Annotated in this window: 51 protein-coding genes and 1 tRNA gene (2 of these 52 only partly in view); 33 read left to right on the top strand and 19 right to left on the bottom strand. The window is 61.7% G+C overall.

Annotated elements, in window-relative coordinates; translation table 11 throughout:
* The 3 genes from BUS42_RS09990 to BUS42_RS09975 form a co-directional block, all read right to left on the bottom strand.
* Positions 1-613 carry the 5' portion of a hypothetical protein gene (locus BUS42_RS09990; RefSeq protein ID WP_074306785.1) on the bottom strand. It extends 338 nt beyond the left edge of the window, so only the first 613 of its 951 coding nucleotides appear in the window; it begins with the start codon at positions 611-613; the stop codon falls past the left edge of the window.
* A 389-nt stretch (positions 614-1,002) separates the two neighbouring features.
* The gene (locus BUS42_RS09980; RefSeq protein WP_074306783.1) at positions 1,003-1,545 is read right to left on the bottom strand and encodes a type 1 glutamine amidotransferase domain-containing protein; all 543 of its coding nucleotides are present in this window, start codon (positions 1,543-1,545) and stop codon (positions 1,003-1,005) included.
* Between the two features lie 131 nt (positions 1,546-1,676).
* Positions 1,677-2,684 carry an NAD-dependent epimerase/dehydratase family protein gene (locus BUS42_RS09975; RefSeq protein WP_074310915.1) on the bottom strand — a complete coding sequence of 336 codons (1,008 nt, stop codon included), beginning with the start codon at positions 2,682-2,684 and terminating at the stop codon, positions 1,677-1,679.
* Between the two features lie 355 nt (positions 2,685-3,039).
* Here BUS42_RS09975 and BUS42_RS09970 point away from each other — a divergent pair, with 355 nt between their 5' ends.
* Positions 3,040-3,426, top strand: coding sequence for a TraR/DksA family transcriptional regulator (locus tag BUS42_RS09970; protein WP_074306782.1), 387 nt, complete (start codon positions 3,040-3,042; stop codon positions 3,424-3,426).
* Complete coding sequence (lspA, locus tag BUS42_RS09965) at positions 3,423-3,968, top strand: signal peptidase II (protein WP_074306781.1); 546 nt, start codon at positions 3,423-3,425, stop codon at positions 3,966-3,968. The genes BUS42_RS09970 and lspA overlap by 4 nt, the downstream gene beginning before the upstream one ends.
* A 106-nt stretch (positions 3,969-4,074) precedes the next feature.
* Here lspA and glnA read toward each other — a convergent pair whose 3' ends face one another.
* Positions 4,075-5,487 (bottom strand): type I glutamate--ammonia ligase, encoded by a 1,413-nt coding sequence (gene glnA / locus BUS42_RS09960; protein WP_074306780.1) that lies wholly within the window; start codon positions 5,485-5,487, stop codon positions 4,075-4,077.
* A 333-nt stretch (positions 5,488-5,820) separates the two neighbouring features.
* On the opposite strand from glnA, the gene BUS42_RS09955 reads away from it, so the two are divergent.
* Complete coding sequence (locus BUS42_RS09955) at positions 5,821-6,198, top strand: DNA polymerase ligase N-terminal domain-containing protein (protein ID WP_315850720.1); 378 nt, start codon at positions 5,821-5,823, stop codon at positions 6,196-6,198.
* On the opposite strand, the gene BUS42_RS09950 is transcribed toward BUS42_RS09955, so the two are convergent.
* Positions 6,105-6,905, bottom strand: coding sequence for a hypothetical protein (locus BUS42_RS09950; protein ID WP_074306779.1), 801 nt, complete (start codon positions 6,903-6,905; stop codon positions 6,105-6,107). The genes BUS42_RS09955 and BUS42_RS09950 overlap by 94 nt on opposite strands.
* A gap of 334 nt (positions 6,906-7,239) precedes the next feature.
* On the opposite strand from BUS42_RS09950, the gene BUS42_RS09945 reads away from it, so the two are divergent.
* From BUS42_RS09945 to BUS42_RS09885, 13 genes are all read left to right on the top strand, one after another.
* On the top strand, positions 7,240-8,097 hold the full coding sequence (locus BUS42_RS09945; RefSeq protein ID WP_074306778.1) for a hypothetical protein: 858 nt from the start codon (positions 7,240-7,242) through the stop codon (positions 8,095-8,097).
* Positions 8,094-8,861 carry an ABC transporter ATP-binding protein gene (locus tag BUS42_RS09940; protein ID WP_074306777.1) on the top strand — a complete coding sequence of 256 codons (768 nt, stop codon included), beginning with the start codon at positions 8,094-8,096 and terminating at the stop codon, positions 8,859-8,861. Before BUS42_RS09945 ends, BUS42_RS09940 begins: the two co-directional genes overlap by 4 nt.
* Positions 8,858-10,600, top strand: a complete 1,743-nt coding sequence (locus tag BUS42_RS09935; protein WP_074306776.1) for a putative ABC transporter permease subunit — start codon at positions 8,858-8,860, stop codon at positions 10,598-10,600. Before BUS42_RS09940 ends, BUS42_RS09935 begins: the two co-directional genes overlap by 4 nt.
* Before the next feature lie 34 nt (positions 10,601-10,634).
* Entirely contained in the window at positions 10,635-10,919 is a 285-nt protein-coding gene (locus BUS42_RS09930) for a hypothetical protein (protein ID WP_074306775.1), read from the top strand.
* A 126-nt stretch (positions 10,920-11,045) separates the two neighbouring features.
* Entirely contained in the window at positions 11,046-11,378 is a 333-nt protein-coding gene (locus BUS42_RS09925; RefSeq protein WP_216821020.1) for a hypothetical protein, read from the top strand.
* The gene (locus BUS42_RS09920; RefSeq protein WP_074306774.1) at positions 11,365-11,586 is read left to right on the top strand and encodes a type II toxin-antitoxin system HicB family antitoxin; all 222 of its coding nucleotides are present in this window, start codon (positions 11,365-11,367) and stop codon (positions 11,584-11,586) included. Before BUS42_RS09925 ends, BUS42_RS09920 begins: the two co-directional genes overlap by 14 nt.
* A 468-nt stretch (positions 11,587-12,054) precedes the next feature.
* Positions 12,055-12,711, top strand: coding sequence for a transposase (locus BUS42_RS09915; RefSeq protein WP_074306773.1), 657 nt, complete (start codon positions 12,055-12,057; stop codon positions 12,709-12,711).
* A complete protein-coding gene (locus BUS42_RS09910; protein WP_074306772.1) occupies positions 12,708-13,547 on the top strand; it encodes an IS701 family transposase in 840 nt (279 codons plus the stop codon). The genes BUS42_RS09915 and BUS42_RS09910 overlap by 4 nt, the downstream gene beginning before the upstream one ends.
* 595 nt (positions 13,548-14,142) lie before the next feature.
* The gene (locus BUS42_RS09905; RefSeq protein WP_074306771.1) at positions 14,143-14,976 is read left to right on the top strand and encodes a menaquinone biosynthetic enzyme MqnA/MqnD family protein; all 834 of its coding nucleotides are present in this window, start codon (positions 14,143-14,145) and stop codon (positions 14,974-14,976) included.
* Positions 14,936-16,045, top strand: coding sequence for a cyclic dehypoxanthinyl futalosine synthase (gene mqnC, locus BUS42_RS09900; protein WP_074306770.1), 1,110 nt, complete (start codon positions 14,936-14,938; stop codon positions 16,043-16,045). The genes BUS42_RS09905 and mqnC overlap by 41 nt, the downstream gene beginning before the upstream one ends.
* Positions 16,046-16,206: 161 nt before the next feature.
* Positions 16,207-16,992: an ATP-binding cassette domain-containing protein gene (locus tag BUS42_RS09895; protein WP_074306769.1), complete on the top strand. Its 786-nt coding sequence runs from the start codon at positions 16,207-16,209 to the stop codon at positions 16,990-16,992.
* Positions 16,993-17,058: 66 nt separating this feature from the next.
* The gene (locus BUS42_RS09890; RefSeq protein ID WP_074306768.1) at positions 17,059-19,254 is read left to right on the top strand and encodes an ABC transporter permease subunit/CPBP intramembrane protease; all 2,196 of its coding nucleotides are present in this window, start codon (positions 17,059-17,061) and stop codon (positions 19,252-19,254) included.
* Positions 19,255-19,315: 61 nt separating this feature from the next.
* Positions 19,316-20,581: an amidohydrolase family protein gene (locus BUS42_RS09885; RefSeq protein ID WP_254053420.1), complete on the top strand. Its 1,266-nt coding sequence runs from the start codon at positions 19,316-19,318 to the stop codon at positions 20,579-20,581.
* 53 nt (positions 20,582-20,634) lie between these two features.
* On the opposite strand, the gene BUS42_RS09880 is transcribed toward BUS42_RS09885, so the two are convergent.
* Positions 20,635-22,311, bottom strand: a complete 1,677-nt coding sequence (locus tag BUS42_RS09880) for a porin (protein WP_074310912.1) — start codon at positions 22,309-22,311, stop codon at positions 20,635-20,637.
* A 690-nt stretch (positions 22,312-23,001) separates the two neighbouring features.
* On the opposite strand from BUS42_RS09880, the gene BUS42_RS09875 reads away from it, so the two are divergent.
* Positions 23,002-23,427: a methionine-R-sulfoxide reductase gene (locus BUS42_RS09875; protein WP_074306766.1), complete on the top strand. Its 426-nt coding sequence runs from the start codon at positions 23,002-23,004 to the stop codon at positions 23,425-23,427.
* Between the two features lie 113 nt (positions 23,428-23,540).
* Here BUS42_RS09875 and BUS42_RS09870 read toward each other — a convergent pair whose 3' ends face one another.
* Together BUS42_RS09870 and BUS42_RS09865 are read right to left on the bottom strand one after the other, a co-directional pair.
* Positions 23,541-24,716: a hypothetical protein gene (locus BUS42_RS09870; protein ID WP_074306765.1), complete on the bottom strand. Its 1,176-nt coding sequence runs from the start codon at positions 24,714-24,716 to the stop codon at positions 23,541-23,543.
* 23 nt (positions 24,717-24,739) lie between these two features.
* On the bottom strand, positions 24,740-25,789 hold the full coding sequence (locus BUS42_RS09865) for a type I phosphomannose isomerase catalytic subunit (protein WP_254053419.1): 1,050 nt from the start codon (positions 25,787-25,789) through the stop codon (positions 24,740-24,742).
* Between the two features lie 385 nt (positions 25,790-26,174).
* On the opposite strand from BUS42_RS09865, the gene tatC reads away from it, so the two are divergent.
* Together tatC and cobA are read left to right on the top strand one after the other, a co-directional pair.
* On the top strand, positions 26,175-27,194 hold the full coding sequence (gene tatC / locus BUS42_RS09860) for a twin-arginine translocase subunit TatC (protein ID WP_074306764.1): 1,020 nt from the start codon (positions 26,175-26,177) through the stop codon (positions 27,192-27,194).
* 89 nt (positions 27,195-27,283) lie between these two features.
* The gene (cobA, locus tag BUS42_RS09855) at positions 27,284-28,837 is read left to right on the top strand and encodes a uroporphyrinogen-III C-methyltransferase (RefSeq protein WP_074306763.1); all 1,554 of its coding nucleotides are present in this window, start codon (positions 27,284-27,286) and stop codon (positions 28,835-28,837) included.
* 121 nt (positions 28,838-28,958) lie between these two features.
* Here cobA and BUS42_RS09850 read toward each other — a convergent pair whose 3' ends face one another.
* The 7 genes from BUS42_RS09850 to BUS42_RS09820 all read right to left on the bottom strand — a co-directional run bounded on the left by BUS42_RS09850 (position 28,959) and on the right by BUS42_RS09820 (position 34,011).
* Positions 28,959-29,141 (bottom strand): hypothetical protein, encoded by a 183-nt coding sequence (locus BUS42_RS09850; RefSeq protein ID WP_074306762.1) that lies wholly within the window; start codon positions 29,139-29,141, stop codon positions 28,959-28,961.
* 130 nt (positions 29,142-29,271) lie between these two features.
* Complete coding sequence (locus BUS42_RS09845) at positions 29,272-29,742, bottom strand: Hsp20/alpha crystallin family protein (RefSeq protein ID WP_074306761.1); 471 nt, start codon at positions 29,740-29,742, stop codon at positions 29,272-29,274.
* A gap of 81 nt (positions 29,743-29,823) precedes the next feature.
* On the bottom strand, positions 29,824-30,255 hold the full coding sequence (locus tag BUS42_RS09840) for an Hsp20/alpha crystallin family protein (RefSeq protein WP_074306760.1): 432 nt from the start codon (positions 30,253-30,255) through the stop codon (positions 29,824-29,826).
* A 27-nt stretch (positions 30,256-30,282) separates the two neighbouring features.
* Positions 30,283-30,723, bottom strand: a complete 441-nt coding sequence (locus tag BUS42_RS09835) for an Hsp20/alpha crystallin family protein (protein WP_074306759.1) — start codon at positions 30,721-30,723, stop codon at positions 30,283-30,285.
* Positions 30,724-30,988: 265 nt separating this feature from the next.
* Positions 30,989-32,479 carry a M56 family metallopeptidase gene (locus BUS42_RS09830; RefSeq protein WP_074306758.1) on the bottom strand — a complete coding sequence of 497 codons (1,491 nt, stop codon included), beginning with the start codon at positions 32,477-32,479 and terminating at the stop codon, positions 30,989-30,991.
* Positions 32,480-32,673: 194 nt separating this feature from the next.
* Positions 32,674-33,105, bottom strand: coding sequence for a BlaI/MecI/CopY family transcriptional regulator (locus BUS42_RS09825; protein WP_254053418.1), 432 nt, complete (start codon positions 33,103-33,105; stop codon positions 32,674-32,676).
* 198 nt (positions 33,106-33,303) lie between these two features.
* Positions 33,304-34,011: a uracil-DNA glycosylase family protein gene (locus tag BUS42_RS09820; RefSeq protein WP_074306757.1), complete on the bottom strand. Its 708-nt coding sequence runs from the start codon at positions 34,009-34,011 to the stop codon at positions 33,304-33,306.
* Between the two features lie 181 nt (positions 34,012-34,192).
* Between BUS42_RS09820 and cimA the strand changes: the two genes are divergently transcribed.
* The 8 genes from cimA to BUS42_RS09775 all read left to right on the top strand — a co-directional run bounded on the left by cimA (position 34,193) and on the right by BUS42_RS09775 (position 44,085).
* Positions 34,193-35,788, top strand: coding sequence for a citramalate synthase (gene cimA, locus BUS42_RS09815; RefSeq protein WP_074306756.1), 1,596 nt, complete (start codon positions 34,193-34,195; stop codon positions 35,786-35,788).
* A 28-nt stretch (positions 35,789-35,816) separates the two neighbouring features.
* Positions 35,817-36,317 carry a DinB family protein gene (locus BUS42_RS09810; protein ID WP_074306755.1) on the top strand — a complete coding sequence of 167 codons (501 nt, stop codon included), beginning with the start codon at positions 35,817-35,819 and terminating at the stop codon, positions 36,315-36,317.
* A gap of 137 nt (positions 36,318-36,454) precedes the next feature.
* Entirely contained in the window at positions 36,455-39,259 is a 2,805-nt protein-coding gene (locus tag BUS42_RS09805; RefSeq protein WP_074306754.1) for a valine--tRNA ligase, read from the top strand.
* Between the two features lie 158 nt (positions 39,260-39,417).
* Positions 39,418-39,801, top strand: a complete 384-nt coding sequence (locus BUS42_RS09800) for a bifunctional nuclease family protein (protein WP_020466974.1) — start codon at positions 39,418-39,420, stop codon at positions 39,799-39,801.
* Between the two features lie 19 nt (positions 39,802-39,820).
* A tRNA-Ser gene (locus BUS42_RS09795) sits at positions 39,821-39,907 on the top strand.
* Positions 39,908-40,770: 863 nt separating this feature from the next.
* Positions 40,771-41,274: a hypothetical protein gene (locus tag BUS42_RS09790; RefSeq protein ID WP_074306753.1), complete on the top strand. Its 504-nt coding sequence runs from the start codon at positions 40,771-40,773 to the stop codon at positions 41,272-41,274.
* A gap of 1,738 nt (positions 41,275-43,012) precedes the next feature.
* Positions 43,013-43,501 carry a helix-turn-helix domain-containing protein gene (locus BUS42_RS09780; RefSeq protein WP_074306751.1) on the top strand — a complete coding sequence of 163 codons (489 nt, stop codon included), beginning with the start codon at positions 43,013-43,015 and terminating at the stop codon, positions 43,499-43,501.
* 50 nt (positions 43,502-43,551) lie between these two features.
* Positions 43,552-44,085, top strand: coding sequence for a transposase (locus BUS42_RS09775; protein ID WP_074306750.1), 534 nt, complete (start codon positions 43,552-43,554; stop codon positions 44,083-44,085).
* Here the strand turns inward: BUS42_RS09775 and BUS42_RS09770 are convergent.
* From BUS42_RS09770 to BUS42_RS09755, 3 genes are all read right to left on the bottom strand, one after another.
* Positions 44,082-44,633, bottom strand: a complete 552-nt coding sequence (locus tag BUS42_RS09770) for a hypothetical protein (RefSeq protein ID WP_143206278.1) — start codon at positions 44,631-44,633, stop codon at positions 44,082-44,084. The genes BUS42_RS09775 and BUS42_RS09770 overlap by 4 nt on opposite strands.
* A 714-nt stretch (positions 44,634-45,347) precedes the next feature.
* On the bottom strand, positions 45,348-45,974 hold the full coding sequence (locus BUS42_RS09760) for a class I SAM-dependent methyltransferase (RefSeq protein WP_074306747.1): 627 nt from the start codon (positions 45,972-45,974) through the stop codon (positions 45,348-45,350).
* A gap of 178 nt (positions 45,975-46,152) precedes the next feature.
* A complete protein-coding gene (locus tag BUS42_RS09755) occupies positions 46,153-47,601 on the bottom strand; it encodes a hypothetical protein (protein WP_074306746.1) in 1,449 nt (482 codons plus the stop codon).
* 1,396 nt (positions 47,602-48,997) lie between these two features.
* On the opposite strand from BUS42_RS09755, the gene lysA reads away from it, so the two are divergent.
* The 6 genes from lysA (at position 48,998) to BUS42_RS09720 (ending at position 57,358) form a co-directional block, all read left to right on the top strand.
* Complete coding sequence (gene lysA / locus BUS42_RS09745) at positions 48,998-50,272, top strand: diaminopimelate decarboxylase (protein ID WP_074306744.1); 1,275 nt, start codon at positions 48,998-49,000, stop codon at positions 50,270-50,272.
* Positions 50,273-51,724: 1,452 nt separating this feature from the next.
* Positions 51,725-51,928 (top strand): hypothetical protein, encoded by a 204-nt coding sequence (locus BUS42_RS09740; RefSeq protein ID WP_074306743.1) that lies wholly within the window; start codon positions 51,725-51,727, stop codon positions 51,926-51,928.
* A 144-nt stretch (positions 51,929-52,072) separates the two neighbouring features.
* Complete coding sequence (locus BUS42_RS09735) at positions 52,073-53,122, top strand: DUF1559 family PulG-like putative transporter (protein ID WP_074306742.1); 1,050 nt, start codon at positions 52,073-52,075, stop codon at positions 53,120-53,122.
* Between the two features lie 813 nt (positions 53,123-53,935).
* Positions 53,936-54,793: a 3-keto-disaccharide hydrolase gene (locus tag BUS42_RS09730; RefSeq protein WP_074306741.1), complete on the top strand. Its 858-nt coding sequence runs from the start codon at positions 53,936-53,938 to the stop codon at positions 54,791-54,793.
* A gap of 311 nt (positions 54,794-55,104) precedes the next feature.
* Entirely contained in the window at positions 55,105-56,484 is a 1,380-nt protein-coding gene (mgtE, locus tag BUS42_RS09725; RefSeq protein ID WP_074306740.1) for a magnesium transporter, read from the top strand.
* 394 nt (positions 56,485-56,878) lie between these two features.
* A complete protein-coding gene (locus BUS42_RS09720; RefSeq protein ID WP_074306739.1) occupies positions 56,879-57,358 on the top strand; it encodes a hypothetical protein in 480 nt (159 codons plus the stop codon).
* Here the strand turns inward: BUS42_RS09720 and BUS42_RS09715 are convergent.
* Positions 57,334-57,671 carry the 3' portion of a hypothetical protein gene (locus BUS42_RS09715; protein WP_074306738.1) on the bottom strand. Its footprint extends 514 nt past the window's final position, so only the last 338 of its 852 coding nucleotides appear in the window; the start codon falls outside the window, past its right edge; its stop codon occupies positions 57,334-57,336. The genes BUS42_RS09720 and BUS42_RS09715 overlap by 25 nt on opposite strands.

The following is a 57,671-nucleotide window of genomic DNA, read 5'->3' as shown; positions in this document are numbered from 1 at the left end:
AACCGTTCGGACCCCCGACACCGACGGTCGGGTAGCTGACCGCCAAGGGAGTGGTCGGCCACCCCACCGGTGCGATCGTCGCGCTGGCCAGGCGAACCCCGGCCGAGGCCTTGTGCTTGCTCCGAAGGAAGCCAAGCAGATTGCTCTCGAGCGTGAGATAGACCTGGCTGATCGAAGTGTCGGAGCAACTGATCTCGAACTCTTGAACCAGGTGGACCGTCTCGGTCGCCGTGGACTCCACGCCAATGAACACATTCGCTCCCGCCGCGGCCCCGAGAACCGCCTTCACCTGGTTGTCGCCCGCTTCGACATCCACCTTCCCATCCCCTTTGGCATCCCCATGGGTTGATGGCGTGATGTTTTCACATTTGCCGCCCAACGTGAATGTAAAGATCGGCGCCTTGGATTCCTTCGCCGGGTTCGCCGACTCGGCGGGAGCAGGCGAAGGGACCGCGTCGTTGGCGCTCGACGACGGCTCCGGGACGGCAACGGGACGGGGAGCCAGAGACGCGGCCGCGGCTGCCGGTGTCGGAGCAGGGGGGGGCGGAGCGAGTTCCGGTTGAGCGGGGGCCAGGCCGAGCCATCCTAGCGCAAGCATAGCGCTGAAGGTCATCGCGATCTCTCCTCGAATTCAAGGAAACGTCCAGCGACTCTCGAGCTCGGGACATCCCTGTCCTGGCCATCGAGGCGCCGCCTGGAGACTTTTCATGCCGTCGGGAGAACATCCTTCGCCCGGCTCCACCCAAAAAAGGGGATCAGGGAATGATGCTGGAGAGCATTGGATCTATCGTCGAGAGAAGGGCCCAGACCCCAGAAAATCACGAGAGTCCTCAGGCTGCCCTATTTGTGGATAGCCCGTTCATTCGTTGTTTTCCGCAGAGTCAACCCAAAGCCATGATGATGTGGGAAATCAGGGGAGATGGGGAAGTAGAAAACGCTGAGGGGGGAGCCCTCAGCGTTTGGCAGCCGGATTGGGGAACTGTGGCGGAGTGATCGAGCGCATCAGTCGCTTGCGGACTTGGTCTCACTGAGGGCGGCGAGGATCCCTTGCATGAAGGCGGGGAGGTCGTCGGGGGTTCGGCTTGTGACGAGGTTGCCGTCGCGGACGACGGCGGCATCTTCCCAGACTCCGCCCGCGTTCTCGACGTCATCGCGGATCGCGAAGAAACCGGTAACCTTGCGGCCCTTCAGGCATTTCGCCGAGCAGAGCATCCAGGGCCCGTGGCAGATGGCCGCGAGCACCTTGCCTTGCTGAGCGGCGTGGGTCACCAGGTCGATCATCGATTTATGGCGCCTCATGTGATCCGGCGAGTAACCTCCCGGGATGATGATGGCGTCAAAGTCGCTGGCCTTAACGTCGCTGGCGGCGACGTCGGCCTTGGCGGGGTAACCATGCTTCGATGCGTAGGTCTCGCCGGCCTTAGGGCCGACGAGCTTGACGTTGCAACCTGCCTCACGGAGCCGATAAACCGGATACCAGAGTTCCAGGTCCTCGTAAAACTTCTCGACGAGGACGGCGACTCGCTTGCCTTGGATGGCGTTCATGGGCTGCTTCTTCCTTCTCTTTTTTTTTTTCGATTCCGTCATGCCGGGCGGAACGGGGGCGATGGCGAACCCTTCGGGCTCGGTTCAAGAGATTAGGGGGAATCCGTGCGAGTAGGAACAGTCGTCGAGGGTTAGGCCGAGGTGGGGGCCAGGTCGGCCATGGCCTCGACGAGTCCTTGTTCGGTGGTGAAGGCGGGCTTGTAGCCGAGGATCCGCTGGGCCTTGGCGGTCGAGTAGTCGAGGTTCAGGCCCAGGAATTTGTAGCGTGCCTTATTGACCAGCGGGGGTTCCGTGGATTTGCGCCGCTTGGCGCGCCGCTCCATCAAGACGGCCAAGGTCCAGGCGAGCCAGAGTGGAATTCGCTTGCGCGGGGCCCGCAAGCCAGCCAACTCGGCGACTTTGCCGACGAACTGGCGTTTGCTCACGCGTGCCCCATCGGTGAGGTTGAAGACTTCTCCAACCGCTTGGGGAACCTCGGCGGCGAGAAAGATCCCCTGGACGAGATTCTTGACATAGATGCAATTAAGCGCCTGGTTGCCCGAGCCGAAGTAGGCGAACCGCCCCCCTCGCAAGGCTTTGATCAGTTTGGGGAGGACCGTCCGGTCGCGGGGGCCGTAGATGAACCCGGGCCGCACCACGCTCAGCGGCAGGCCCTGGTTCCGCGCATAACTCAGGGCGAGTTCCTCGGCCTCCACCTTCGATCGCGTGTAGGCATCGAGCGACTCGGCAGCGGGGGGGACGGTCTCGTCGGTCCCGTAGTGGTCGCGGCCTTCGTAGACTCCGAGCGAGCTCACGTGGACGAACCGTTCGACTTTCGAGGCCACGGCCGCGTCGAGCAAGTGTCGGAACGCGTCGACGTTCAGACTGCGGAATTCCTCAAGGGTTCCCCAATCGCCCACCTTGGCGGCGCAGTTGAAGATCCAGTTGGCGCCGTCGGCCCCGCGCCGCAGGGCGTCGGGGTCGGCGAGGTCGCCGAGGACTTTCTCGACGCCCCACTGATCGAGCCAGCGTGTATCGCTTGACGCCCGGACGAGCGCGCGGACCTTGTGGCCTCTGCGGATGGCTTCTTCGACCACGTGGCTGCCGACGAGGCCGGTGGCTCCCGTGATGAAGATCGTTTTCGGACGGATCGTGGACATCGCGTTCGTCTCTCGCATCAAGGTCTCATGACCCTCGCCAATGGCGCGACGAAGGCCGCCGAGAAGTAACACTACACTGCGCGCCGCGATGATGACTAGATCGATCCCGGATCCGGCCAAAGTCGCGGGACGGACGCGCGGCTTTGGGCGATCGCCGGGGCAAGATCAGGTTTTTTCGGGGTGGATTTCCCTGGCTCGGGCGCTGTAGGCTGGAAGTATTCATCCGTTTGGGATGGACCAGGTTAGCACGCGGGGAACTTCGCCCCGAGATTCGTTCGGATTGACAGGAACGGACGAGAGGCCTAGCATGCCCGTCCTTTCCGCGCCACCCAGTCGCCGCTAAGGTGGGGGATTCATGGCCAGCGTTCTAAAGAGCGATGAAGTCGAGTCATTCCGGCAGGTTTTGGTCGACCTGCGGACTAGGCTGCGCGGTGATCTGGACCAGATGACCGACGAAGCCCTGAGGCGCGATCAGCCCGACTCGTCGGGCAATCTCTCCAACGTGCCGTTGCATATGGCGGACGTTGGCACCGAGAACTACGACCAGGAATTCACGCTCGGCCTGATCGAGAACGAGCAGGGGACCCTGGAGCAGGTTTACGACGCCCTCGACCGGATCAACGCAGGGACGTTCGGCCGCTGCCAGGAGTGCGAAGAGCCGATCGCCAAGCCTCGGCTGCAAGCCCTACCTTACACGCGGCACTGTATCCAGTGCGCTCGCGAGTTGGAGAGTCGCGGATGAATGAGTCAGTCGGATGGAGCCGCTGGATCCTGTTCTGGTCGATCGCCCTCGGGGGCGCTGCGTTCGACCTGGTGACCAAGGCGATCGTATTCAATCATGTCGGTCCTCCCGGGTCTCGGCCCGTTTCGTTGATCCCGAACATCCTCGAGTTGCACACGAACTTCAATCGCGGTGCCCTCTGGGGATTTGGTCGAAGCCTTCCCAACAGTAGTCTCGTCTTCGCGGGGCTGTCGGTGATCGCCGCCGTGGCGATCCTCTACTATCTTTTCGTCTATGGTGGCGCGGCCGATGGGTGGCTCACCGCCGCGCTCGGACTGATCATGGCGGGGGCGCTGGGCAATTGCTACGATCGCGTGGTGCTCGGACACGTTCGCGACTTCGTGCACTTTCATGTTGATGCGGTCGGCTTTGATTGCGCCATCTTCAACTTCGCCGACAATATGCTTGTCGCCGGGGCAATTGTGATCATGTTACTCGCGGTTCGCACCGAGCAACCTGAGCCTCCCAAGGCCAGCCTCGAGAGCTCCGTTCCTTCCGCTTAATTTTAAAGCGATGAACGTCCTACCTCCCCTCGGGTCGCCCCGCTCAGGGAGGGCTTGCTGGGGTCCGAAGCCGGACCCCAGCGAGCCGTCCATCCATCCGACGACGTTAGACGTCGTAGTAAAGTGTGAACTCGTAGGGGTGCGGCCGGACCCGGAGGGCATCGATCTCGTGGGTCTGTTTGTACCAGATCCAGGTGTCGATCACGTCCGAAGTGAAGACGTCACCCCGGAGCAGGAAGTCGTGATCGGCGCGGAGGGCGTCGAGCGACTCCTCGAGCGACCGGGGAACAGTCGGGACATTGGCGAGCTCTTCGGGTTGAAGGTCGTAAATGTCTTTATCTAAGGGGTCGCCGGGGCGCATCTTGCCTTGGATGCCGTCGAGTGCCGCCATCAGCATCGCCGAGAAGAGCAGGTAGGGGTTGGCCGCGCTATCGGGGCCGCGATACTCGATGCGGCGGCTCTTGGGACTGGGGCTGTGGATCGGGATCCGGATGACCGCCGCGCGGTTGCGACGGCTATAGGCGAGCTTGGTCGGCGCTTCGAAGCCTTCGACCAACCGCTTGTAGCTGTTGGTCGTCGGGTTCGCGAACGCAGAGAGCGCCGCGGCATGCTTGAGGAGTCCTCCGATGGCGTACATCCCCAGGTCACTGAGCCCGGCGTAGCCGTTGCCGGCGAGCAGCGGGGTTTCCCCCTTCCAGAGCGAGAAATGCGTGTGCATCCCCGACCCGTTGTCGCCGTAGAGCGGCTTCGGCATGAAGGTCGCGGTCTTGCCGTTGCGGCGCGCGACGTTGCGAATGATGTACTTGGCCAGCATCACCTGATCGGCGCTCTCGACGAGCGACTTGGGATTCAGGTCGATCTCGCACTGGCCGCCGGTGGCGACCTCGTGATAGTGGGCGGAGGTGGCAATCCCACACTCGGCCATTCGCTGGGCCATCTCGGTCCGGAGATCGGCGAGCGTGTCGGTGGGCGGGCAGGGGAAGTAGCCGAGCCCCGAGCCCGGCTTATACCCCAGGTTCGGACCCTCCGCGCGGCCGCGGTTCCAGATTCCTTCCACCGAGTCGACGTGGTAATACGCCTCGTGACCGCGTTGGTCGAAGCGGACGTCATCGAAGACGAAGAACTCGAGCTCCGGGGCGAGCCGGCAGGTTTCCGCCAGCCCGGTGCTCCGCATGTGGCTGACCGCTTTGCGGGCGATGTTGCGCGGGTCTCTTGTATAATCCTGCTGGGTGATCGGATCCTGGATGTTGCAGACCATCGTCAGGGTCGGCTGCGCGGTGAACGGGTCGATCAAGACCGTCTCGGGCTGAGGGACGACCAGGAGGTCGGCCTCGTTGATCGCTCTCCAGCCAACCACGCTCGATCCGTCAAAGCCGATCCCTTCTTCGAACGTCTCCTCAGTCAGGGAATCGGCAGGGATCGAGAAGTGCTGCCAGACCCCCGGGAAGTCCATGAAGCGGAGGTCGACGGTCGTGACCTCGCGCTGTCGGATCTGCGCCAAGACCTCTTTCGGTGTCACCGCGATTCGTTCCTTTCCTACCCCGCCGTCAAAGTCTAAGGGGAATGGCCTGGCTTCCATCCCCTACCTGGCGGAGGCACGATCGTTGATTAAAAGGATGGCGCGTCGCTTGTCCAGAGCCGAGGGTCGTGACCGAGTCGATCAACTCCTCGGAATCGTTGGGAGGCTGCTCTGCCGAGTGTCTTCCCAAGTTAACGCAATCTGTCACGCCTCACCAGACCTCGGTCGCCTCTCCAGTTGATCGACAGTTCGAGGGGTTCCCTTTCAGTTTCGGGGAACCGCGAAGCGTGAACGCAACTCAGAAGAGAATCCGTACGAAGGGGACCCGGGGGAATGGCGATGGGGCGATTCGTAATCCTGGAGCACCACTGGAACGGGGTCCATTGGGACCTGATGCTCGAGCGCGACGGTGTCTTACGGACCTGGGCCGTCGACGAGGCGATTGTCCCGGGCCGCAATCTGCCCGCGCGGGCGCTGGCCGATCATCGTTTGCACTATCTTGAGTATGAGGGCGTCATTTCCGGAGGGCGTGGCTCGGTTCGCCGTTGTGCTTCAGGATCGTACCAGTCGACGCTCTGGACGCCCGATCGGGTTCAGTTTCGGCTAGATGGAGATGATCAGGTCGAAGGAGAGGCGGTCTTGTTCAGAATCGAAAGCGGGTTCGCCCCTGAGCCCTTCTCCTGGTTCTTCCGCCTCGGGAACCTCGACTGAAGGACTTTGCGGGTGGGCAGGATTGGCGCGTCGACCTCCCCCTTGGCGCGATTCGAGCGCCCCGCGAGCCGGATCTCGCCTTCGCGGATCTGAACTTGCTCCAGGAGGACGTCCTCGCGTTCGGAGTGCGGCTTGTAGCGGACGATGACCACCGGGAGGTCATCGACCACTTCCCGGCGGACGTCCAGGCCTTGGGCGCGGGCATGATTAACGATTCGATCGATCACCTGTTCAGAGGGGACCGGCAAGACCCCCGCCCGGATCTTCTCGAACGTCAATTCGAGCACGTTGGGCTCAGTGATCCGCGGTCGCGCCACCACCCAGATGACGGACCGGACCGGCCCCTGGTCGAGCTCGAAGGCAAGGGTAATCCGGTCGAGCCCGAACACGATCCGAGGCTCGTGGACCTCGGGTGGAAGTTGATCGGCGAACTCCGTCACCAAGTCCTTCGCCAGCCAGGCGTTCACCTCCTGGTCGGTGAAGATCGCCTCCCAGGTCGGTTCGTTGATGATGTCATTGCGGAGTTGAAGGCTCTGGGTCACGAACCGCCGCGCCTCGGCTTCCTGTCGCTCGCGCGGGACCTGAACCATGGCGCGATAAAAGTGAGGCTGATGGGTCAAAGAGATCCAGATCGCTCCCGGTACGGCGATCAGGGCCGCAACCAGCAGGAGGCCGATGGTGAGCGCTCGCTTTCCCGGCTTTCGCATGACGCGACCTAACTTCCTAAGAAAATAAGAAGGGGGGAAGGGGTCGAACGAACAAGTTGGGAGCGAAGTTGTGCGGTCGATCGATCGGTGCGACGAGACGCCTGATCCTCAATGAGGCAGGAGCAAGAGGAGGTATCGGCCGCGCAGGATACGCCGGGTCATTCTTCGAGTCAACCCGAACTGTCGTCAACCTCCGGGCCTCGAATTTGTGAAAAAAGGCATCGGAGTTCCAGGCTCTGGTCCTTTAACTCGGGCTCTCGAATCTGGGCACTATTCGTCGCCTGTTCCCTGCAATATAGTTGAGTTGAGAAGTCCAGGACGGAGCGTCCCGATCATGCCCCCTCGACTGGTCTGTATTGCAATTCTACTCTTCTGGGTCGTCGGTGCGTCGAGCCTGATCCGGCGCGACGTCCTGCCCGAGCTGGGCTTCGTCAGGCCCCCCGATCTCCGGACGATCGCCAGTGCCGAGGAGGCTGCCGAGCCGTCCAGTTGGTCGGTCGAAGTGATCGACAATCCGCTCTCCCCCGAGACCCGGCGGATCGTCGGGACGGCCGCGACTTCGTCGAGCCGGAATCCTGACGGCGGGTTTGAAATGTCGAGCACCGTGTCGTTCAACGCCGGAGGGCTCCTGAGGGGAACGCCTCTCTCCAACGATTCCGACACCCGGCTCGACGTGGTGAGTCATTATCAGATCGACCCCTCCGGCAACCTTCAATCCTTCACGGCTTCGGTGCGATCGGCCGTGGATTCGGAAGACATGCTCACCATCTCCGGAACCCGCCACAAGCGGACCCTTAAGGTGGTCAGTCGAGGCCAACTCCCCATTTTCAATCAGACCCGTACCCTCGATTATGAGCCGCGCAGCCTGGTCCAGAACGCACTCGGGCCGTTCGATCGGCTTCCGGGGCTGCAAGTCGGCCAGAAATGGGAAACGCAGATGGTCAGTCCGTTCACGGGCAGGATCGAAACGGTCGGGGTGGATGTGTCGCGACGCTGTGTGATCCACTGGGACAATAGCCCGGTGACCGTTTTCGAGGTCGTCCATCACATGACGCCGCTGTCCTCCCGAACCTGGGTTCGCACCGATGGCCTGGTGGTTCGCCAGGAGGTCCCGTTCCCGCTCGTTAAACTGGTCCTGGAGCGAATCCCAGGTCGCCGGACCCCCCCAGGCCTTGAGGTTCCAGGACGATGATCGAACTCCGCGGCGTGACGAAGACGTTCGGGCCGAAGAAGGCCGTGGATCAACTCGACCTCACCGTCCGCGCGGGCGAATTGTTCGCATTCCTCGGTCCGAACGGAGCCGGCAAGACGACCACGATCAAGATGGTCTGCGGCCTGCTGGCGCCGACCTCGGGAACGGTGCAGATCGGCGGCTATCTCGCGGCCAGCCAGGAGGCCCGCCAACTCCTCGCCTACGTGCCCGACCAGCCCTACCTCTACGAAAAGCTGACCGGACGGGAATTCCTTCGCTTCGTGGTCGAGATGTACGGCCTCGAGCGCAGGCAGGCCGACGCCAGGCTCGCCGAGCTGATCGAGACGTTCGAGATGAGTGACTTCGTGGACGAGCTCTGCGAGAACTACTCGCAAGGAATGAAACAGCGCGTCGTATTCGCGTCGGCCCTGGTTCATAACCCCAAGGTCTTGATCGTGGATGAACCGCTGGTGGGTCTCGACCCGCGCAGTGCCCGGATCGTCAAAGACCTGTTCATTGCCCAGGCCCGCTCGGGCGTTGCCGTGCTGATGTCCACTCACCTCCTCTCCATCGCCGAGGAGCTGGCCGACACGATCGGGATCGTCAACCATGGCCGGATGCTCGCCCGAGGAACCCTGGCTGAACTGCGCGAACAACTCCAGTCGCACGCTCCTCTTGAAGACCTGTTCCTGAACCTGACCGGAGGGAACCGTCCACTCGCGAACGGTCGCGTGATGGTCCCGAACGGAGAGGCTATTCTATGAGAGGATCGAGCGAGGTGGCGGTCAGCCTGCCGACAGCCGGGCAGGTCGCCCGCGCGTTTCACTGTCACCGCGGTCGGCTCATCAAGAACACGGTTCGCTCGCTCCTCTCCGGTTCCCTGCTTCGTTGCCTGATGATTCTTGCCTGTAGCGCAGTGTTCTGGACCGTCTTGTTCGGCATCTTTTTCGAAGGGTTCATGTTCATTGGAATGTACGTAGACTTAAAGAATACGATTGTTGAATATCTCTTCAGCATGTTCTTTCTCTCGCTCTTGATTATGCTTTTCGTCTCAACGGGGCTCATCGTTTACGCGGGCCTGTTTCAGTCGCGTGAGGCCGCCTTTCTGTTGACGACGCCCGCATCGACCGACCGGATCTTCGTCTACAAGTTTGTTGAGGCAATCGTCTTCTCGAGCTGGGGTTTTCTCCTGCTGGTCAGCCCGATGATGGTGGCGTTCGGGATCACGGTCATTGCCAAGTGGTCGTTCTACGCGGTGTTCCTGGTCTATCTCTTGGCGTTCGTCATGATCCCGGGGAGTTTGGGGGCGGTGGCGGCCATCTTGGTCGCGAACTACTTTCCGAGGAGGCAGAAGACCGTACTGATTCTGAGTGGGGTCGTGATCTTGATCGCGGCGGCCTTCGTGGTCTCCCAGGTGATGACCACTCCCGGCTCGGCGCTTTCGACCGACTGGCTGGGCGGACTGCTCGGGCGGTTGGCGTTTAGCCAAAACCCGCTTTTGCCCAGTCGTTGGATGTCGGCCGGGTTGCTGGCCGCGGCGCGGGGGAATTGGTCGGACGGTCTCTTTTACCTGATGGTGCTCACGGCGCACGCGGGCCTGTGCTACCTGGTGGCGACCGTGGTTGCTCGTGACCTCTACCGCCAGGGCTACAGCCGGGTCCAGGGCGAGCGGTCGTCGCGGCGGCGGTCGGGCCTCTACTGGATCGACGCGAGCTTCCACCGCCTCTTCTTCTTCATCCCCCGGCCGGTCCGGCTCCTGATTCTGAAGGATTTGCGGACCTTTCGCCGCGACCCTGCCCAGTGGTCGCAATTCCTGATCTTTTTCGGTCTCCTGGCGTTCTACTTCCTGAACATCCGCCGGCTCAGCTACGACGTCCAGAGCCCGTACTGGCGCAACCTCGTCAGTTTCCTGAACCTCGCCGTGACCGCCCTGATCCTCTCAACGTTCACGAGCCGGTTCATTTTCCCCCTGCTTTCGCTCGAAGGTCGAAACTTCTGGGTCCTGGGCCTGCTCCCTCTGAAGCGAGAGGCCATCCTCTGGGGGAAATTCGCGTTCGCCTCGGGGATCTCGCTGGTGGCCACCGAAGTGCTGGTCGTTCTGAGCGACCTGATGCTCCGGATGAACATGGCCATGATCGCGCTCCACATGGGGATGGTCGCGGTGCTCTGCCTGGGACTCTCCGGGATCAGCGTCGGCCTGGGTGCGCGGTTGCCCAACCTCAAAGAAACCGATCCCTCCAAGATCGCCGCCGGTTTCGGTGGGACCTTGAACCTGCTCGTCAGCCTCGTCTTCATCTCCGCGATCGTGACCGCCTTGGCCTTGCCCTGCCACCTCTACTTCGCCGGTCAGGACGCCAGTGAATTCCGCACGTTCGTCCTCACGGAGGAGCGGTTCCGGTTCTGGATGACCATCGCCGTCGTCACGAGCCTGGTGATCGGCGCGGTCGGGACCTTCCTGCCACTCAGGATTGGGATCAAAGCGTTTCAACGGATGGAATTTTAAACGAATTGGCAAGTGATGCGGCGGAGGGCCCATCTTGGTATTGGCACCGGAACCGTATCTTTCGGCCTGTTTGGAGACGATTCGGGAGGCAGTTCTTGGCACTCGGCAGCACTGCTGGGGGCGGTCGGCATCTCCCGAGCAGATCGCGGACCTGATGGACGCGATCCACAACATCCCTGTGTTACTCAACAATTGGGAAAGGTGTGATGTCGAGTGGCTCCGAGCGTACCTGAAGGCATACGATGAGAAGTGGGGTGAGGGCCAGTCGTGGCTGTGTGCGGTCTTCGACAAAGTCATCGAAGCCGGTCAGGACGTTTGACTCAACGCCACAGGGCCCTGCCTGACGGGGTGTTGCCTTGTCGGTCAGATATTGTGCTCATTGGTCGAGCCTGCTCAACTGGTTCGTAAGGCGTGTCGCGGGAGCGAGGGCCAGGGGCGTGCTTCGGTGAGAAAAGTCTCGAAAACCTTGGATGGTATTCTTCGCGGCAACTCGGACGCGAACATCCGGTTTGATGACCTCCGCGCCTTGCTCGCCCACTTGGGCTTCGCTGAGCGCGTCCGTGGCGACCATCACACATTCACCCGCGACGGAGTGGCGGAGATCCTCAACCTCCAACCCCGTGGCAGTCAGGCGAAGGCATACCAGGTCAAGCAAGTCCGTGGGGTCATCGTCTCCAATGGCTTGGCGGGCGAGCCGGAGGTGGAATTGCCCTTCGATGGGAATTCACCCGGCGATGATGGGGGCAGGCCAACTCCGGAGGGCAATGATGGACAGTGATATCCGCTACGAGATCATCCTGTATTGGAGCCAGCGCGACCAGGCATTCATCGCCGAAGTTCCGGAGTTACCGGGCTGCGCGGCCGATGGGGCGACGTATCGGGAGGCGCTGGCGAACGTCGAACTCGTCATCCAGGAGTGGATTGAGACAGCGCGCGAGCTCGGCCGTTCGGTGCCGGAGCCGCGAGGCCGGCTGTTGTACGCCTAACGCCAGTGAGCAACGGGTCCGGCCCGCTACGGCAGGGTGGGGTTTGCTCTGAAGGGCCGGGGACCCACGCTACGGTCGAGGGGGAGATCCCGCCGGGGATTAACGCCCCCAAATTCCTTTCGGCGAAGCCAATTGCCCTGCTTCAATTATCGCTTATCCGCGACAGTAGAAGTAATTTTGACAGGTTATTTGTAAAGCATTGCCGAACCCGTTATGAAATCATCAATGATTTGCAATTGATCGGCGGTCAGGATCGGATTCTTCCCATAGTGGTCGATCCACTCTAAATTCGTGGGTATTTACGGCGGCCACAACTCGTTGACCTGGCTGAAACAATGTACTCGGCACGTCAATAGTTCTACAGCATCACTTCGATCTTCACCTTTGTGTTTGGTCGACGCAATAATAGAGGGTGAGGTAACGAACGGGCCTGCTCGTGGGATCTGACCGCTTTTCGGAGTTATGGTCATGACCACGGAAGAACTGCGCGCCGCGGCTCGAAACTTAGTTCACCTCCATGGGCGATTCGCACCACTCTTTGGCCGTGCGGAGCCTCGTAACCACTCTCGGATCTACATTTGCGGGCTCATCCAGAATCGAGGACGCAAGAGTGTCGAGCGAATGGCGCTCGATGGGGCCCACCTGGCTGGAGAGCCCAAGTCCCAAGCCAAGGTCCTTGCCATGCAAGGTTTCCTTACTGACTCCCCTTGGTCGCAGTCTGAGGTGCAACGCGAGATCCAAGCCGTCTTCGTCGAGCGGTTGGTGCCCTCGACGTCCCAATGGTCGGTGGGCAGCGTGGGCGTGATTGATGAATCCGGCTTCGTCAAACACGGTGAACACAGTGTGGGTGTCGCTCGCCAGCACTGCGGCCGGATGGGCAAAGTCGAGAACTGCCAGGTGGGGGTCTTTCTGGTCGGCGTGACCCCGGCCGGATCGGCCTTGCTGGACCACCAACTGTACCTGCCCCAGGAATGGTTTGAGGTGGAGCGGCCTCAACCGAAGCGGGCCCCCAAGTCGAAGCCCAACCGGCCGCAACCTCCCCCGAAGCTGACCCCGAACAGCGGCTGGCGAGGGAGCAACAACTTCAAGCACGGCGCAGTAAGGCCCGCATCCCAACCACGGTGAAATTCGCGACCAAACCTCAGTTGGCCGCGACACTGATCGCACGCTGCACGGTGCCGTTGAACTGGATCACGGCCGACGACCTCTATGGCCGCAACCAAGCCTTTCTGGAGGCGTTGGAGGGACGAAAGCAACGCTACGTCGTGGAGGTGCCGGGCTTCACTCGCGTGTGGATTGAGGCCCCGGAGCGATGTCAGGGGCCTGGTGCGGCTGGCCGCCGTCCCTCTAAGTCGATTGAACATGAATTCATTCAGCGATTGGATGACCTGGCGAAAAGCCTGCCGCCGGAGGCCTGGAAGATCCTCACGTTGCGCGAAGGAAGCAAGGGACCGCTGGCGTTCAAGTTCGCGCGGATTCGCGTTTGGGCGGTTCGCGATCGCAAAGCGGGGCCGCCGATCTGGGCGATGATCCAGCAATCGCTGGGGCCAAAGCCGACGACGCGTTACTGGGTCTCCAACGCCTCGGAAGAGACCCGACTGGAGGCGCTGGCGGAGGTGGCTGGCTGCCGGTGGCGGGTGGAAGAAACGTTTCAGGATGCCAAGACCCATCTGGGGATGGCGGACTACGAGGCGCGGGCGTGGACGAGTTGGCATCACCACATGAGCCTGGTGGCGTTGGCGCACTTGTACGTGACGTTGACTCGCCAGGAGCAGCGAGAGTCGGAGCCGACGTTGACCTTGGACATGGCGATCCTGATGCTCGAGGCGAGTCTGCCGCGGCCTACGCTGAACGAGGAAGAGGCGGCGGAACTGATCAAGTACCATGTGGAGCGGAACAAGGCGGCCCATCAATCGCACCGAAAGACGTGGCTGGAGAACCATCCGGAAGTGCCCAGTTAAGTGATGCTGTAGAAATAGCAAGCATGCGCCACCCACAAATTTAGAGTGGATCGACCCATAGGGTGGGCACGGCCCACCATCCCGATCTCCTTGCCAAAATTGGATGTTAGGATGGTGGGTCGTGCCCACCCTATGGGAATTGTTGGACCAATGATGACGCCACGGACGATCGCGCCGAAGCAGGGGGAAACGGGTTCGGCGAAGCTTTGCGGTTATTTCTGCGCAGGTCCTTTGTCAGGAGACACCTGGCGCAGGGTCGGTTTCCATCCTTCCTTTTCCAGATCGACCACCAATTTTCGGTTTGAGTTCCGATTCCAGCGAATGAAATTCTCTTCGGCTGAGCTTGGTCGAGTGGGCCGAAAAGCGGCACTCTCGTCGCGGTTGAAACTTCCCCGCCTCCCAAGATCGAAACAGGACATTCTCGCGAACGGATTTTTGAATCGAGGCTCCGCTCCTTGCCGACTCGGTCGACCCGACAATCGGGGTTGCGATGGGCTTGCCTCTGTCTATAATTTCAATAGCTTCTGAAAATCCGACCGAGGGATGTTAAGGGCCGCGAGGGAACTGCGGTTCTGGTGGGTAGGAGGGGAGTGCAATGTCAGCTCCGGTGCGCGTCGGGGTGGTGAGCTATCTCAACGCGAAGCCTCTCTACTATCGGTTGGATGAAGCGTCGCCCAAGGTTCAGGTCGAGTTGGACCTGCCGAGCCGTCTGGCGGAACGTCTGCGGCTGGGGGAGCTGGATCTCGCCTTGATTCCGTCGGTCGAATACTTCCGAGGCGCGGGCGCCGGACTGGGTTACGAGGTGGTCCCCGGGTTCGCGATCGCCGCGCGGGGGCCGGTTCGAAGCGTCAAGCTCTTTAGCCGGGTTCCGTTTGGCCAAATCGAGCGGCTTGCACTCGATGCCGGCTCGCGCACGAGCCAGGCTTTGACCCGAGTCTGGCTCGATGCCGCGCACGGGGTTCGGCCCGGCCGCATCGAGTCTCTGCCGATGGGCGTGCCGGTGCTGGAGAGTACCGCCGATGCCGTGCTCGTGATCGGCGACCGGGCGATGACCGTCCCGGATGCCCCCTTTCATGCGGTCGTCGACCTGGCCGAGGCCTGGAACACGATGACCGGTCTGCCGTTTGTGTTCGCGCTTTGGGTCGCTCGGGCAGGTGTCGACCTGGGCGACTTGCCGGAAATCCTCGCGCGGTGTCGGACGGCAGGTCTGGCGCACGCAAGTGAACTGGCGTCTGAACATGGCCCGAGGCTCGGCCTCGACTTCGCAACCTGTTACGATTACCTCACCCGCGTGCTCTCCTATGACCTGGGTGAGCCGGAGCTTGCCGGGCTCCGTCGATTCGCCCAGATGGCGGCGCAGTTGGGCCTGATTCCCCGAGGAGCTGATCTTGTCTTCCACCGTCCCAGCGATCTTGCAGCACGTGGTTGAGGGAGGCCGCCTGACGTTCGAAGATGGCGTCACGCTGCTCCGCTCGGCCGACCTACTCGCCCTGGGCCGCGCCGCCGACGCTGTCTGCAAGAGGCTCCATCCCGAGCCGTTCCGTACGTACAACATCGATCGAAATATCAATTACACCAACGTTTGTACGGCGGTTTGCGACTTCTGTGCGTTCTACCGTAAGGTTGGCGATACCGAAGCGTACGTGCTCGATCGGCCCGTCTTGCTCGAGAAGATCCGTGAGACCGTCGCGCTCGGGGGCGATCAGATCTTGATGCAAGGGGGGCTCCACCCGCATCTCAGCATCGAGTGGTACGAAGACCTCCTCGCCGAGATCAAAGCCAACTTCCCGCAGGTCAACATCCACGGGTTCAGCCCACCCGAGATCCATCACTTCACCAAGGTGGCGAAACTCCCGCTGCGGACGGTGCTCGAACGGCTCAAAAAGGCCGGTCTGGGGAGTCTTCCGGGGGGAGGCGGCGAGATCCTCGTCGATCGGGTCCGCAAGGCGATGACCCGAGGCAAGGTCATGACTGACGACTGGCTCAACGTGCATCGGGTCTGGCATGAGCTCGGCGGCCGCTCGACGGCCACGATGATGTTCGGGCATATCGAGACCCTCGAGGAACGGATCGAGCATCTCGAACGCGTCCGCCAGTTGCAGGATGAGACCGGCGGGCTCACGGCGTTCATCTCGTGGACGTTCCAGCCCGAGCATACCGACATGGCCGACGTTCCCGCCTCAGGGGCGTTCGAGTACTTGCGGACCCAGGCCGTCTCGCGGCTCTACCTCGACAACGTCCCCAACATTCAGTCGTCGTGGGTGACCCAAGGGCCGAAAATCGGCCAGCTCGCCCTCTACTTCGGCGCCAACGATATGGGCAGCTTGATGATCGAGGAGAACGTCGTCGCCTCGGCGGGGACGGTCTATTATCTCTCCCTCGACGAAATCAAGCGTGCGATTCGCGAGTCGGGCTACGTCCCCCGGCAACGGAACGTGTTCTACGAATATATCGATACCGAAGAGCGGGCGGAGCCGGCGCTCCTGACCGTTCTTTGAGCGACCGTGGAAGAACGGAGCGGGAGTTCGAGCCGGGGGCTTGCGTGCTCGTCGCTGGCGGTTGATGATGGAATCCGGCAACGCGGGATCGGGCCGTTCCCTCTCCGTTCGTTCTGGGCGAGAGTCATTCGCCATCGCCTCTTCATTTGTCGAGTGTTCGCGTGATCAAGGTCGAGAATCTCTCGAAATCCTTCCTCGACTATCAGCGAGGCTGGGTTTCGGCCGTTGGCGGCGTGAGCTTCGAGTGCCATCCCGGAGCCATCTTCGGCTTGCTCGGCCCCAATGGTGCCGGCAAGACGACCACGCTGCGGATCCTGAGCACCGTGCTCAAGCCGACGGGCGGGAGCGCGGTGGTGGCCGGTTACGACGTGACGGCCAACCCCGAGGCGGTCCGGCAGAATATCGGGTACATGTCGGCGAGCACCGGGATCTACGACCGGATGTCGGCATGGGAACTGGTCGAATACTTCGGCAGGCTCTACGGCTTGACTTCCGCTCGGCTCCGCGACCGCATGGAGACGATCTTCGACTGGCTCCAGATGAACGACTTTCGCGACATTCTGGGGTCGAAGATGTCGACCGGGATGCGGCAGAAGGTCTCGATTGCGCGGACGATTGTCCATGATCCGCCGGTCCTGATCTTCGATGAGCCAACCTCGGGTCTCGACGTCCTGGTGGCCCGTGCCGTCCTCCAAAAGATTGCGGAACTGCGCGACCAGGGCAAGACGATCGTCTTCTCGACGCATTCGATGCACGAGGTCGAAAAGCTTTGTTCACGAGTGGCGATTATCCACAAAGGCAGGGTGCAAGCCGAAGGCGAGCCGCACGAGCTGCTCACCCGGTACGGGCAGCCGGACCTCGAGGAACTTTTCTTCTTCCTCGTTGAGAATGCCAAGAGTGCCGAGCACGAACCGATCGTGAACACATCGACGTCCTGGGATGAGTGAATTCGACGCGGGAGCCCGAGTGGGCGTCGACCGTCGCAATCCGGTTCTCAACGAGATTTAAGCCCCATGCGCTGGTCGATTGTGTTCGTGATCTTTCGCCGCGAGGTCCGCGACCAGGTGCGTGACCGGCGCACCCTGTTCATGATCTTCGTTCTGCCGATCCTGCTTTACCCGATGCTCGGGATTGGGGTCGTCCAGTTCTCGGCGGCCTTCGAGCAGAAACCGCGGACGGCGCTCGTGATCGGCTCGGAGTTCCTGCCGACGGTCGTTCCCCTCCTGAACGCCGAGAAGAACGGGTTCGACGTTTCCCTCTTCGACTCGCCCGATGAGGCCAGCAAGCTTCGCGTCCGGGCCGAACCGGCCAAGCCCCCCTGGCTCGATGCGTCGGTTCGGGAGCAGGCGATCCGCAATCGCGTGGCCGAAGCGGTGGTCGTGATCCCTCCTGATTTCATGAAGCGCCTCGAGGAGGCGGCGAGCTCGGAGTCGGTGGAAACCCCGATCCTCTACGACAGCACGGACGAACCGAGCCAGATCACGAATTTGCGGGTCAAGGAGGTCCTCTCGCGCTGGAAGAAAAAGATCGTGTCGGCCCGGCTCGAGCGCGACCAGAAGCCGGCGAGCTATACCGAGCCGATCGCGGTCAAGTCGGTCGACATCGCGAGCGAGTCGGAAGTCGGAGGGAGCGTCTGGTCACGCCTTTTCCCCTTCTTATTGGTGATGATGTCGCTGACCGGGGCGTTCTATCCGGCGATCGACCTCTGCGCCGGCGAGAAGGAACGGGGCACGATGGAGACGCTCCTGATCAGCCCCGCCTCGCGCGCTGAGATCGTGATGGGAAAGTTTTTCACGGTCGTTCTGGCGAGCATGATGACCGCGCTCTTGAACCTGGTCAGCATGGGGTTAACGGGCATCCAACTGGCCAACCAGGTGAGCGGGATCGCGGGAGGTGGCCATCGCCGGCTCTCGTCCGTAATTGCCCCGCCGACGTTCACCGCCGCGTTTTGGATGCTCCTGCTGCTGATCCCCCTGTCCGTCTTCTTCAGCGCGATCTGCCTGTCGCTGGCGGTCCTGGCCAAGAGCATGAAGGAGGGGCAGTATTATATGACGCCTCTCTACCTGGTCTGCCTCCCCTTGATCTTCCTGACGCTCGCGCCCGGGATCGAACTCAACCTGTTCTATAGCCTGGTGCCGGTGACCGGTGTTTCCCTGCTCCTGCGTGCATTGATCCTCGGCGACTATGCCAACGCCTGGCGGTATTTCTTGCCAGTCCTGGTTCCGACGATCGTCTATGGCGCCATTGCCCTCCGCTGGGCGATCGACCAGTTTCAGCGTGAGGATGTCTTGTTCCGTGAGGCCGAGCGGTTCGAGCTCAAGAGTTGGCTTCGCCACTTGCTCCGGGACAAGGAGCCGACCCCCAACGGGGGCGAGGCACTCCTCTGCTTCGTCCTCATGTTGACCTCGGCCTGGTTCCTGATTCAGTATCTCACGGCGCGAGGACTGGGCAGCTCGACGACAATCATGGCGGCCGGTCAGGTGGCGTTCATCCTGACACCTCCGCTGGCGATGGCATTTGTGCTGACGTCCTCACCGCGCCGGACGCTCCGCCTCTTTTGGCCCAAGACGCGTTATCTCCTGCTGGCGATCGGCCTCGCGTTCTCGCTCAACCCATTGGTCAATGAGCTGCGACCGCGAGTCGAGCAACTGTTCCCGGTCTCACCCTTGATCAAGGCGGCCCTCGATCAGATGATGACCAATGTGCCGAGCCTGGGAGTGGCGCTCTTGCTCTTTGCGGTGATCCCGGCGATCTGCGAGGAGTTCGCCTTTCGTGGGTACATTCTGACTGGACTCGAGTCCAGGTACAGCGCCCGTTCGGCGATCTTGCTTCAGGCCTTGTTATTCGGATTTCTTCACGTTCTGCTCAGCCTCTTCCAGCAGCTCTTCAACGCGACGCTGCTGGGGCTTGTCCTCGGTCTGCTCGCGGTTCGCAGTGGGAGCATTGTTCCTGGAATTGTGTTTCATATGCTCAACAATGGAATGGCGGTCCTGCTCGGTTCCTGGATCAGCGATCCTTCCACGCAGCGAGTCGCGAACTGGTTCTACCGCGACCCCAAGCAAGGGCTCTTCCACTACGGGATTGTCGTTGCGGGTGGTATTGCCTCGGTCTACTTGATCGCCCTCTTGAGTCGAGCCAGTGGTGAGGGCAAGCTGAAGCCGCCTTCGAGTGAGTCTGGTTCGCTCGAAGCGTTGCATTCCTTGAACTGAGTGCGGACAGGCTTCGATTCCTTCCTTCCGTCATCCAGGTTCACGAATGAAATCGTCTTCGTTGACATTGTCGGCTCGTTACGTGTTTCCGGTCGAAGGGGCGCCGATCGCCAGCGGATGTCTCACGATCCAGGATGGCCGGATTGCCTGGGTCGGATCCGCGCGGGAACGAGTCGCCGACCTGGACTTGGGGAACGTCGCGATCGTTCCGGGCTTCGTCAACGCCCACACTCACCTCGAACTCTCCGCGCTGGAGGGCCAGCACCGCGTTGCGGAGCAGGCCGTCGAGATTGAGGTTGAGGACGAAGTAAACTGGTTGCATCGCGTGGTGGAGCAGAGGAAGAGCGGTTTGCCGGGCGAACTCGAACAGGCGGTCGGCCGTAACTTGCAGGAAAGCATTCGAGCGGGAACCACGTCGCTGGCCGATACAACGACGGCCGGCCTGAGCTGGGACCAAGTGGCCGAGGCCCCGATGCGGGCCGTCGTGTTCGCCGAATTGATTGGGCTGAAGCGGGGCCGTGGGCTTCAGACCAGCGCCGAGGCCTGGGATTGGATCGGCTCGATTCGTCCCGAAGCGCAGGTGATCGCGAACGCCCGCCCGGGTCTGAGTCCGCACGCGCCCTACTCGACCGCGGGCTGGCTCTATCACAAGGCGGCGGCGAGCCGACTTCCGCTCTCGACGCACCTCGCCGAGATGCCTGAGGAGCTCGAGCTGCTGGAGCGCGGCAGCGGGGCGCTCCGGACGTTCCTCGAGACGTTAGGGGCGTGGGACGACGAGTGGGAGCCAATCAGCCCGCGGCCCGCCGACTACGTGCGCCGGGGTGAACTCCGCAACGCCGACTGGCTGATCGCGCACGGGACCTATCTCGAACCGACCGAGTTCTGGCAATTCCGACCCGAGGCGGCGCCGAACAACCATCGGGTGGCGATCGCCTTTTGTCCGCGAACCCATGCCCGCTTCGGCCATTCCCCGCATCCCTATCGGGCGATGCTCGAACGCGGAGTGGTGGTCTGCCTGGGGACGGACAGCCTGGCCTCAAGCCCGAGTCTGAGCGTGCTCGACGAGATGCGTTTTCTGCATCGCCGCGACGATTCGCTCAACGGACCGCTCCTGCTGACCATGGGGACCCTCTTCGGAGCCTGGGCGCTCCGTGCCGAGACGACGACAGGCAGCCTCAAGCCCGGCAAATCCGCCGACATCGCCGTGATCGACCTGCCCGACCGTGAGGATTCCGATCCTCACCAGCTTATGCTTGAATCCGATTTGCCCGTCTCGGCAACCATGTTTGAGGGAAAGTTCGTGAGCGGAGCCTGGAGCCATTTCTGAACAAACAGGGTGACTCGTTTTATTGTTGTTTCCGACAACGCATATTCTGAGATTTAGAAGTAGAGCTGCATGCGGATCCAGAAGAGCTCATTGGTGAGCTGCTTGATGTTGGGTTGGCGGTAGATCACCGGGTTGCCGAACTCGGTATGTTGCCAGTCGAAATATACCTTCACGTAGCGGTTCAAATACCAGTTAACGCCGAAGTTGGTGTTCCAGGCCCGCTGACTCCAGAGTTTGGGGTCGGCCAATCCGCCGCTGAACACGCTGCGGTCGAACTCCAGGTCACTGTAGCGGAAGATGAGCTCCCAGGCCCCCGGGCCGAGCTTACCGCGGCGGAGACTGAACGGTCGATTGGGCTCGAGGATCGTCCGGCGTTCCTGGGTTTCGCCGGTGAGGAAGTATCCCATCGCAACCGAGTATCCGCTCACGGGGACGTCGACCGACTCCGGCGCCTTCTTGTTGAGAGCGTAGCGAAGGATGCCGCCGTTGTAGTCGGTGAAGAACGAGAATTGCTTGTAGAAGTACGCCGCGTGCGCCGACCAGAACGTGCGCTGGCCGCGCTCGCGCACACTGTCCCCCAAGACGAGGAACGGTGGGCTGAAGAGGTCGGCCGTGCTGGCGTTGGAAGCGTTCGACGCGGTCCGGAAGGCACGGGGCACGATCGGGTTGTCCTGCTCCCCGTAGCTAAACGATCCGCCCAGGTTGAGGTCGCGTAAGAGCGAGCCTTTCTCCTGGTCTCCGAACGGGCGGATGTTCAAGTAGGAGATGACGTCCTTGGATTCGTTGTAGTCCTCAAACGAGTTCCGCGGCCCGTCGAAGGCGCCGACGGCATAATCCACCCGATTGTCGAAGAGGTTGCCCCAAAGTTGCACCCCCAGTTGGCGGTTCAGGCCGAGGTTGGATGTGAACAGCGAGCGCTCCGGGGCGAACAGCCACATATTCTGGATGGCAAACTGCTCGTAGTTGAACGGGGTCATGAACCGGCCGACTTTGATTTGCGCTCGATCGTCGTACCGGAAGTTGAGGTAAGCGTCGAGGATGTCGAGACCGCTGAATCCGCGGTTGAGCGAGAGGGAATACTCGATCGGCTGGGTCAGGCGGCCGTTGAAGAAGGCGCGTACGCGGGGGAAAACAAAGCCGGAGCGAGCATAATCGTCGCCGTGAGGGACGAACGAGCGGGCGTCGAACTGGGTTTCTTGGTGGAACTGGAGCTGAAATTCCTTATCCTCGGTCATCAGCTCGAAGCCGGGGCCAAAGTTGGCCTTGAGCGGAACCTTCTTCTCGGCTGTTGCGCCCGAGACCCCGTAGCCGGGCACGGGCGAGAGCCGACCACCGGGCGTCCCCGGGGCGCCCCCGAGGTTCGGTCCATCGCCGGGCCGCGCCGTGACCGCGCCACTCCCGCGGTCGCCCGCGCCACCGCCGCTCGAACTGCCGCCACTTGAGGTGGCGTTGGACGACCCCGCTCCCGCTCCCACCTGCTTGCGGAGTTGGGTCATCTCCTGGAGGAGCCGCTGCATTTGTTCGTCATGACGGCGTTCTGTCTTCTCGAGCTGCTCGGCGAGCTTACGGTTCTGCGCCTCCATCTGATGGAGGCGGTCCTCAAGCTGGGTCGGAGCCGGTGGGATCGTGGCCGGGGGCTCTGATTCCTGTGCCGGCGCAATCGGAGCGCCGAGGGCGAGAATTGCCGCGGCGAGGATCCAAGCTTGGTTGCGATTTCTCTGATCGCCCAACGGCGGCTCCTGCCACATGACCGAGAGAGAGGGGCCCACACTTGCTCGACGCAGGGTGAACAACTTCGTTGATATTCGCCAAAGTCCTATTAATCGGAATAATCAGGGCCGTTGCTTCAGTGTCACTCCGCACTTGGTCGCGGTTTTTTTCGACACTGTCGTCCCGTGACCAGGTTTTCCGCCCGGATCCATCAACGCTTGTGCCGTTGCCGCAGTGTCAAACGAGCGAGATCATGCGAAGGCCCAAAGACGGGGAGCGGATCGCTGCCTGTCTTCCGACGGACGAGGAGCTCCCGGTAACGTGGCGACAGTCTCGACTTTGAGTGAGCTCGGACCGGGCGCCGCAACGGGTCGATCCCTCGATTCAGAGCCGCGATCCGAGTAGAATGAGGCTGTGAGACCGTTGAGGTTGATCCTAAACCGAGATCAGCCTTCAGGTTCTTCTGTCGGTCCGGACCTGCGACTGGCCAACGATGGAGTTCGACGCGGGCCGGGGCGCGATGGTGGCGTCATCGGGAGAGTGTTCAGATGTCGAGAAATTCGAGGGTGGACCGATGGCGAGTGGCGCTCGCCTTGATAGGGCTCGGCATCGCGGTTGCCGGTTGCAATCGGTCAGACGAATTAGCGACGGAACCTAACGATCGGACCACGAGCCGGTCCCAGGCAAGTCCCCCCGCGGGAGGAACCGATATGCCGTCAGCCGAATCCGAGAAGCCGGAAGTGACGGGTCCCAAGTTCAACCCGCTCTCGGCCGAGGAGGCACGGGTGATCCTCAAGAAAGGGACGGAAGCCCCTTTCGTCGGGGAATATACCAATACGACAGACCCCGGCACCTACGTTTGCCGGCGTTGCAACGCGCCGCTGTATCGTTCCGACAGTAAATTCGTCAGCGACTGCGGATGGCCCAGCTTCGACGACGAAATCGCGGGCGCGGTCAAACGAATGATGGACAGTGACGGTTCCCGCACCGAGATCCTCTGCAAAAACTGCGACGGGCATCTCGGCCATGTCTTCGTGGGAGAACAGCTCACTGCCAAGGACACGCGCCACTGCGTGAACTCCCTGTCGATGAAGTTCTATCCGAAAGGGAGCGACCTCCCCGCGGTGATCAAGTAACCCCGAGGGGTGACGAGCCCAACCGGGGCCGTGGACCAAGCAGTCAGGCGACCGCAGAGACATATGGCTCTGGCAAGCCGCCTGACTGGGTTACGAACGTCGAGTGGCGCGGATCACTCCATCCCGGCGTTGGTCGGATCGGCCGGGGGGCCGATCGGTTCGACCGCGGGCATGAGCGGATTGGGAGGAGCAGGGGGGAGCGCGATCTGCCGCCAGTCGGTCCCATCGACGTCTTGTCGGATGAGCAGATAAATGATCGAAGCGGCCGACCAAAAATAGCTGTAGATCCAGCCGTGAGCCAGGAGGCCGACGACCGCCAGCCAGAACGTATGGAGCTTCGCGGGGGCCGAATCGAGGGGCACGCGACCGGCCTGGAAGAGCGCTTCGAGTGGATCGTGCGGGGCACTGATGCTCAGGCTCCAGTGCGCCATCTGGACCACGAGTTGTGCGAAGATCGAGACGAAGGCAAGTCCGGCGAGACCAATGATCCAGGCCAGGACCAGGTAGCTCGCATATCGGAGTGGACGCTGAAAGACGTAAGCATAGGATCGGCTCAAGGCGTCGAACCCATCCTCGGCTTCTGCGGCGACCGACGCATGCATCAAGGGCCAACCGGTCGCGAGGCCCACCAGGATCAGGGCCATGACCAGGCCGGCCAGTAGGGGGAGCACGAGGAGGACGCCCGCAATGACGGGCCCGATCGACGCTGGCAGGCGATAGAGGAGACCGAAGCACGCGCAAGGGACGGCCAGGATGGCGACCCCGATGAGGGGACTGAGCGGTCCCAGGACCAGCGGGATCGACTTGCCCAGGGCGAACTCAAGAGCTTTCCTGACCCCCATGCGCTCGCCGGCGGCCACCTTGACGGTGGCGATCCGCGCGATCGCGCCGCCGATGATTCCCCAGACGATGACGGCCCAGACCGCAGCGAGGAAGGCGTGGAGCATCGACAGCCCGCCGCCGCTCCGCAATGAGAAGAGGGCGAGGAAGGGGGCGATCAGGCATTGCACCGGTTCGGTCAATTGCCAGAGCGAGAGGCCTAGGTCGAGAGCGACTCCCCCGCCGGCTGAGTCCGTGGCGAACGAGCTCAACCCGGCTGGGATTCGAGGATCGGACGAGGGAAAGGCTCGATCCAACGCCCCCCAACCGGCGTTCAAGGCGATCAGGCCGATCGCGGCCAGAAAGAGCTTCTTCGGGTCGATAGAGACGCCGATCCCCCTGAAGAGGCGGAGCCACGGAAAGAGCCGAATGAAATGGATCTCTCCGCCCAAAGACGATTCATCAGTCATGCAACGGCTCTCCAACGGCCACCTCAAGGGACGACGCAGGTCAGGACGACCGACTCGCCCCGTGGAACAAGCTGGCATTCACCAAGGGATGAAGGCAAGAGGCGGGTTTGGCCGAATCCGAGGAGGTCCGCGGTTTCCCCGGTCCGGATCTCGGTGTCGCCCGCCAACCCGAGCAGAATCGTGAAACGGTCATGGCTTCCGACGGTCGTCGGCCCGTTCAAGCGGAGCCGCTCAAGGGCGAAGTAGGGGCATCGGGCGAGCGGTTCTCGAGTCCCGCCGGCGATGGGAATCGCCGTCGGGTTCAGGGGATCGACCGGACCCGCGGCATAATTGGTCGATTCGAGGGCTTCGGCGAGGTGAAGCGGTCGCGGCCGTCCGTCGGTTCCGACCCGGCCCCAGTCATACACGCGAAACGTGGCGTCGGACATCTGCTGGATCTCGGCAAGCACCACCCCCGCGCCGATGGCGTGGACGGTGCCCGCGGGGATCATGATGCAATCCCCCGGCTTTGCCTCGAATCGGTGGAGAAGCGGTTCGACCTGGCCGGTCTTGAGCGCCTCGGCGAACTCCGGGCGCGTGACCCCTGGGTTCAGTCCGGCATAAATCAGGCTGCCGGGCTCGGCATGGATGATGACCCAGGCCTCGGTCTTGCCATTGTCGTTGGCGAGGAGCTTCCCCTTCGCGTCATCGGGATGCACCTGCACCGAGAGGACCTGATGCGCATCGATGTATTTGACCAGCAAGGGGAACTGCGACGCAGGACCAAGGTGCTGGCCGAGTAACTCGTTCCCGCGCGTCTGGATCAGGTCGCGGAGTGAGACTCCCTTGAGGGGCCCTTCGGCCACCTGGCTGACGTCGTCGCGGTGGTCGGCGATCTCCCAACTCTCCGCGTACCGCGTGCCCGCGCCGAGCGGCTTCCGGAGGATCGTCTCGAGCCGCCGCCCGCCCCAGATCAGTTGTTTGAGGATCGGATCGAACCGCAAGGGGTAGAGGGGGACATCCCGCATCGAAGGTCCTTGATGATTCTCATCGTGTCTCGCCAGCGCGGCGAGGGTCTTCGCTTGGGTGGGCACCCCCCACCGATCCCGGCGTCCGAAACATTGAGTGCCACCGACTCAGGGTCGAGGCATCGCACGGGATGCCAACCCACCAAATCAGTGACCGGGCCCTCTTTGTAACGGGAGCGGCGAGGCGATGTCCACCCGAGTCGCGGAATTACCGAATCAGACGGAATGAGGAGAATCGGTTTCTCGCTGGAAACCGACAATCGGCGTGTGGTAGAGTGATTACTCAAGGAACGCTCCCGCCCGAATCGGCCGTCCCCGAGAGGCCCACGGCGGTGCCGCCCCAAAAAAGGGTCCCGGCCTCGGGATCGGCCGTCGCGACCCGCGTCTCCTCCCCTCATCAATGCCCGCCGACCGGCTTAGCCCTAGGCTTCGTTAGGGTGGTCCACATCCAATGCCGACCGAAAACGATCTCTTCGCGGAAGAACAGACGATGGTCACCATGAGCTTTGGTGATCACATCGAAGAATTACGCCTCCGGCTCATCCTCGCCCTCTATGGACTCGTCATCGGCGTGGTCCTGACCCTGATCCCCGGCATCAACCTGGGACAGCGGATCATGAACAAGATGGTGGAGCCCGCCCAGGCTGCGCTCACGGAATTCTATAACGAACAAGCCGTGCGGCGGGCCGAGGTTGCCGACGCGGGGGGCGTGGTCTCGGAAACGGCCCAGGCCATCATTCCGGCCGACGTCTTCCTGACGGAACTCGGCAAGATCGCCCCCGGGCTCAAGCTCCCTGAGGCCGAGACCGTCAAGGATAAGAATTTGACATTCCCGATCCGCTATATGGAGTCGGGGATCATCAAGATCGTCAACGAAGGCATGAGGCCGAGCAACGCCTTGATCTCGCTGGCGCCCTTGGAAACGATGACGATCTTCTTCATGGTCTGTCTGGTCGCAGGGCTCGTCATCGCCAGCCCTTGGGTCTTCTACCAACTCTGGGCGTTCATCGCCGCGGGGCTCTATCGTCACGAACGCCATTACGTGACGAAGTTTCTCCCGTTCTCGCTCGGCCTCTTTCTGTCCGGCGTCTTCCTCTGTTTCTTCGGTGTCCTCCCGGTCACCTTGCGGTTCCTCCTGGAATTCAACGTGTGGCTCGGCATCGAGCCGACGCTTCGCCTGGCCGACTGGATGAGCTTCGCCACGATCTTGCCCCTCGTGTTCGGGGTCTGCTTTCAGACGCCGTTGATCATGGTCTTCCTCGCCTTGATCGGGATCTTCACCGTCGACGACTTCCGGTCCAAGCGGAAGATCGCCATCCTGGTGATGGTCGTCGCGGGTGCGGTCCTGACTCCGAGCCAGGACCCGTTCAGCATGCTCATGCTCGCCGTGCCGATGATCGTGCTCTACGAGCTGGGCATTGTCCTGGTCGACCGCAAGAAACTGGGGCCCGCCGTCCGCCGGACTGAGTGAGTGGCCGAAGTGGAAAGAGTCCGTCGAACCGAGCCTGCCTGGCGGATTGGCTCGCTCGGTTCGACCCTGATTTCTGGAATGAGAGCGGGATGGCCGTGAACCGTGGGATCGTTTACCTGGTGGGTGCCGGGCCTGGTGACCCCGGTCTATTGACTCGGCGCGGCGAGGCCTTGCTGAAGCTGGCCGACGTGGTCGTCTACGATCACCTGGCCAGCTCTCGGCTGCTCGACCTGGCTCCCAAGACCGCCCGCCTGATCTGCGCGGGGAAGTCGATCGGCCATAACACCCTGTCGCAAGGAGCGATCAACGAACTCCTTGCCGAGCATGCGAAGGCCGGGCGCACGGTGGTTCGGCTCAAGGGGGGCGACCCCTACGTCTTCGGGCGCGGGGCCGAGGAAGCGGAGTTTCTGCGTGAATCGGGGGTGGCGTTCCAGGTCGTACCGGGCGTGACGGCGGCCGTCGGAGTCACCGCCTATGCCGGTGTCCCGGTCACCCATCGCGACGCCGCCTCGGCCGTTGCGTTCGTCACCGGCCACAACGATCCCGACGCCTTGTCGGGGCACGGGCGGCTCGATTGGGCGGCGCTCGCCCTGTTTCCGGGCACCCTGGTCATCTACATGGGGGTGACCAGGCTCGAGAGTCTCTGCAAGACCCTGGTCCGACTCGGCAAGCCCCCGACGACCCCCGCCGCGCTCATCGAGGCCGGCACCTTGCCGCGACAACGTACCGTGAGTGGGACGCTTGCCAACCTCCACGAGCGGGTTACCGAGGCAGGGCTCGGTCCCCCCGCGCTCTTGGTCGTCGGCGAGGTGGTTGCGCGGCGGCCCAACTTGCGTTGGTTCGAGAACCAACCGCTTTTCGGCCAGCGCATCGTCGTGACCCGTCCCGAGGGTGAGACCGAGTCGTCGGCGGCGGTGTTGGAGTCGTTCGGCGCCGAGGTTTTGATTGCGCCGACCGTGGAGATCCGACCGCTCGAATCGTACGACGAACTCGATCAGACGATCGGACGCCTGGCCGAGTTTCGCTGGCTCGTGTTCACATCCGTGAACGGGGTCGACGGCTTTCTCGAGCGTCTCGATGTCCTCGGCCGCGACGTACGCGCCCTCGGGCACCTGAAACTGGCCGCGATCGGCCCGGCAACGGCCGGAGCGCTCGGCCGATATCATCTCAAAGCCGACCTGGTCCCTCGTTCGTTCCGGTCCGAGGATCTGGCCGAGGCGCTCGCGCCTGCTGTCGCGGGGGGCCGCGTTTTGCTCGCACGGGCCGATCGGGGCCGGACCGTGCTCAAGGACGAACTCGAGAAGATCGCCGAGGTCGAGCAGGTCGCCGTCTATCGCAATACGGACGCCGACGCCTTGCCCGCCGCGGTGGTAGCGCGGATCGAGCAAGGTTCGATCGACTGGATCACGTTGACCAGCTCCGCGATTACCGAGCGGCTGTATTCGCTGCTGTCCGAGTCCGCTCGAGAACGGGTCGGCCGCGAGATTCGCCTCGCCAGCCTTAGCCCTGTGACTTCGGAAGCCGCCCGGCGACTGGGGTGGAACGTCGCCGCCGAGGCGAACGTGTTTACCTGGGCGGGGCTCGTCGATGCAATCGTTGAAGTGGTTGCGACGGAACGGGCCAATGCGGCGGCGAGGCTCTGACCTCCCGGTCGCTCACTTCGAAATGCTTCATGCCAATGGTGGGCCGTGCCCACCCTACACGAGAATTCCAGTCGATTCTCGTCTTGTAGGGTGGGCACGGCCCACCATCTTCAGCTTGGCGTCATCGAAGCTCGCGTGAAGTCTCAAATCCTTGCCAGAGGATGAAGGCTCCTCCGATGATGAACAGGACGTCCAGCAAGATGTTCCGGCCGAGGATGCTCGCGACCGCGTCGAGCAGGAAGATCAAACAGACGAGGCCCGCGACGATCATCGCGGCGTAACAAAGGACTTTCGGCGTCTCCATCGTCCACGCGCTCCGTAGGCCGGGGTAATCGACAACATTGCTCCAGCTTATCACATAAGGAGAGCCGAGCCTGTGTAGTGTACCATAAGCGCGGCGATCCATCGCCACGCGTTCGGCCTGAATTCGATCCTTAGACGTTCTGGACCGGAATGGTGCGTGGTTTGGCGACATCCTGCTTGGGGAGTTTGACTCTCAGAACGCCGAGGCGGGCCTCGGCCTGGGCCGCGTCGAAGTTGACCTGGTTCGAGAGCACGATCTGTCGGTGAAACGTCCCGAACTGCCGTTCACGAAGCGGAGCGTGTCCCTCGATCGGCGCATCGGGGTTCTTGACCCCGCGGAGGCTGAGAATATTGCCGGTCACCGAGAGGTCGATCGAACCGGGCTCGACGCCCGGGAGTTCGGCGACGAGGACGATTTCGTCGGCCGTCTCGATCAGGTCGACTGCGGGACTCCAACCCGTCGGTTCGAGGTCCATCGGAGGCGGTTCCGACGGGCCCAACCGCGCGGGATTCCAGTATTCCTCCATCAGACGGTTGAGCTCGTTCTGGAGGACGTGAAATGGGGCGGAGATCTCCCGCCGCCAAGGGATCGGTCGTGCCATGACTGAATTCCTTCAATGTCCAAAGTATGGAATGGCTTCAGGGCCCTCGAGTCGACGAGACCAATACCGCTCGCAAGGCGCTTACGACTTGATCTCGATGCGATGGGTCTTGGCCCGCTCGGCCTTCGGAAGGATCAAGCGCAGGACACCGTTGTGGAGCTCGGCGGTGATCCGGCTCCGTTCCACCTCATCGCTCAAGATGAACGAGCGGTAGAAGTCGCCCACCTGATATTCCTGATGAAGGATGCGCGACCCTTCGGGCGCCTGGCTGGTGACCTGGGCATAGAGGCTGAGCACGTTGTCTTCGAGCTGAATGCTCACGTTGTGTTCGGTCGCACCCGGAAGGTCGGCCTCGAGAATCAGACCGTCCGGGCTCTCGTGGATGTCGATTGGTGGCGTGAAATAGGTCGCCGGAGGCTGCGAAGATTCGGCGCCGGGCGCCTTGGGATTGCTCGGATCGCGGGGGGCGGGCCGATCGACCGCGACCGGGATCGATGGATTGCTGACGCTCATCGCTGGGCTCCAGGATGGCCTCGAAGTTCAGGTCGTCGCCTTGATCGGGATCGGTCGTGGCTTGGCACTCTCCGCTTTCGGGAGCGTGATCGTGAGCAGTCCTTGCGCGAACTTGGCCGTGACCAGCCCGCTGTCAACGCGATCAGGCAGGGAGATTGTCCGAGTCCACCGACCGAATTGACGCTCTTGACGCCGATAACACTCGTCCGCGACGCCCTCGGGCCGCTTTCGTTCCCCCTTCAAGGTGAGGGTCTCGCCGGTGATCGACAGATCGAGGTCCTCCGGGGTCATCCCCGGCAACTGCGCGGAAAGCAGGTACTTGTCCCCGCCGTCGTAGAGATTGATCGACGGCTCGTGCCGACTCAGCCGCCAGGCTTGGAGTGGCTCAAAGCTCTCGAACAGACGTCCCACTTCGCGTTGAAGATCGCGAAACGGATCCCAACGTCGCTGCCAGTTCAATCCGCTCATCGAAGTGACCTCCCCTTGAAAAGGTAGTTCGGAGGATCAGTTCAACTATTGCAGAGTACGTGCCGGAAGCTGACTTTTCCGGGGACTGCCATTTTGGGGCGCCGCTAGTCGATTTCCGTGAAGAACTTGCGGTCGATTGGCCCGATGAGATCGGACTCAGACCTTGGCTTCGGATTGTCCGAACCTGCCAAAAATTCACGCCCGAGCGGACCAAGTTGGCAGACGGAACGGACGCTGCCATTTTGGCGGATAGGAGCGCACGCGGTTACCAGGTGAGGCGAAGGTTCCGGAAATGGACCGGGTAACCCGCGGGGCTCTCGAGGGTGAGTGCGGGGGTCGTCTCCTGTTCGGCACTCGTGGGGAGGAGCCTTTGATCGAGTTGCGCGGTGAGGGTGTCGGTCGTGCGCTGAATCCGAACCTGATGCCAACCCGCCAGGGGAGCCACGGTTTCGGGAGATGAGCCTGGGGCAACGAGGGGAATTCCGACGACTTTAGTCTGGGTGAGTGCGTCCGGATCGGCCCAGACGTCCACCCGGAGATCGAAAGTTTGCGGGAGCGGCAGAGGCAATTCGTAGACCCGGGGACGCGTTTCGGAGCCTGGCGACGGGGAGGGCGCGACCAACCGCGACATCCGAAACGAGTGGCCACCCGGCGCCGATGACTGCGGTGGAACGAGGAACGGAGCGGACACCCCGGAAACGCGCAGGGTCAAGCACGAGGCGGCCATCGTTCCGAGCAGGACGAGTCCCGGCAGAGAACAGGCCCACCACCGCGGGGGGTGCGATTCCAGCGAGAACGGACATTGAACGAGCATGAGCACTCTTTGGAAGAGCGCTGAGGTACTCGTCGGGGATGGCGAGGAGGTCGGCAGGGTTGCGGTGGGTCGTATTTCCGGGTCGCCGCTGGCGATTTTCACGAGGCTCGCCGCGTAGGCTTGGAACGGGCCAAACGCCTGGGCCGCCCGCCGATCCGCCATGAACTCCTGATCGAGCTTCATTTGCGCTCGAATCCACCAGAGCGGGGGAATAAAGAACCAGAAGGCGTGCGCGAGACCGCTGGCCAGGCCGAACCTCGAGTCCTTCCGTTCGGCATGCGCCAGTTCGTGCAAGAGACTGAGCCGGAGCTTCTCGGCCGACTCGGGAAAGTCGAGGTCCACCGGGATCAGGATCGACTGGCGGAACAGGCCCACGAGCACGGGGCGGCGAACCCGCGCACTGACCCGAAATCGAGGCCGACGACCATGGACCGGCAAGCTCTCATAGAGTTCGGCCGAGAGCGGTGAGACCTCCTCGGAACGCGACGTGAGCCAGTTCAAGCCCCAGTATCCCAGGAGCATCCAGCCGAGGGAGGAGGCCGTCCCCGCGAAATAAAGGAGGACCAACCACCGCGGCGGTGGCCCAACCAACCCGCGGAGGGGACGAGGACCGTCCGACGCCAAAGCCCGTTCGCTCGTGAGCGTTTGACCCGACCCGACCGGCTTGATGTCCAGGTGGCCGCGAACATGGTTGGCGAAAATGGGGTGGGCGAACAGGCCCGACCGGTGCGCGACCCGATTCAAGGAGACCCGGGGAAAAGGCGCGAGAATGACCAGTGGAATGAGTGCCAAAACGCTGAGGATCGCCGCACGGGCCAGGCAAATCCGGCGCACGGGCTGACGACAGCCGATCATCGCCAAGGCGACCAAGCTCAGCAGAGCCGTGGCCGAGAGCGACGCATCCAGCAGCATTTCACCCAGTCGATCGATCCCGTCGGCCATGCGTTGGCCTCTCGAATCGAGAAGTATGCGGACAAAGGATCTGCGCGTGGAACGCGATGCAGCCATCGAGCCGAAATCGTGAGTCCCAACCTCTCGACTCAACGGCCGCATCGGCCCCTATCGGTTGCCGTACATCCGAGTCGGAGCGAGCGGAAGGCCGGTGGAATCGCGTCGCGCGCGGCCGGCTTCGCTCTTCAGAATTCCTCAATGGTTCCGACTTCGGACAACTCGACCTTCGCGGCCGTCTGCCGTTCCGCTTCGTCGATCATGGCGCGGAGGCGATCGAATTCCGCCGCCGTCGGCGACCGCGAATCGAGCAGTGCCACCATCACCCGGTCGAGCGCTCCATCGAAAACCCGGTCGACGAATCGCTTGGTGAGTTCATGAATCGTGCGATCCGACGACTTCTTGGGGATGTAGATAAAAGTACGCCCCTCGACAACGTGGCGGACCAGGCCCTTCTTGTCTTCCATGATGTTGAGCAGCGTCTGCACGGTGCTGTAGGCGACCGGCCCCGCCGTCTTGTTGAGGTCGTCCTGGACCTCTCGTACGCTTGCCTTCTCCCGCGCCCACAGGATCTTCAGGATCTCCAGCTCGCGGTCAGTCACCATCTGGACTTTGCGCACGGTGTTTTCCCCCGGGTAAGACGTACGATTGGGATGATCGTTAACGTAACTTAACGCTCCGTATGGCAATCGGCAACCCTAAGAGTATCGGAATTCAGGGCCATTGTACCGATTTATTTCGGAGAAGTGGACTCGACTTATCCTGAATGTGCCAATCAAGTTACGTTCACCGAATCAAGCGAGGGAGCACGACGTATCTCATCCATGCATGCTGATTTGCCGTCCGGGTGGCGGGGCGAGTCGCTCGAGTCGCCCCGCGAGCAACTCGGGAAATCGCTTGTACCACCGCGCATTGAGCGGGGAGGGGTGAGGTAAAGGCAAGAGCACTAACGCTTTGTGGGTCGAGCCCTGCGTGTCGGGCAGGATCAAGTCGCATTCGAGCTCCGCTTCATAGCGATCGTCTCGACTCCAGAACGCCTCGAAGGCGCCGGGATCACTGTAGGGGAGAAACCATTGGAACGCTTCGTTCCCGAGGGTGATGACGTGATTCCCTTGCCAGTGGAGGGCGAGGAGTTCGGCGACGAAGGGGCGAAACCGTTCCTTGACGGCCGTCGTATATGCCTTATTGCCAGGGGGTTTGTAGGGCACGGTGTTCGTTAAAAGGACGTCGGGAAGGACCGACTCGAGGGTGCGATCCGACTTCGGCGGGGGTTCGCCATGTCGCGTTTGGTAGACGCCCGAGCGGACCAGCCGGCCCCCCGCGCCAATTAAAGGTTGGCCCGCGGCGACCTCGTCCTTGCCGAGGTCGCGACCGAACACACAAGGGGGAGCGGCGAGCGAGCCGGCGAACAGGATCGGCTGCAACGGATCCTTGCCGGCCTTCTCATAGATCGGCGTATCGATCGGAAACGGTTCGCGTTGCGCTTCTTGGTGGATGGAATCGACCAACTGCGAAATCGTGCGCATGGCGGTCACTTCGTGCCGTAATTGAGGAGTGGGGCGGCCCAGGTCGGATGAACCATGAGCCCTGACGTGGTGTCTGGGTGTCGCCGGCCGGGGGCTTTCTGCTAAGATCATAAACTCGGCGAAACGATGGTGAAACCGGGGGAGCGATTCTCCTCATTTTGGGTGGCGAAAAGGGTCGGTCATGACGCGGATTGCGATCTACGATACGACGTTGCGGGACGGCAGCCAGGGGGAGGGGGTCAACTTCTCGCTCCAGGACAAGCTTCTGATTACGACTCAGCTCGACCTCCTGGGTGTCGACTATATCGAAGGGGGCTATCCCCTCTCCAACCCGAAGGACGCTGCCTACTTTCGCGCGGTCCGCGACCTCGACCTCAAGCACGCCCGCGTCACCGCCTTCGGGATGACCCGCAGGCGGGATGTCGCCGCCGAGGACGATATCGGGATGAAGGCCCTCGTCGGCGCCGGGATGCCGGCCGTGACGATCGTCGGCAAGAGTTGGGATTTTCAGGTCCTCGAGGTGCTCGGGGTCTCGCTTGCCGAGAACCTGAGCATGATCACCGACTCCGTCGGCTTCTGCGCGGCGAACACTCCTGAGGTCGTCTACGACGCCGAGCACTTCTTCGACGGCTACAAGAAGAACCCGGAGTACGCGCTTCGGACGCTCCAAGCCGCCGCGGACGCCGGCGCGGCCTGGCTCGTGCTCTGCGACACCAATGGCGGCAGCCTGCCCGACGAGGTCGCGAAGGCCGTGGCCGACGTGGTGGCGAATTTGAAGGTCCCGGTCGGGATTCACACCCACAATGATTGCGAGCTCGCCGTGGCCAACACCTTGGCCGCGGTGGCCCAAGGGGCGAGGCAGGTCCAAGGGACGATCAACGGCATCGGCGAACGATGCGGCAATGTCGACCTCTGCAGCGTCGTGGCGAACCTGTCGCTCAAGCTGGACGGCTACGAGGTGCTCTTGCCCGGCAGCCTGGTCCATCTTACCGAGGTTTCCCGATACGTTCATGAAACAGCCAACATGAACTTTCGGCCGGGCCAGCCGTTTGTCGGCACCAGCGCCTTCGCCCACAAGGGGGGGATGCACGTCCACGGCATCCGCAAGAACGCGGCCAGCTACGAGCACATCGACCCCTCTCTCGTCGGCAACGAACGCAGGGTCCTCGTGAGCGAGCTCTCTGGCAAGTCGAACATCGCCGAGAAGCTGGCGGAGTACGGGCTCGAACAAGATTCCGCCCTCTTGTCGAAAGTTCTCGACCGCGTGCAGGACCTCGAGAACGAGGGCTACCAGTTCGAGGCCGCCGAAGCGTCGTTCGTCCTCCTGGTCGAGCGGCTCGCGGGCCGCGAGACGTCTTGGTTCTCCAGTCTCGGTTATCACGTGAACGTCTCGGGGCGACCCGAGGGCGCGGCGACCACCGAGGCGACCGTCAAGCTGAGGGCGGGAGACGCGGTCGAGCACACGGTCAGCGAGGGGGACGGCCCGGTCAATGCGCTCGACGGGGCCCTCCGAAAAGCGCTGGAACGTCATTATCCCCGGCTCATGGAGATGCGGCTCGTCGATTATAAGGTCCGCGTGATCAACGGCCGTGAGGGCACCGCGGCCCGCGTTCGAGTCGTGATCGAGAGCCAGGACGACGACTCCGTGTGGGGGACTGTCGGCGTCTCCGAGAACGTCATCGAGGCGAGCTGGCTCGCTCTGATCGACGCCTTCGAACACAAGCTCACCAAGGATGCGCGGTCGTCTCAGTCACGAGTCGCCCTGGCTCAGACCTGATTCGCTCATCGAACACGCGAGAAGACTTATGGATGCCTTGGGCGTTGAACCGACACTGGCAACAGTCGTCGACGACGAGTTGATTCGTTATTTCCGCCACCTTGCGTCGCGCGTCGAGCGGGCCGTCCGCAGCTTGCCTCGGGAGAAGACCTGGGTCAATCCCTTCCCGTTCGGCAACAGCGTCGGCCACCTCATTCTCCACCTGACGGGGAACCTCAACCACTTCATCGGCTCAACTGTCGCCGGCACCGGTTACGTGCGCGATCGTCCTCAAGAATTCAACGACGCACAACACGCGCCGGCCGAGGTGATCCTGGCTCGGTTTCACGAGGCGGTGGAAATGACCGTGAACACGATCCAGGTGCAGGATGCGCGCGGTTTGATGACTCCGCTGACCGCGCCCATGCCCGTGGAGACCCGGTTCGGCCTGTTCTTCATCTGCATTGCCCACGTGAACAACCACATCGGGCAGATGAGTTACCTCGTTCAGGCCCTCGGACACAGTACGGAAGAGCCTCCCAGTTGGTGAGACCCCTGGGCGTCGTGATTCACCTTGCCAGGGTGGCGAATCCGCCCGGGGCTTCGGCTGGATTTTACGACCGCCATCGTGGACACTCAGGCCGACTTCATTCGCCTCATGGACCCCGTCATGGACCCGAACTTCGCATGAGTACCGCCGACCTCCCCAAGCAATACGACCCTCAAGACGCCCAGCGCCGGTGGTACGACTTCTGGCTCCAAAAGGGTTACTTCCACGCCGATCCGTCGAGCAAGAAGCCCCCTTATACGATCGTGATCCCCCCGCCCAACGTCACCGGGGCCCTGCACCTGGGGCACGCGCTCAATAATACACTGCAAGACATCTTGATTCGCTGGAAGCGGATGCAAGGTTTTGATGCGCTCTGGATGCCCGGCACCGATCACGCGGGGATCGCCACGCAGGCCGTCGTCGAGCGACGCCTGCTCGAGGAAGAGGAGAAGACGCGCCATGACTTGGGTCGCGAAGCACTGGTGGAACGGATCTGGGCCTGGAAAGATGAGTATGAAAAGCGGATTTTAAGCCAGTTGCGGCTCATGGGTTGCTCGTGCGACTGGGAACGCACCCGGTTTACCCTGGACGACATGTGCGCCCGGGCCGTCCGCGTCACCTTCTTCCGGCTCTTCCAGGCCGACAAGATCTATCGGGGAAAACGGCTGGTCAACTGGGACGCCCACCTGCGGACCGCGGTGGCCGACGACGAGATCTACTACGAGGACGTCAAGGGCCAGCTCTGGACGATCAAGTATCCGGTGGCCGGCTCGACGACCGGTGAGGCGCTCCACGTCGCAACGACCCGTCCCGAAACGATGCTCGGCGATACCGCGGTGGCCGTCCACCCTGACGACCCGCGCTATCAACACCTGATCGGTCGTTCGGTCTCGCTCCCCTTGACCGGCCGCGAAATCCCGATCATCGCCGACGGCCTGCTCGTCGACCCCAAGTTCGGCACCGGCTGCGTCAAGGTGACGCCCGCCCACGACCCCAACGACTACCAGACCGGCCTTCGGCACTCGTTGCCGATGATCAACCTGCTCAACCCCGACGGCACGTTCAACGAGAACGCGGGCGCCTATGCCGGCCTCGACCGGCGGGTCGTTCGCAAGCGCGTGGTGGCCGACCTGGAAGCGCAAGGACTTCTTGAGAAGACCGAGCCCTACGCGACCCGCTTGAACTATTCGGATCGAAGCAAGACCCCGATCGAGCCCTATCTTTCCGACCAATGGTTCGTTCGGATGGATGTCCTCGCCCAGAGCGCGATGGATGCCGTGATCTCGGGCCGGGTCAAGATTCATCCCGAGCGCTATGCGAAGAGCTATCTCGACTGGCTGGGCGAGAAGCGCGACTGGTGCATCAGCCGGCAACTCTGGTGGGGGCACCGGATCCCGATCTGGCATTGCGACGGGGCGACCGAGGCCGACCTTGAACGCGCCTTCGCGGGCCGCACCGACGTGTCCTGGCGCAAGGCGGAGGCCGGGGGCTGGCTCATCTGCGCGGAGACCGACCTCCCAGTCGATGCCCTTGGTCCTCAATTTGAGCTCCGCCAGGACCCGGACGTTCTCGACACCTGGTTCAGTTCGGCACTCTGGCCGCATTCCACCCTGGGATGGCCCGAGGAGACCCCCGAGCTCGCGAAGTACTACCCCACCAACGTGCTGTCGACCGCCCGTGACATCATCACACTCTGGGTGGCTCGAATGGTGATGTTCGGCCTGTTCAACCGCGACGAAGTTCCGTTCAAGGACGTCTTCATCCACCCGGTGATCCAGGACGGCAAAGGTCAGCGGATGTCGAAGTCGGCCGGCAACGGCATCGACCCGGTGGACATCATCGACCTCTACGGTGCAGACGCGCTGCGGTACACGCTCGCTTACTCGGCCACCGAGACCCAGGATCTCCGGATGCCGGTCGACAAGGCCAAGCTGCCCGACGGCCGCCAGGTCAACACGTCGGAACGATTCGAACAGGGTCGAACGTTCCCGAACAAGTTTTGGAATGCCGCCCGCCTCGTCCTCCTGAACCTCGAAGGCTACGAGTCGGCGAGCGTTGACCTTCGCGCGCTTCCAGTCGAGGACCGCTGGATCCTGAGCCGACTGACCGAAGTCCAGGATGCGACCACCCGCGACCTGGAGACGTTCCACTTCGCGGAGGCGACCAAGGGCCTTCGCGACTTCACCTGGAACGAGTTCTGCGACTGGTATCTCGAGTTCGCCAAGGGACGACTCCGCGATCCCGAGTCACGCCCGACCGCCCAGCGCGTGGTGGCGGCCGTCCTCGACGGTCTCTGCCGCCTGCTCCATCCGATCATGCCGTTCGTGACCGAGCAAGTCTGGCAGGCACTCGCCCAGGTCGCCCCCAGTCGCGGACTCCCCGAACCTGGTCCCGCGGCCGAGAGCGTTTGTATCGCTCCCTGGCCCAACTATCCCGACTCGTGGGACGATGCCCAGGCCACGGCCATCGTGGTCGAGAACTGGCAAGGTCCGATCACGGTCATTCGCAACCTGAGGGCCGAGCACAACGTCCCCAAAGAGGCGAAGATTCACCCGATCATCGTGGCCGCCAACGAAGGGGTCGCCGCTCGGATCCGCCTGGGCGAATCGTTCCTCAAGGCGATCACTCCGTGTGAGTCGGTGACGATCGTCACCCAGAGCGAGGAGCCGCCGGGCAGTGTGGTCGCAGTCGGAGCCGACGTCCGGATCATTCTGCCGCTGGAAAACCTGATCGATCTCGAGGCCGAGGCCGCGCGTCATCGCAAGGCCCTGTCCGACATCGACCGGCAACTCGCGTCTATTCGCGCCAAGCTTGGCAATGACGGTTTCGTCAGCCGGGCGCCGACCGCCGTGGTCGAGCAGCAGCGGGCGAAGGAGGCCGAGCTCGTCACCCAGCGTGCGATGGTCGTGGCGTTGCTGGCGAAAGCCGAAGCGAAGCCTTGATCTCAATGGCCGCGTTGACGGGGTCCGCCGCCCGCTTTATTATCATGGAAGAACGCCCGTCGCGAACCCACAAGCAGACCGGCAAGCGCACCGCCGAGGGCGGATGCGGCGGACCCGCGATAAGAGCGCCAGGGGAGACGACCGCCGTGCCCGTGCAGATGGAACTTACCCGGATCATCATCAACGAGAACAACGAGCAGCAGATCATTTTCCTCAAGGAGGTCGAGGGGGATCGGACCTTCCCGATCGTCATCGGCATCTTCGAAGCGACGAGCATCGACCGCCGCGTGAAGGGCCTTCCGGTTCCGCGTCCCCTGACCCATGACCTGCTTGCCAACACGATCGAGTTGCTTAGTGGCGAGCTGCAAGATATATTCATCAGCGAGCTCCGCGATCACACCTATTTCGCCAAGTTGCGAATCCGCCACAACGGTGAGATCGTCGAGGTCGACTCGCGACCGAGCGATGCCATCGCGGTGGCGGTGACTGTTGACGTGCCGATCTACGTCGCGGAAGATATCATCGACGAAGTGGGTCACTAAGCGCGTTGAACCGATCCGAGGAGGGGTGCCAGAGTGGCCGATTGGGACGGTCTTGAAAACCGTAGTAGGGTCAAACCTACCGTGGGTTCGAATCCCACCCCCTCCGTTTTAACGACTCTTTTCGCAATGCTTTATGATCAGATTCAAGTAAAGCTTCGCCGAATCCGTTCCCCCTTTCTTCGACGCGATCGGCTGTGGCATCATCGTTGGCCCAACGATTCGCATAGGGGGGACTTTCTCACCGTCGAGGCCAGGACCAGTGAACAGCGCGGACACTTTGGGCGGCCAAGGCGGCCCGAGGAGCCGAAGCAAGGCTCTGCCGGAGAAGGACTTCCGCGCCACCTACTGCCTACGCGACCACTGCTGAAACTGTCCGCGATTGTCCACCCTCGCTGAGAAAGTCCCCCATAGGGTGGGCACGGCCCACCTCTTAACTCCCTTTTGGCAGGGAGATCGGGATGATGGGCCGTGCCCACCCTACGGGAAGAATCCCATCCTGAACACTGATCGATCGCAACTGATTCATGAAATCATAACGGGTCCGGCGAAGCTTTACAGATTCAACCGTTCGCCCTCGCTTTTGAGCCTGTCTTCATCCTGCCCCGAATCGATCATGAAACGGGTATAAATCAGGTATCGCGGGTATTCGTTCGCCAAGCATGCACACACTCGACGATGAGGGGTTGGCGGACCATGCGGGTTCCCAAATAAGAATTGCCGGATTGGGAATCGATTGCGGAGCCTGCTCGACGCCATCTTCGTATGCACTACCACCTCCTCAGCGTGCGTTGTGAGTATGGGACCGCCGCCTTCGCCGATCGCACCAGGGCTTTCTGGGGCGTCTGGCAGTGGTTCAGATAGCAGCCTTCTGGCAGGGGGCGTGGTGCCGGGTTGTTGGCTGGGACTTTAGGAACGGTATGATGGCCCTCTCATACCCCTTGGTAGGACAATATTCTAAGGTTGATCTTTATGAGCAGGCTGGTCACTCTCGAGCGTAAGAAGTTGGACCCCCATCGATTGTATGGAGTCGTTGTCGCCCAGAACCCAGTTCTTACACTCTTGCATCAAGTAGTTGATTTTCAATTCGACGGCTTCATAGTGATGAGAACCAAGGACATCACACTATGCGAGTCATCTGAGTCAAACGACTACTGCCAGCGGCTCATGCGAAACGAGGAACTCTGGGAGACGGCCCCCCGATGGGTCAAGAAGCTCTCGATTGGAGGGTGGCCCGAGCTTGTCTCCGAACTCATCGGTAAGGTCGTCATCTTGGAGGATGAAGTCCGGGAAAGCTTTCACGTTGGGCCGCTCTTGGAAGCCCAAGCGAAGCACGCAGCGATCCACTACTTTGATGGTTGCGGACGACTGCAGGAAGTGGAGAAGGTTGCATATAGTCGAATCACCTCATTGCGATTTGGTGATCGCTACTCCACGACACATGCCAAGTACCTTACCTCTCCCTTGGCTCATTGACTCTTCGGTATCGGCTAAGGTCAGTTCCTCTGTTCATGCCATCGAAATTCTAGCGACATCGTGGGACTGTGACACCGGAATGGCTTCGATAGCGGCGTAGAAATCCTCCCTCGTCATCCGGTCTTCCGGCCTTCCCTTGGCCTTGGCATTGTTCTAAGCCATTGATAAGGAATAAGCATGAACACATTTTGCGTGATATTTTTGCTTTAGGGTTAGTCCTTTCATTGTGTAATAATGTGTATGCTGGTTAATGTGATAGTGCTTATAAAATTGCATGTTTTAGAGATCGTGGCTTCTGGTATTGTAAGCATCGCTATGAATTCGGCTTGACCGATGGTCGAGTCTTTCGACGGCTCCCGTTTGCCCTCTGGCGATTCGGGTGGCTTCGGAATGATATGATCAGCGACAATTAGGGAATTATCGCCACGAGCACCACCGTCAGCATCATCCCCCTTATCGTGAACTGCAGGCGGGGCAGTTGCATGGTCCTGCCCTCCAACTTCGCCGATGGTCCCCAACGAGGATAGCACGGCATGCGGGCGGTTGCACCTCGTCAGGCCACCCAGTGAGCCACGCTGCCCGACCAGCCCCGCCCTCAATCACTCCAGTCATCTTGTCCTGATCGCAGGCATGCGGTAGGGTCGATCGGTTCGCGCGTTGGACGTGCAAGTCGGATGGAGTGAGCGATGAGGCTACGATGGATGACGTCGCGGCGGTGGATGATCGTGGTGGCGATCAGCGAGAAGTGTCGAATATCCGGCCCCTGAGTCTGTCTTCGAAGCGACTTTTAGCGTGCCACCCGGGCCAAGCATCTCAATCCTTCAGGCATACGGGAGAGCCTTCCGAAACAGCCACGGGGTTTACGCCGATCTCTGAGGAGGAATATAAGGCCAAGATTCAGAGCGGTTCCATCTCCGGGCCGACCCCTTCGTGGTGGAATCCTCTTAAGGATGCACCGAAGATTTTCCGCCATTCGAGGTCGTTCCACCCTACGTTCTCCCACAGGGAGGCGATCGCGGCCTACGACCCGAAGATACAAATCGTCAACTTCTATTGGGATGGCATAGACTAAATCATCAGAGCATCTCTGGCTCCCTGTCGCTCCCGAACCGCCAGAGCCCAAATGAACGACATTCGCCTTCGAGGGCCGCTCCGCATGCGACTCCCACGACTCACAACGCAACGGATGATGCTCGCGGTGGCGTCTGTCAAGGCCGCCCCTCTCTGGCTAGCGTGTCGGGCCGAAGGGGTTCGGGGGCACTCAGTGAGACGAGGCGAAGTGGCGGCCCTATCCCACAGCAATCAGGGGCGGCCGGACGATCCGTCGAATTTAGGGGGTTGTGTGTCCATGCGAGGTGCGACACCGCGCATAGACATGCCCCGCCGGCCCGCGATTATGCGGAGCGACGGGGCCAGTGTTGCGATAGCGTGACGATCCAGAGTGAGGATGGCTGCCGTGACCGCCGCAGGGTTGTGCGATTTCCGATGGACTTAGTCGGATCGCTTCTGACGGCGACGGAAATGCGCCAGCCAACCCACAGTGACGAGACAGACCAGGGTCGCCGACGCGGGCTCGGGAACCGTCGTCGCCGTCAAGCTCGTAATTGTGCCCGCGAACAAGACCTGGGCGTTGTTCGGGTCCGTGACCTTAAGCGTAGCGTCACAGAATCCCTGTCGGAATTCTTGTCGCCTGTTTTGTTAGAATGGTTGGTGGTCCACCCAGAGCGGAGGTTCCACCATGTCACGTCCTCTGACAGCACGGAAACCGACCCCGGCCGAACTCCGCCGGGTCCATCAATGGCTTGAGAAGCCTCTACGACCTTGGCAGCGTCGTCGCGCGGAGGTGCTCTTGCTTCGCTCCGCCGATCTTTCCGCCACCGCGATCGCCCGGTTGCTCCATGTCCATGTCAACACCGTATATGCCGATCTCCGCGACTTCGCGCAGCACGGCCTGTCCTCTCTGAGCCGACCGCGCACCGTCGGCGCTCCTCCACACCTGTCCCAAGAGCAAATCGCGGCCGTTTGGCGCCTGGCCGGCCAATCGCCCACGACCCTCGGGTTGCCGTTCGGCCGCTGGACCCTGGCCAAGTTGCGTGACGTCCTGATCCGAGAGAAAATCGTCAAGTCGATCAGCCGTGAGCACCTTCGTCGGGTGCTCAAAAAGGGGGGTATACATTTCGCCGCATCCGCCGCAAACTCTTCAGCACCGACCCGAATCGGCGTGTGATTTTGCATCGGTTGAGAGTGTGGTGGCAACACCGACCCCGTCGGGCCGTCTTGGCGTTCTTCGACGTCCAGCCGATCACCGTCAAGGCGTACGGCGGACGATGTTACACCACGGCCAAGCGCCTGGTCTTGCAGCGCAACCAAAAGATCCGCGGTCGGTTCTACCTGTTTTTGCTCTATGACGTGAACCACGGCCGTGTCCATTGGGCCTTCTACCCGGGCAAGGGGGCGAAGTACGTCTGCCAATTCCTGCGGCGAATCCGGCGATGGTATCCCGGACGCCTCCTGCGGTTGGCCCTGGATCGGGATCCGGCCCACCCGATCAAGGCCCGAGCGACCCGTGCGATGATGCGACGATTGGGGCTGCAATGGACCAGCCTGCCAAAGCGAAGCCCGGACGACAATCCGTGTGAAACGATCTTCAGCGACATCCAACAGAATGTCCTGGACACGACCAACGACCCAGATCAACAGGCGACCAAAAGGCGGATCAGCAGCCATTTGCAAGCACGAAACCGTCGTTCTGACCGGTTCATTCGAATCTCCTATCTCGAAGGGCCCCGAAGCCATACCCACAAGAATTAGGTGACGGATTCCAACAGGGTTTGTGTGACAGTACGCTTAAGCTTTGCCTCTGAGAAGTTTGCAAGGCTCAGCATGGACGTCGGTCCGAACATGCCGTAAACGACACCCGTAGGGTTCACCAATTCGAGGTCCGTGTGGAACGCTCTCCCATTGACCCAGCCAAAGCCCGGCTCGGTGATGGTTAGCTTCGTCGGTGAAGCAGGATTGGGAGCGCTGGACACAAGGAGAGCGGGATGATCCAGAAGCTTTTGGCCCCCGACCGAGAGGGTCATCCCCGGACCACCGGAATGAGGCGGCGAGTACGGATGAGTGTACAAGGCGTCCGACCCCATGAAATCAGTTGGCGCCACCGCAGCGTCGAATGAGAAGGTGCCAGTGAACTGGGAACCTTGACTGATGCCGGTCGATGCGTCGACCGAGGTGATCGTGCCCGCGAACTGGTACCAGATCGGATCGGCATTGGCCGCCGTGGTGTGACCGATCGCGAGCCAGAGGGCCGCTATTTTCAACAAGACAGCGAAAGGGCGGGGGGGGCCTGCCGTTGACATCTGATCCTCCATGATTCAGAACGGGATGCGAGCACTGGTGGAGATCATCGCCGAATCCGGTGTGGCTTTCAATCCCAGTTATTTCGGGGTCAGTCAGTCTGTCCGCCACGCTACCGAAGTCGAGTTCAATCCGCATTCGTATTAATCCCGGAGGGAAGACAGGGCGGCATGGTGCCGCCCCTTGGATGTGAATCCTCTGGTAACCTGGTTCCATGAGGCAACACACCGGGGATTTCTCATCGTCACCGATCGTTCAGAGCGAGAATCAAGCCATGAAACCGTGGCGAGTGCGAACACTGATGGTGATCATTCTGCTTCTAGCGATCGACTTGGGCGCGTATCATACCATGATGACCGATGGCTCAACCTGGGCCGTCGTTGCCTTCCTGTTAATGAATTTAATGGTGCCCGTGGTGACCGGTCTCTTTTTGTCGATTCGACGGATTTCGAGAGACCATACGAGCACGACTCTTTACTGATGAGCGTACCCTTCAGACTGGGCCTGACAGTTCTACTAGCGAATTCAGATCTATTTGTTCGTAAATGGTGTCTTGGCCGTCACGTTGGGGGGACGACGCACGATCTCCACGTGCGTGAGCCGGATGGCATTGACCATCACATCGGCTCGCTTGGCGAAAAGGAGGGCGTCCGTTGGGGGGGGGCAGATCCTTCTCGGGCCTCCAGTTGATTGAAGACCCGTCGGTGTTGAAGAGGTTATTGAGGGCGTACCAGTCCTTCTGACGAGATCGTCACGACCCACGCTTTCGGGCCGCCCGGACTGAACGTGCGCTGCTTCAGGTCGGGACGAACTTTGAACCGGGAGGGCTCGATGCTTTCGACCTTCCAGCCGACGGCGAAAACCTCCTCAAGCTCCTGACGTGACACCCTCCGCGGGCCCTCTGTTCCCGGCTCTTCGTCGGAGAAGCAGAGGAGGAACAGCCGACCTCCCGGCTTGAGGATCGAGGCCAATCCCTCGACGTAGCGGCGCCGATCCTTGTCGTCGAAGACGTGGAACAACCCGCTGTCGATCACCGTGTCGAAGACTTCGGGAAGGTCGCTCAGAGCCAGGGCGTCCATGACGAGGAAGTTGACGGTCAGACCTCGCTCCGCGGCCTTCAACTTCGCTCGATGAATCGGCTCGGCCAAGAAGTCAAAGCCCGTGACCTTGTGGCCTCGGCTGGCGAAGAAGAGGGCGTTCTCGCCCGTGCCGCAGCCGGCATCGAGGATCGATCCCGTGATCCGGTCGGCCACGTCCAGGAACGCTTTCTGCGGCTTGCCGATGTCCCATGGAGCCTGCCCTGCGTAAGCGGTTTCGAAGGTGTTTCGGTCGGGGACAGTCATGTTTGTTCTCCGGTAATGTTCGTATTCTCGCACGTCCCGATCATCGCCATCCCGCGAAGGTCGGATGGTATTGAGGTTTCGCTCACCCCCCCATCGAAAGGAGAAAGTCTGAGCCGAGTTTACAGGCTTCCTGACTCGGTTCTGCCTCGACTTGGTGTCGACTTCGCCCCAAGGCTCGTCAGCGATCGTCCTCCAGAAGTTTCCGATCCTCCACGCTCCAGCGATCGAGTACCCAGCGGGCGATGCGACGGAGTTCCCGCTCTCCGTCCGACTTTGACTCCCGATAGCGTGCCTCAACGGCGTGAATCCGGTCCAGTGCGGCCCGATACTCACCACGCTTCGGCGGCGTCATGGTCCCGGCGGCCTGCATGGCCCGCACGCGCTCAGGGCAGGTCAGTGGAGATGGTTGGCACCACGTCCGCTCGGCGGCGAAGACGGTTTGAAGTTCGAGGAGGTCATCGACCGCCCGTGGCGTGGCGAACGCCCCGAAGACCTCCTCGCCCAGGATTTCCTTGTAACGATCGAAGGCCAGGTCGGGGTTGCGGCTGAACTCCCGGTAGGCGATGCGGTTGACCCGCATCAGCAACGCGTCGTAGGGCGGTTCGCCAGGGTCCAGCCAGCCGAACCCCAGAGGCACTTGACGTCGCCCCTTGAGCCATTCCTGCCCCTCCTCGGCCACGGTGGCGACGAAGGTGAACGCCTCGAGCGAGGGGACGTATCCGGTCATCTTCGCCCCTCTGGCATGCTGGGCATTGGCCCGGATCTCTTGCGGTCCCTTGCGGGCGGGCGAGTCGTCCGACCACAGGCTTCCCTTGGCCCGCTCGATCAGGGACGGCTCGGGGTGGGCGCTGTGCGGGGTGAACATCAGCGTCCAGCGGGGGTCGAACGGGAGCTTCGCCGCCTTGACGCCGAAGCCCGGCACGTCGGCTCCGCTGAAGTAGTGCGGGTAGACCACGACCGTCGCTTCGGGCTTCTTCACCCAGACCTCCTCCGAGATCCGCCGGACAAACGCGAACTCCTTCTCGAAGAAGTGTTCGCCGCAATCTTCGCAATGGCAGATGGCGTAGTCGGACGACTCGATCATGAGGCCGTCCGCGTTGGAGTAACGGGCGTTCATCTCCCGCAGATATTCCAACATGAACCGTTGTGACTCAGGCTTCGAGGGGCAGAGATTGTACCCCCAGCAACCGATACCGAAGGGGGCCACTGGCTTGCCGTCCTTGCCGATCGCCTTCAGCTCGGGGTGCTCGAGCGGATACTGGTTCACTCCGTCGTAGCCGAACGGTGTGAAGCCGAGCAGAACTTTGATTCCCTTCGAGTGGGCATGATCGATCAGTTCACCCACGAAATCATGGCGGATGTTCTCGTGCTCCGCATTGTACTTCCAGGTGACCGGATACTTCTTGCTCCGGAACGCCCCGGCGACCCAGAGCATGAGCGTGTTGCCGCCGTCGTTGTGGATGCCGTCCACGATCCGCTTCCAGTCGGCAAGGTCGTAGGTCGGCATCCGCATGAACGTGATGTAGTAACCTCGCTGGGTGAACGGGCCGTCAGCACGACGATCGTCTTCGGTAGGAGAGGTCAGCGTCAGCAGAGTTGCGGCGACCAGCATGGGGAACATCGGCATGATGATCTCAGTATCTCCGTGGATTCAAACAGTTCGGGTCGCCACAGCCACGACCCGTCCATTGTAGCAGGCCGAATCGCTCAGGGCGACGAGGGTCGATGAGTCGTAAAACGAGACGCACGGTGACGCCAATCGAGCCCCGGCGCTAATCCGGGAGGGGTCGGCGGGTGTGGAATTAATGCGAAATTAGAAATATATGAAATGAAATAATTTTGTTAAGCAAAATGTTCGAAAATAGTAAATTGTTATTGTTTTGAATTAATGAACACCGTTAATAAGACTGATATCGCCGATATTCCATCGCAAATCGGATTCAGGGGCCGACGCGACAGCGGATTCGTTGCCGCAAAGATCGGCGTGACAAGCGGATGAAGCCCATCGTAGCAAGCACCATGCCGGCGAGAGTGATCGGATCAATGGTCGTTGAGGTTGTCGTCGCTCTCTGGGCCTGCCTTGTCGCGAGGACGGTTGAAGCAATCCGAATCCCTGGCGTCTTGGGAACTCCTTGCGCCTTTTGCCAGGTTTGGAGGGAGGCCATTGCGAGTGCGGCCACGACAACCATCGCCATGAGCGAGCGAATTCGGAATTGGCGGTTTCGCATGAAAATGGCTCTAATGGTCGATATTGTATTCTCGGCGGGCTTAAGTCATTGCTGCCCAAGCGTTGCCGTGCCCTACGTTGTTCGCTTCGATTCTCTCGTTGTTCCACGTGGATTTTACACCGAGGAAGTCAGCAGGAACCGCTATTGCGGTCCACACCTCCAACAGGGCAGCGGCCCCTGCGTTGCAGTGCAACCCTGACAGTACGCATAAGGTCTGGGATTAGCAACGATGTCCACCGTTTGCCACTGCAAACACAATTGCGAATAGAGAAAATCGATGATGCAAATGAAGCCGCATTTGTGTTGTGAGTCGGGGTTGAGCTCATCTTTCGGCTCAAGAGGGTTGGGCTGGGCAACTATCGAAGAGGCACGAGGAAGTCGCCCGGTTTTCTTGGCTTATCATGGCCCGCGATGAGCTTGACCCCCAATCGTGGGCATTGACCCCACGCGGTTCCCGCGTTCCGGTCCTCGGGAGGTGGGTGGGCTCGTGTGATCGCGAAGGGATCGAGCATGGAGCCAGTTGACCCTGTCCGAAATCACTCCGAGCCGGGGCCGCGCCGTCGCTGGGTCTTGAGAGGTCAACGGCAGGGCCTTGGTGAATCGGGCGTGCATCGCCCTGAGTCGCTCCGGGGATGCGACCGACGATTCACCGCGCGGGACGGCTCGAGCCTGGGCCGAACTGCTTTTGAAGCCATTGGCAAGACCAATTCCATTCGTTAATCTGAGACGCTTCCGCCGGGCCGATTCAGGACTCCTCGGCCCGCTGTCTTTTCACGAGTGAGACGACCCAAGACGATGGCCGCCACAACCGCGTTCTCCGACCTGCGACACGAGATCGCCGGTGTTCCCATCATCGACATCGCCCGCCGGTTCGGAACGCCTACGTTCATCTACGAATCCTCATTGATCCAGCAGCGGATCGACGATTTGCGGGTGTTTGACACGATTCGATACGCCCAGAAGGCCAACTCGAACCTGGCCGTGCTCGACCTGGTCCGCCGTCAGGGCGTGCTGGTCGATGCCGTTAGCGCCGGCGAGATCGGTCGGGCCCGGGCGGCCGGATACGTGCCGGCCGGCGACCCGCCGCCGATCGTCTTCACGGCCGACATCTTCGACCACGAGTCGCTCAACCTGGTGGTCGAACAAGGAATTCACGTCAACTGCGGCTCGCCCGACATGATCGCCCAGTATGGCGAGCGTGCCCCCGGCCGCGAGATCACCCTGCGGATCAACCCGGGGTTCGGGCATGGCCACAGCCAGAAGACCAACACCGGCGGCGAGCAGTCCAAGCACGGGATCTGGCACGATCAGGTTGGCGACTGCCTCGCACTCGCCGCGCGGAATGGACTGAAGATCGCTGGCCTGCACATGCATATCGGCTCGGGAACCGACCTCGAGCATCTGTCGCAGGTCTGCGGGGCTCTCGAGCGAGTCGCCCTCACGATCGGCTCGACCATCACAACCATCAGCGCTGGCGGTGGGCTGCCGACCCCGTATCGCGTGACCGACCAGACCGTCGACATCGCCGCCTATTTCCAGCTTTGGGACGCGACGCGCCGCCGGCTCCAGGCCGCCTTCGGTCACCCCGTCCGGCTTGAAATCGAGCCGGGTCGCTACCTCGTGGCGGAGAGCGGCTACCTTGTGGCCGAGATCCGCGCCGTCAAGCGGATGGGATCGAACACGTTCTATCTCCTCGACGCCGGCTTCAACAACCTCGCCCGGCCGATTCTCTACGGCGCTTACCACCCGATGTCGATCGCCCCGGCCGATGGCGCGACCGTTCGGGAGCGGCAGGAGGTCGTCGTCGGCGGTCCGCTCTGTGAGTCGGGCGATATCTTCACGCAGACCGATGGCGGTGTCGTCGGGTCACGGTTGCTCCCAACCGCCAAGGTGGGCGACTTCCTGGTCATCGAACGCGCCGGTGCCTACGGCTTCACCATGGGATCGAACTATAACTCGAAACCGATGGCTGCCGAAGTGATGATCGACCCCAACGGCAAGACCCACCTGGTTCGGAGTCGGCAAACCTTCGAGGACCTGATCCGGGGCGAGTCGATCCCGGCGGTCTGACCTGACGTCGCGTACTCGCCGACTTGATTACGGAGTCCGTCCCGGAGGTTTCTCGCCACGCCGAACGGTCGACCGTTCCGCACCCAGGACACACGCCTCTGGTGAATCGGTTGGCGTAACAGCTTCAGCGACCACCCCGCGCACGCCCCTGCCAATGCAGGGGGGACGCGGGGGACGGTCGCGGATTCCCTGATCACGGCCGGGGAGTCGGGGGTCACTCGGAACCCGAGGGGACCGCCTTTGGCCTGGGTTCACACTGAGGCGGGTTTACCTTCCCATGCCTAAAGTCAGGGGCTTCACTCACGCAATTTGGTGACCCCGAACCAAGCCTCCCCACCGCGCAGGAAGGGCCGCATGAGCGGGGCCGATGTCATGAAACAACCTTCACGGCTCCGCCGCGCGAAGGCTTGGGTCGCCGGCCTCGGGTGAACGTGGAGAGACCCTCCGCTCCTCGTTCGGCACCAGGACAGACGACTCCCGGAGACCCCTCAGAACGCGGGTCCTCGGCGCGCTCGGACTTGGGGTCTCCCCCCGATTCATCCCTCTTGACGGTTGAACGGATTGGTGACGCGCCACCACCGTCTCAGGTCGGCGCAAGGCCGTGCATGAGGGTGCCCCGACAACCGATCCCCACCACTCAGGATTCCTGGTTTGGGTCCCGTCCAAATCAAATCGTGGTATGAGCGGTGACATAAACTAATCCACGCCTGTGGAATTCGCATGCATCATTCCATGCTGCCATCGGGGGAGGCGCTCGGATTCGCCATCTCCGTCTGATGAGCCGGCGATCAGAAATGACCATTTATGCCTAATTGTTTAGGAAGTGACATCTCGGTTATTACAGAATTAGGAGAGCCTTTGGAAGGATTTCCCGGGAAGGAATCTGAGTTAATCTTAAATTTTCTTTCAACCACCCCATCGCGTTGTAAATCGCGATGGAGAATTGGAAAGCGTCAGAATCAGGGCGGAAAGTGAGGGCTCGATTCAAGAAAAATTGCCGAGGGTACGAGAATTGAATTGCATAACTCACCATGGGTTGTCTAGATTCGAGTTGCCAACCCGCGCGGAGACTCTCCCCTATTTGCTTATGGGTGTCGCCGCGTCGAGATCCTCAGATCTTTTTGATGGGCAAATCAGGTTCGATCGCATAGCGAGGCCGCTCCCGGTCGCCGTTTGGACACGCGCGCCTCGTGCTGGCGGTGAGGGACGGCGCTTCGAAGGAATTGCGCTATGAGCCGCTCCCTCTCGGTTTTGTCGGTTGTTTGGAATGAGAAATCGGGCCAGAACGATTTCCTTGGGATTAAATCGTTCTGATTGCTCGATTGGAACAACTCTTCGCCTATGATGGTTCCTCGGATCTGACCTGCCGGGCCTCCCGCTTGACAATGGAACGGGGTCGGCAGGCGGGTGGCTGTTCTCTCTGGATCACCGAATTCGTTGAGGGTCCCTTCGATGTCACGTCGTTCGTTCGGCAACGTCTTCGCGCCGTTGGTCGTGGGCCTTGCTCTGGGCTCGGGTTGCAGTTCCAACGACCAGACGCCCGTCGAGAACAAGATTCACGCCACCAGGAGCTTCTCAGACGCCGAGCTCAATGCGCCCCTGAGTCCCCAGGCGCGAGCGCGGGGCGCTCAGGTCGCCCCCGCCCCGACCCGGTAACCGATCGCGAACATCCCGCGTCCCCGTCGGCCCTGCTTTCGAGGCAGCACTCACGTTTTCTGGTCAAGGCCCATTCCGTGCGTGTCATTCCTAGCGAATTCCGGCTTCGCCCTTGCGAGCGAGCACGGACTCAAGGAGAGACTTATGCGACACTCGAACGCCCGCGGTTTCACGTTGATCGAGCTCCTGGTGGTGATCGCTATCATTGCCGTCTTGATCGCCTTATTGCTTCCCGCCGTCCAGGCTGCCCGTGAGGCGGCGCGACGCGCTCAGTGCACCAACAACCTGAAACAACTGGGCCTGGCGTCACACAATTATTTGAGCACAAATGGATCGCTTCCGCCCGCGATGCTCGTCCCGTCGCCGGTGGACAACTGGGGCTGGTCTCCCAGTGGCCTTTTGAGCATCCTCCAGTACCTTGAGCAGGGTACCTTGTGGAACGCTTACAATGTGGGCGCGGTGCAGCCCAACGCTTCGGGCAACGTTCTCTATGGGAAGAATACGACAGTCTTCAACACGCAGATCGCCTCGTTACTTTGCCCGTCGGATGGACGAATGCGCCAGGTGACTCTGAGCAACTACGTGGGGAACCTCGGCGGCCCGTTCCAGATGGGCGGCTACACCGGCACGTTTATCCCGACGGCGGATTGGAACCTGAAGAACAACAATCAAGCCGGCGACCTCAAGATCGCCGGGGTCGTTGACGGAACGAGCAACACCGCACTCTGGAGCGAAGTGCTGTCCGGCCACACCAATCCCGGCAGCGTAAAGGCCGGTGATTCCAATCCGAATAACTGGAAGCGCGTCCATTTCGAGACGGGCTTGAACAACACCCAGGCCGATGCCGCCGGCGCGATGGCGCTGGTGAATGCCTGTAAGTCGATGCCACCATCCACACCGGGCGTCGCGGGCGCCCGCGGCGATTGGTTCCAGGCCTACCCTTACTACATCAACTACGCGGTCTACAACCACACCGCGCCGCCGAACACGCGGGCTTGCTCCAACGCCCCGTGGAACACCTGGGGACAAGATGTTTACGGCGCCGCTCCGCCGACGAGCCACCACTCGGGTGGCGTCAACCTCTGCATGACCGATGGATCGGTCAAATTCATCAAGGACACCGTTAACCTCCAGGCTTGGTGGGCCATCGGCACCCGCAATGGCGGCGAAGTGATCAGCGCAGACTCCTACTGATCGGCCACCGCCAGGGAGCCCGAAACGGCCCTCACCGTCCGGGCTCCCACGTCCTCACTCGTCGCGAGCCGCCCGTTATCGCGACGAGGACACTCCCGAACTGCCAACCAACCGGTCGGTCGCACACGCCGGGGATCACAGCTCGAGCGCTCTGGGTGGCTGGGGGCCGGACTCGGACCCCGGTGCGCCGGCCAACATCTGGATCGGGGGCCGAGTCCGGACCCCAGCCACCCAGACGTGTGCCACTCGAGGGCAAACCGCGATAAGCGGGTGGACCGGGTCTTTCTTTGTATTGAATGATGTGCAAGCCCTGGGGGCTACGGGTTGGACTCTACCCGTCAGCCAAAAACCTGGGCGATCGCTCACGGGTTGAGTCCAACCCGTGGCCCCTATCGGCTCGTCCCTGGCCACCAAACCGCGAGTGGCGTGGGAGAGCCAGCTCGAATCCACGCTGAGTGACCTCGTCCAACGGTTTTCGTGCTGACGCCCGAGGACGCTCTGCAGTTCCGCGTGGGTCCGCTGCCAGTTGACTGAGATTCCGATCAATTCTGAGGTCAACCCTCCAGGGTTCGAGAGATTCTGAAGACGTTGGCCGATTCTCTGCTTGCGTTGCCGGATTTTCTGGCGGACAGTAGGTGTCGCTCGAAAGACTCGATTGTGATTGGGAATTGAAGATGTCTTGACAACTCGGGTTTTCCCAACGAAATGGGAGGTTTTCGAGCCTTTTCTTCAAAATCGACCCCCAAAGCCCCGCCAATGACGCTTGGTTCAGGTCTGGTGGGCGCTGGACTTGTCCGTGGAGCCCGACTCACGATGCCAGAAATGACGCGCCGCTCGGCTCTCAACGCCCTGACTTTCGGTCTTGGCGTCGGGGGAATTCTCCCTTTCGGTGTTTCGCCCTGCTTCGCCCTGAACGACCGCGAACCGACCGAGGGATGGCGACCGTTGTTCAACGGGAAAGACCTCACCGGCTGGACCGATCGCGTTCCCGCGGCGAAGAAAGTCTGGGTCGTCTGTGACGACGTCAAGCTCGACCCCGCCGACCCCGCGCGGCTCCTGCCCGTTGGAGGCGGCGGTGGGCCCGCCGCCGTGATGCTCTGCGGCGGCGACGGGCGTGGGTCTGACCTCATGACCACTGAGAATTACGAAGATTACGAGTTACACGTCGAGTTCACCGTCCCCAAGGGAAGCAACTCGGGCGTCTACAACCGTGGGCTCTTCGAGGTCCAGGTCTTCGACAGTTACGGGGTCGAACACCCCTCGTTTCACGACTGTGGCGCACTTTACGAGCGCGCGTTCCCGAAAGAAAACCTTGCCAAGCCTCCCGGCGTCTGGCAGTCGTACGACATCAAGCTCGTCGGCAAACGACTGACGCTCGTTTGGAATGGCAAGATCGTTTACTCCGACCACGACGTCCGATATGGCGAGACCGACCGCGCGGCGTTCGAGCGGCTCCGGCAGGAAAGCGTTGGCAAGCCGCCCGAGCTCCAGGTCAAGCTCCGCGAGGAAAAAGGCAAGTTCGTCGGCTACTTCGGCGAAGGAGGCACCCGCGCCGGTCTGGACGGCCCCGATCGCCCCGGGCCGATCCTCCTTCAGGGAGACCACGGACCGGTCGCCTACCGGAACTTGCGAATCCGCCCCATCGTGTCCAAAAGGATTGGGACCGAGTAGGAATCCACGCGAGAACATGATAAAAAATTAGGCGGAAACACCAGGTGGTGAGACCCCTTCAGTCACGAAGGATCGCCACCTTTCGCCCATTGAAATCGTCCATGACGACCCGGGAACCAACGGATGTCCGGATCACGGATACGATCTTGCTGGCATGGTGTGAATTGATAAGTTTGTATGTTTGGATTTTGTTTTGAGCGTCAGTGTTTGAACGATGTGGTTTTCAAGAGGTCGAAGGCGGATGCTCCGCACCTCAAGTCCAGAGCCGCCGGACGGTGAACCGCTTTTTAGAGTAGAACGAGTCGCTCGACATGCTGGGAAAGCTGGCCTTGCCGGAAGTCCGAGAACTGATTGACGCCGGGGACTTTGTCACCCTCGCCGAGGTGCTGAACCGCTGGCTCCCCGCCGACCTTGCCGAGCTCCTCGCCGACCTGAGTCTGAACGAACATGCCTCGATATTCAGAGAACTGACGCCTCCGTTGGCGGCGTCAACCTTCGAATACCTCGACCTGGCGACTCAAGAGCGGCTGCTCGAGACGCTTCCGGAGCCCGTGGCGGCCGCCATTGTCGATGACATGGCGCCTGACGATCGGACCGCTCTGCTTGCGGAGGTGCCTCAGGAGCTGGCTGGCCGACTGCTCGCGCTCTTGAGCCCGGAGCAGCGCGCGGTTGCACAGCGGCTGCTGACCTATGGCGAGGAGACCATCGGTCGCCTCATGACGCCCGACTACGTCGCGGTCCGGAAGGACTGGACCGTCAGGCGGGTCCTCGACCACGTCAGGGCGCATGGCAAGGATAGCGAAACGCTCAACGTCCTCTATGTCGTTGACGGCCAGGGCAAGCTCGTCGACGACGTCCGTATCCGCGAATTTCTGCTCGCCCCGCTCCACACGATCGTCCGCGACATCATGGACAATCAGTTCGTTGCCCTCCGGGTGACGGATGATAAGAAGGGCGCGGTCGAGGTCTTCCGCAAATATGACCGCTCCGCGTTGCCGGTCGTCGACTCCCATGGCAGTCTCGTCGGGATCGTGACCATTGACGACGTCTTGGATGTGGCGGAGGAAGAGGCGACGAAGGAGATCCAGCGGTTCGGCGGCCTGGAAGCGCTGGACGAGCCTTACGTCGCCACGCCGTTCTTTGCCCTGGTGAAGAAGCGGGCCTCCTGGCTCATCGTGCTCTTTTTGGGCGAAATGCTGACCGCGACCGCGATGGGGTACTACGAGGGGGAGATCGAGAGAGCGGTGGTCCTGGCCCTCTTCGTTCCACTGATTATTTCGAGCGGAGGCAACTCGGGCTCCCAGGCGGCGACCTTGATCATCCGGGCCTTGGCGTTGGGCGAGGTCAAACTTCGCGACTGGGGGATGGTGTTGCGCCGCGAGCTTGCGTCCGGTCTCCTCCTCGGGTTGATCCTCGGGACGATCGGCTTCCTGCGGATCGCCGTCTGGAGTGCGTTCTCCAGTATGTATGGGCCGCATTGGGCCCTCGTGGGGCTCACGGTTGGCGTCACGCTGCTCGCCATCGTGATGTGGGGCACACTGGCCGGATCGATGCTCCCTTTCCTCTTGAAGCGTTTAGGACTCGACCCGGCCACGTCCTCGGCGCCCTTCGTGGCGACGTTGGTGGACGTCACGGGCCTGGTCATCTACTTCACCGTCGCCGTCTTGGTCCTCCGGGGCACGCTCCTGTAGCCAGGATGGCAACGGAACGGCAGGACAGGGACGCGCGGTGGCTTGGGGCAATCGAGTGACCGCGTTCGGACGTTCGAAATGACGAACGACCCGAAGGGCCTTCCATGGTCCATCGAGCCGCACGCCCTTTGTCTTGGGTGGGGCGGTGATCCCTCACCTTTATCTGAGATCGGTCGTCGGGCCTGGATCACATGAATCAAATCGCCGGAAGGCGAGGTCGACCGGGGGTTGGCGTGCGGGCCGTTGCGCGGCGGTCGCTGGGACTCGCGGCCAGAAATCGCTTGCAAACGCAACCGGGCGCGCGATGATGCGCGGAACCGAGTCGTTGGTTTTCCCACCGCTCGGACGCCCATTCACCACTGCGGGATCGGCTTCAGGTGAAAGCGAGCATGTCATGGCGGAAGCTGCCATCATGGAGTTGAAAGACGCGTTGGCCGCGACCTTCCCGGAAATCTTCCCGGGCCAGGACCCCACCGTCAAAAAGACGATGCCCAGGCTGCAAGCCGCGCCGGGGGATCACTCGACCAATCCCAACTACAACGCCTCGACAGACCCCCACGTCGCCGGTCTTGCCCTCGATATCATCCTGCTCGCGTGGGTGGAGTCAGAGCGCAAGCTCGCGGAGAACCTGGTCGACCTTTTCGTCTACTCAAAGGCCGCCATGGGCTGGAACGCCGTAATCTATAATCATGCCACAATTGATGACTTTGGGGGGCCCAAGCCCCATTCGGGGCCTGATCCACACACAAGTCACATCCATATCCAGTGGCCAAAGTCGCGTGCCGGCACCACGGGATTTATCGGTGGCATGCAAAACGATCTCACTGACTTGCACGATCGGTGGGCGAATCATCGGCCGCTTCCGAATGATTGAGGCATGCAATCGGTTTGCTCTGACCGATCGGTAATGCTTCGTTGCATTCGTTGTTCGCGACTTCGCTGCGATCGGCGAGAACTCATCAATCGTGCGTCATGCAACGCCAGCGCCAGGCCCGCGCGATAGCTGAGCCCGCGGGGCGTAAAGCCCAACGTTCGACTCGCCTCATCGCCGAACAGGCACTCCATGATTGTGCGTGGGTTCGTTTCGTCCAGTTCGGGGGTCAAGAGCTGTCGAGTGTACTCGAGGTCTTCGGCGTCGATCGTCGGCGCGACACAACCGGCTCGCGCCATGGCGTCACCCTCCTGGC

Source organism: Singulisphaera sp. GP187 (assembly GCF_900129635.1).
Classification (GTDB): Bacteria; Planctomycetota; Planctomycetia; order Isosphaerales; family Isosphaeraceae; genus Singulisphaera.
Note: the sequence above shows the minus strand (reverse complement) of the source record. Positions and strands in the feature narration are given on the sequence as shown.

Excerpts from the sequence above, each read along its gene's own strand:
- BUS42_RS09755 (WP_074306746.1), bottom strand. The coding sequence starts at position 47,601 with ATGCCGATGTTCCCCATGCTGGTCGCCGCAACTCTGCTGACGCTGACC.
- BUS42_RS09845 (WP_074306761.1), bottom strand. The coding sequence starts at position 29,742 with ATGGCACGACCGATCCCTTGGCGGCGGGAGATCTCCGCCCCATTTCAC.
- BUS42_RS09870 (WP_074306765.1), bottom strand. The coding sequence starts at position 24,716 with ATGACTGATGAATCGTCTTTGGGCGGAGAGATCCATTTCATTCGGCTC.
- BUS42_RS09945 (WP_074306778.1), top strand. The coding sequence starts at position 7,240 with ATGCCCCCTCGACTGGTCTGTATTGCAATTCTACTCTTCTGGGTCGTC.
- BUS42_RS09790 (WP_074306753.1), top strand. The coding sequence starts at position 40,771 with ATGAGCAGGCTGGTCACTCTCGAGCGTAAGAAGTTGGACCCCCATCGA.
- BUS42_RS09770 (WP_143206278.1), bottom strand. The coding sequence starts at position 44,633 with ATGTCAACGGCAGGCCCCCCCCGCCCTTTCGCTGTCTTGTTGAAAATA.
- BUS42_RS09760 (WP_074306747.1), bottom strand. The coding sequence starts at position 45,974 with ATGACTGTCCCCGACCGAAACACCTTCGAAACCGCTTACGCAGGGCAG.
- BUS42_RS09950 (WP_074306779.1), bottom strand. The coding sequence starts at position 6,905 with ATGCGAAAGCCGGGAAAGCGAGCGCTCACCATCGGCCTCCTGCTGGTT.
- cobA (WP_074306763.1), top strand. The coding sequence starts at position 27,284 with ATGGCCGTGAACCGTGGGATCGTTTACCTGGTGGGTGCCGGGCCTGGT.
- cimA (WP_074306756.1), top strand. The coding sequence starts at position 34,193 with ATGACGCGGATTGCGATCTACGATACGACGTTGCGGGACGGCAGCCAG.
- tatC (WP_074306764.1), top strand. The coding sequence starts at position 26,175 with ATGCCGACCGAAAACGATCTCTTCGCGGAAGAACAGACGATGGTCACC.
- BUS42_RS09730 (WP_074306741.1), top strand. The coding sequence starts at position 53,936 with ATGCCAGAAATGACGCGCCGCTCGGCTCTCAACGCCCTGACTTTCGGT.
- BUS42_RS09835 (WP_074306759.1), bottom strand. The coding sequence starts at position 30,723 with ATGAGCGGATTGAACTGGCAGCGACGTTGGGATCCGTTTCGCGATCTT.
- BUS42_RS09850 (WP_074306762.1), bottom strand. The coding sequence starts at position 29,141 with ATGGAGACGCCGAAAGTCCTTTGTTACGCCGCGATGATCGTCGCGGGC.
- BUS42_RS09890 (WP_074306768.1), top strand. The coding sequence starts at position 17,059 with ATGCGCTGGTCGATTGTGTTCGTGATCTTTCGCCGCGAGGTCCGCGAC.
- BUS42_RS09915 (WP_074306773.1), top strand. The coding sequence starts at position 12,055 with ATGACCACGGAAGAACTGCGCGCCGCGGCTCGAAACTTAGTTCACCTC.
- BUS42_RS09875 (WP_074306766.1), top strand. The coding sequence starts at position 23,002 with ATGCCGTCAGCCGAATCCGAGAAGCCGGAAGTGACGGGTCCCAAGTTC.
- BUS42_RS09970 (WP_074306782.1), top strand. The coding sequence starts at position 3,040 with ATGGCCAGCGTTCTAAAGAGCGATGAAGTCGAGTCATTCCGGCAGGTT.
- BUS42_RS09780 (WP_074306751.1), top strand. The coding sequence starts at position 43,013 with ATGTCACGTCCTCTGACAGCACGGAAACCGACCCCGGCCGAACTCCGC.
- BUS42_RS09905 (WP_074306771.1), top strand. The coding sequence starts at position 14,143 with ATGTCAGCTCCGGTGCGCGTCGGGGTGGTGAGCTATCTCAACGCGAAG.
- BUS42_RS09940 (WP_074306777.1), top strand. The coding sequence starts at position 8,094 with ATGATCGAACTCCGCGGCGTGACGAAGACGTTCGGGCCGAAGAAGGCC.
- BUS42_RS09720 (WP_074306739.1), top strand. The coding sequence starts at position 56,879 with ATGGCGGAAGCTGCCATCATGGAGTTGAAAGACGCGTTGGCCGCGACC.
- BUS42_RS09810 (WP_074306755.1), top strand. The coding sequence starts at position 35,817 with ATGGATGCCTTGGGCGTTGAACCGACACTGGCAACAGTCGTCGACGAC.
- BUS42_RS09820 (WP_074306757.1), bottom strand. The coding sequence starts at position 34,011 with ATGCGCACGATTTCGCAGTTGGTCGATTCCATCCACCAAGAAGCGCAA.
- BUS42_RS09830 (WP_074306758.1), bottom strand. The coding sequence starts at position 32,479 with ATGGCCGACGGGATCGATCGACTGGGTGAAATGCTGCTGGATGCGTCG.
- mgtE (WP_074306740.1), top strand. The coding sequence starts at position 55,105 with ATGCTGGGAAAGCTGGCCTTGCCGGAAGTCCGAGAACTGATTGACGCC.
- lspA (WP_074306781.1), top strand. The coding sequence starts at position 3,423 with ATGAATGAGTCAGTCGGATGGAGCCGCTGGATCCTGTTCTGGTCGATC.
- BUS42_RS09805 (WP_074306754.1), top strand. The coding sequence starts at position 36,455 with ATGAGTACCGCCGACCTCCCCAAGCAATACGACCCTCAAGACGCCCAG.
- BUS42_RS09800 (WP_020466974.1), top strand. The coding sequence starts at position 39,418 with ATGGAACTTACCCGGATCATCATCAACGAGAACAACGAGCAGCAGATC.
- BUS42_RS09735 (WP_074306742.1), top strand. The coding sequence starts at position 52,073 with ATGCGACACTCGAACGCCCGCGGTTTCACGTTGATCGAGCTCCTGGTG.
- BUS42_RS09980 (WP_074306783.1), bottom strand. The coding sequence starts at position 1,545 with ATGAACGCCATCCAAGGCAAGCGAGTCGCCGTCCTCGTCGAGAAGTTT.
- BUS42_RS09740 (WP_074306743.1), top strand. The coding sequence starts at position 51,725 with ATGTCACGTCGTTCGTTCGGCAACGTCTTCGCGCCGTTGGTCGTGGGC.
- BUS42_RS09920 (WP_074306774.1), top strand. The coding sequence starts at position 11,365 with ATGATGGACAGTGATATCCGCTACGAGATCATCCTGTATTGGAGCCAG.
- BUS42_RS09955 (WP_315850720.1), top strand. The coding sequence starts at position 5,821 with ATGGCGATGGGGCGATTCGTAATCCTGGAGCACCACTGGAACGGGGTC.
- lysA (WP_074306744.1), top strand. The coding sequence starts at position 48,998 with ATGGCCGCCACAACCGCGTTCTCCGACCTGCGACACGAGATCGCCGGT.
- BUS42_RS09840 (WP_074306760.1), bottom strand. The coding sequence starts at position 30,255 with ATGAGCGTCAGCAATCCATCGATCCCGGTCGCGGTCGATCGGCCCGCC.
- BUS42_RS09935 (WP_074306776.1), top strand. The coding sequence starts at position 8,858 with ATGAGAGGATCGAGCGAGGTGGCGGTCAGCCTGCCGACAGCCGGGCAG.
- BUS42_RS09975 (WP_074310915.1), bottom strand. The coding sequence starts at position 2,684 with ATGTCCACGATCCGTCCGAAAACGATCTTCATCACGGGAGCCACCGGC.